At 69.5% G+C, this 57174-nt stretch carries 53 protein-coding genes (2 of these 53 only partly in view); 22 read left to right on the top strand and 31 right to left on the bottom strand.

All coding sequences use genetic code 11. The features are described 5' to 3' along the window. Positions 1–631: the 3' portion of a glutamate--cysteine ligase gene (locus RBS60_RS01570; RefSeq protein WP_307955990.1), read on the top strand. It extends 524 nt beyond the left edge of the window; only the last 631 of its 1155 coding nucleotides appear in the window; its start codon lies off the left edge, out of view; the stop codon is at positions 629–631. Then, positions 628–789: a hypothetical protein gene (locus RBS60_RS01565; RefSeq protein WP_307955746.1), complete on the top strand. Its 162-nt coding sequence runs from the start codon at positions 628–630 to the stop codon at positions 787–789. Before RBS60_RS01570 ends, RBS60_RS01565 begins: the two co-directional genes overlap by 4 nt. Before the next feature lie 36 nt (positions 790–825). Here RBS60_RS01565 and RBS60_RS01560 read toward each other — a convergent pair whose 3' ends face one another. The 6 genes from RBS60_RS01560 to alr all read right to left on the bottom strand — a co-directional run bounded on the left by RBS60_RS01560 (position 826) and on the right by alr (position 6069). Beyond that, positions 826–1755 carry a type IV toxin-antitoxin system AbiEi family antitoxin gene (locus tag RBS60_RS01560; RefSeq protein WP_307955745.1) on the bottom strand — a complete coding sequence of 310 codons (930 nt, stop codon included), beginning with the start codon at positions 1753–1755 and terminating at the stop codon, positions 826–828. Between the two features lie 175 nt (positions 1756–1930). Continuing rightward, a complete protein-coding gene (gene tsaD, locus RBS60_RS01555; protein WP_307955744.1) occupies positions 1931–3010 on the bottom strand; it encodes a tRNA (adenosine(37)-N6)-threonylcarbamoyltransferase complex transferase subunit TsaD in 1080 nt (359 codons plus the stop codon). Next, the gene (gene rimI, locus RBS60_RS01550) at positions 3007–3486 is read right to left on the bottom strand and encodes a ribosomal protein S18-alanine N-acetyltransferase (protein WP_307955989.1); all 480 of its coding nucleotides are present in this window, start codon (positions 3484–3486) and stop codon (positions 3007–3009) included. The genes tsaD and rimI overlap by 4 nt, the downstream gene beginning before the upstream one ends. A gap of 35 nt (positions 3487–3521) precedes the next feature. After that, a complete protein-coding gene (gene tsaB, locus RBS60_RS01545) occupies positions 3522–4205 on the bottom strand; it encodes a tRNA (adenosine(37)-N6)-threonylcarbamoyltransferase complex dimerization subunit type 1 TsaB (RefSeq protein WP_307955743.1) in 684 nt (227 codons plus the stop codon). After that, positions 4202–4918: a tRNA (adenosine(37)-N6)-threonylcarbamoyltransferase complex ATPase subunit type 1 TsaE gene (gene tsaE / locus RBS60_RS01540; protein ID WP_307955742.1), complete on the bottom strand. Its 717-nt coding sequence runs from the start codon at positions 4916–4918 to the stop codon at positions 4202–4204. The genes tsaB and tsaE overlap by 4 nt, the downstream gene beginning before the upstream one ends. Further along, positions 4915–6069, bottom strand: coding sequence for an alanine racemase (gene alr / locus RBS60_RS01535; RefSeq protein ID WP_307955988.1), 1155 nt, complete (start codon positions 6067–6069; stop codon positions 4915–4917). Before alr ends, tsaE begins: the two co-directional genes overlap by 4 nt. A 193-nt stretch (positions 6070–6262) precedes the next feature. Between alr and mshA the strand changes: the two genes are divergently transcribed. Then, positions 6263–7525 (top strand): D-inositol-3-phosphate glycosyltransferase, encoded by a 1263-nt coding sequence (gene mshA / locus RBS60_RS01530; protein ID WP_307955987.1) that lies wholly within the window; start codon positions 6263–6265, stop codon positions 7523–7525. A 325-nt stretch (positions 7526–7850) separates the two neighbouring features. Here the strand turns inward: mshA and RBS60_RS01525 are convergent, their stop codons facing one another. Further along, positions 7851–9194, bottom strand: coding sequence for an MFS transporter (locus RBS60_RS01525; protein ID WP_307955741.1), 1344 nt, complete (start codon positions 9192–9194; stop codon positions 7851–7853). Positions 9195–9344: 150 nt separating this feature from the next. On the opposite strand from RBS60_RS01525, the gene RBS60_RS01520 reads away from it, so the two are divergent. From RBS60_RS01520 to RBS60_RS01495, 6 genes are all read left to right on the top strand, one after another. Next, positions 9345–10259, top strand: coding sequence for a LysR family transcriptional regulator (locus RBS60_RS01520; protein ID WP_307955740.1), 915 nt, complete (start codon positions 9345–9347; stop codon positions 10257–10259). Between the two features lie 93 nt (positions 10260–10352). Further along, the gene (gene kdgD, locus RBS60_RS01515) at positions 10353–11279 is read left to right on the top strand and encodes a 5-dehydro-4-deoxyglucarate dehydratase (protein ID WP_307955739.1); all 927 of its coding nucleotides are present in this window, start codon (positions 10353–10355) and stop codon (positions 11277–11279) included. 8 nt (positions 11280–11287) lie between these two features. Further along, positions 11288–12952, top strand: coding sequence for an aldehyde dehydrogenase (NADP(+)) (locus RBS60_RS01510; protein WP_307955738.1), 1665 nt, complete (start codon positions 11288–11290; stop codon positions 12950–12952). 110 nt (positions 12953–13062) lie between these two features. Then, positions 13063–14358, top strand: a complete 1296-nt coding sequence (locus RBS60_RS01505; protein WP_307955986.1) for an enolase C-terminal domain-like protein — start codon at positions 13063–13065, stop codon at positions 14356–14358. A gap of 414 nt (positions 14359–14772) precedes the next feature. Further along, on the top strand, positions 14773–16488 hold the full coding sequence (locus RBS60_RS01500) for a formate--tetrahydrofolate ligase (RefSeq protein ID WP_307955737.1): 1716 nt from the start codon (positions 14773–14775) through the stop codon (positions 16486–16488). Between the two features lie 187 nt (positions 16489–16675). Further along, positions 16676–17347, top strand: a complete 672-nt coding sequence (locus RBS60_RS01495; RefSeq protein ID WP_307955736.1) for a MerR family transcriptional regulator — start codon at positions 16676–16678, stop codon at positions 17345–17347. 61 nt (positions 17348–17408) lie between these two features. Here the strand turns inward: RBS60_RS01495 and RBS60_RS01490 are convergent, their stop codons facing one another. After that, positions 17409–17711 carry a MerR family transcriptional regulator gene (locus RBS60_RS01490; RefSeq protein ID WP_307955735.1) on the bottom strand — a complete coding sequence of 101 codons (303 nt, stop codon included), beginning with the start codon at positions 17709–17711 and terminating at the stop codon, positions 17409–17411. Between the two features lie 138 nt (positions 17712–17849). Here RBS60_RS01490 and RBS60_RS01485 point away from each other — a divergent pair, with 138 nt between their 5' ends. The 3 genes from RBS60_RS01485 to RBS60_RS01475 all read left to right on the top strand — a co-directional run bounded on the left by RBS60_RS01485 (position 17850) and on the right by RBS60_RS01475 (position 19146). Further along, positions 17850–18272 carry an Hsp20/alpha crystallin family protein gene (locus RBS60_RS01485; RefSeq protein ID WP_307955734.1) on the top strand — a complete coding sequence of 141 codons (423 nt, stop codon included), beginning with the start codon at positions 17850–17852 and terminating at the stop codon, positions 18270–18272. A 73-nt stretch (positions 18273–18345) separates the two neighbouring features. After that, positions 18346–18693, top strand: a complete 348-nt coding sequence (locus tag RBS60_RS01480) for a DnaJ domain-containing protein (protein ID WP_307955733.1) — start codon at positions 18346–18348, stop codon at positions 18691–18693. Between the two features lie 51 nt (positions 18694–18744). Continuing rightward, a complete protein-coding gene (locus RBS60_RS01475; RefSeq protein WP_307955732.1) occupies positions 18745–19146 on the top strand; it encodes a hypothetical protein in 402 nt (133 codons plus the stop codon). A 158-nt stretch (positions 19147–19304) separates the two neighbouring features. Here RBS60_RS01475 and RBS60_RS01470 read toward each other — a convergent pair whose 3' ends face one another. Both RBS60_RS01470 and RBS60_RS01465 read right to left on the bottom strand, forming a co-directional pair. Further along, on the bottom strand, positions 19305–19718 hold the full coding sequence (locus RBS60_RS01470; RefSeq protein WP_307955731.1) for an FAD-dependent oxidoreductase: 414 nt from the start codon (positions 19716–19718) through the stop codon (positions 19305–19307). A gap of 176 nt (positions 19719–19894) precedes the next feature. After that, positions 19895–20980 (bottom strand): inositol-3-phosphate synthase, encoded by a 1086-nt coding sequence (locus tag RBS60_RS01465; protein WP_307955730.1) that lies wholly within the window; start codon positions 20978–20980, stop codon positions 19895–19897. A gap of 110 nt (positions 20981–21090) precedes the next feature. Between RBS60_RS01465 and RBS60_RS01460 the strand changes: the two genes are divergently transcribed. Continuing rightward, entirely contained in the window at positions 21091–21405 is a 315-nt protein-coding gene (locus tag RBS60_RS01460) for a PLD nuclease N-terminal domain-containing protein (RefSeq protein WP_307955729.1), read from the top strand. Positions 21406–21480: 75 nt separating this feature from the next. Here the strand turns inward: RBS60_RS01460 and RBS60_RS01455 are convergent, their stop codons facing one another. After that, positions 21481–22377 carry a diacylglycerol kinase family protein gene (locus RBS60_RS01455; protein WP_307955728.1) on the bottom strand — a complete coding sequence of 299 codons (897 nt, stop codon included), beginning with the start codon at positions 22375–22377 and terminating at the stop codon, positions 21481–21483. A gap of 199 nt (positions 22378–22576) precedes the next feature. Here RBS60_RS01455 and RBS60_RS01450 point away from each other — a divergent pair, with 199 nt between their 5' ends. Further along, on the top strand, positions 22577–22840 hold the full coding sequence (locus RBS60_RS01450; RefSeq protein ID WP_307955727.1) for a GlsB/YeaQ/YmgE family stress response membrane protein: 264 nt from the start codon (positions 22577–22579) through the stop codon (positions 22838–22840). A gap of 92 nt (positions 22841–22932) precedes the next feature. On the opposite strand, the gene RBS60_RS01445 is transcribed toward RBS60_RS01450, so the two are convergent. From RBS60_RS01445 to RBS60_RS01425, 5 genes are all read right to left on the bottom strand, one after another. Next, positions 22933–23787 carry a PRC and DUF2382 domain-containing protein gene (locus tag RBS60_RS01445; RefSeq protein WP_307955726.1) on the bottom strand — a complete coding sequence of 285 codons (855 nt, stop codon included), beginning with the start codon at positions 23785–23787 and terminating at the stop codon, positions 22933–22935. Between the two features lie 221 nt (positions 23788–24008). Beyond that, positions 24009–25844, bottom strand: coding sequence for a malto-oligosyltrehalose trehalohydrolase (gene treZ, locus RBS60_RS01440; RefSeq protein WP_307955725.1), 1836 nt, complete (start codon positions 25842–25844; stop codon positions 24009–24011). Then, positions 25837–28284, bottom strand: coding sequence for a malto-oligosyltrehalose synthase (gene treY / locus RBS60_RS01435; RefSeq protein WP_307955724.1), 2448 nt, complete (start codon positions 28282–28284; stop codon positions 25837–25839). Before treY ends, treZ begins: the two co-directional genes overlap by 8 nt. A gap of 21 nt (positions 28285–28305) precedes the next feature. Continuing rightward, positions 28306–30516, bottom strand: a complete 2211-nt coding sequence (glgX, locus tag RBS60_RS01430) for a glycogen debranching protein GlgX (protein WP_307955723.1) — start codon at positions 30514–30516, stop codon at positions 28306–28308. Positions 30517–30641: 125 nt separating this feature from the next. After that, on the bottom strand, positions 30642–30815 hold the full coding sequence (locus RBS60_RS01425; protein WP_307955985.1) for a sigma factor-like helix-turn-helix DNA-binding protein: 174 nt from the start codon (positions 30813–30815) through the stop codon (positions 30642–30644). 140 nt (positions 30816–30955) lie between these two features. Between RBS60_RS01425 and RBS60_RS01420 the strand changes: the two genes are divergently transcribed. Next, entirely contained in the window at positions 30956–32401 is a 1446-nt protein-coding gene (locus RBS60_RS01420; RefSeq protein WP_307955722.1) for a protein kinase domain-containing protein, read from the top strand. 11 nt (positions 32402–32412) lie between these two features. On the opposite strand, the gene glgX (RBS60_RS01415) is transcribed toward RBS60_RS01420, so the two are convergent. Beyond that, positions 32413–34542 (bottom strand): glycogen debranching protein GlgX, encoded by a 2130-nt coding sequence (glgX, locus tag RBS60_RS01415; RefSeq protein WP_307955721.1) that lies wholly within the window; start codon positions 34540–34542, stop codon positions 32413–32415. Between the two features lie 116 nt (positions 34543–34658). On the opposite strand from glgX (RBS60_RS01415), the gene RBS60_RS01410 reads away from it, so the two are divergent. From RBS60_RS01410 to RBS60_RS01390, 5 genes are all read left to right on the top strand, one after another. Further along, the gene (locus RBS60_RS01410) at positions 34659–35312 is read left to right on the top strand and encodes a hypothetical protein (protein WP_307955720.1); all 654 of its coding nucleotides are present in this window, start codon (positions 34659–34661) and stop codon (positions 35310–35312) included. Between the two features lie 100 nt (positions 35313–35412). Beyond that, positions 35413–35772 carry a hypothetical protein gene (locus tag RBS60_RS01405; protein WP_307955719.1) on the top strand — a complete coding sequence of 120 codons (360 nt, stop codon included), beginning with the start codon at positions 35413–35415 and terminating at the stop codon, positions 35770–35772. A gap of 22 nt (positions 35773–35794) precedes the next feature. Then, entirely contained in the window at positions 35795–36736 is a 942-nt protein-coding gene (locus tag RBS60_RS01400) for a nucleotidyltransferase family protein (RefSeq protein ID WP_307955718.1), read from the top strand. A 54-nt stretch (positions 36737–36790) separates the two neighbouring features. Next, positions 36791–37660, top strand: coding sequence for a hypothetical protein (locus RBS60_RS01395; protein ID WP_307955717.1), 870 nt, complete (start codon positions 36791–36793; stop codon positions 37658–37660). A 158-nt stretch (positions 37661–37818) separates the two neighbouring features. Continuing rightward, a complete protein-coding gene (locus RBS60_RS01390) occupies positions 37819–38586 on the top strand; it encodes a glycosyltransferase family 2 protein (protein ID WP_307955716.1) in 768 nt (255 codons plus the stop codon). 38 nt (positions 38587–38624) lie between these two features. Here RBS60_RS01390 and RBS60_RS01385 read toward each other — a convergent pair whose 3' ends face one another. The 14 genes from RBS60_RS01385 to RBS60_RS01320 form a co-directional block, all read right to left on the bottom strand. Beyond that, positions 38625–39752, bottom strand: a complete 1128-nt coding sequence (locus RBS60_RS01385) for a glycosyltransferase (protein WP_307955715.1) — start codon at positions 39750–39752, stop codon at positions 38625–38627. Positions 39753–39833: 81 nt separating this feature from the next. Continuing rightward, a complete protein-coding gene (locus RBS60_RS01380) occupies positions 39834–40778 on the bottom strand; it encodes a glycosyltransferase family A protein (RefSeq protein WP_307955714.1) in 945 nt (314 codons plus the stop codon). Further along, the gene (locus tag RBS60_RS01375; protein ID WP_307955713.1) at positions 40775–41824 is read right to left on the bottom strand and encodes a glycosyltransferase; all 1050 of its coding nucleotides are present in this window, start codon (positions 41822–41824) and stop codon (positions 40775–40777) included. Before RBS60_RS01375 ends, RBS60_RS01380 begins: the two co-directional genes overlap by 4 nt. Further along, a complete protein-coding gene (locus RBS60_RS01370; RefSeq protein WP_307955712.1) occupies positions 41821–42978 on the bottom strand; it encodes an O-antigen ligase family protein in 1158 nt (385 codons plus the stop codon). The genes RBS60_RS01375 and RBS60_RS01370 overlap by 4 nt, the downstream gene beginning before the upstream one ends. After that, on the bottom strand, positions 42975–44120 hold the full coding sequence (locus tag RBS60_RS01365) for a glycosyltransferase (RefSeq protein ID WP_307955711.1): 1146 nt from the start codon (positions 44118–44120) through the stop codon (positions 42975–42977). Before RBS60_RS01365 ends, RBS60_RS01370 begins: the two co-directional genes overlap by 4 nt. Continuing rightward, entirely contained in the window at positions 44120–46372 is a 2253-nt protein-coding gene (locus RBS60_RS01360) for an N-acetylneuraminate synthase family protein (RefSeq protein ID WP_307955710.1), read from the bottom strand. Before RBS60_RS01360 ends, RBS60_RS01365 begins: the two co-directional genes overlap by 1 nt. Beyond that, entirely contained in the window at positions 46369–47091 is a 723-nt protein-coding gene (locus RBS60_RS01355) for an acylneuraminate cytidylyltransferase family protein (RefSeq protein ID WP_307955709.1), read from the bottom strand. The genes RBS60_RS01360 and RBS60_RS01355 overlap by 4 nt, the downstream gene beginning before the upstream one ends. Then, positions 47088–48122, bottom strand: a complete 1035-nt coding sequence (locus tag RBS60_RS01350) for an RNA-binding protein (protein WP_307955708.1) — start codon at positions 48120–48122, stop codon at positions 47088–47090. Before RBS60_RS01350 ends, RBS60_RS01355 begins: the two co-directional genes overlap by 4 nt. A 26-nt stretch (positions 48123–48148) precedes the next feature. Then, a complete protein-coding gene (locus tag RBS60_RS01345; RefSeq protein ID WP_307955707.1) occupies positions 48149–49153 on the bottom strand; it encodes a glycosyltransferase in 1005 nt (334 codons plus the stop codon). Beyond that, positions 49150–50052, bottom strand: a complete 903-nt coding sequence (locus tag RBS60_RS01340) for a glycosyltransferase family 2 protein (RefSeq protein WP_307955706.1) — start codon at positions 50050–50052, stop codon at positions 49150–49152. Before RBS60_RS01340 ends, RBS60_RS01345 begins: the two co-directional genes overlap by 4 nt. Next, positions 50049–50960 (bottom strand): glycosyltransferase, encoded by a 912-nt coding sequence (locus RBS60_RS01335; protein WP_307955705.1) that lies wholly within the window; start codon positions 50958–50960, stop codon positions 50049–50051. Before RBS60_RS01335 ends, RBS60_RS01340 begins: the two co-directional genes overlap by 4 nt. After that, positions 50957–51769, bottom strand: a complete 813-nt coding sequence (locus RBS60_RS01330) for a glycosyltransferase family 4 protein (RefSeq protein ID WP_307955704.1) — start codon at positions 51767–51769, stop codon at positions 50957–50959. Before RBS60_RS01330 ends, RBS60_RS01335 begins: the two co-directional genes overlap by 4 nt. A gap of 371 nt (positions 51770–52140) precedes the next feature. Continuing rightward, a complete protein-coding gene (locus RBS60_RS01325; protein WP_307955703.1) occupies positions 52141–53928 on the bottom strand; it encodes an ABC transporter ATP-binding protein in 1788 nt (595 codons plus the stop codon). Then, a complete protein-coding gene (locus RBS60_RS01320) occupies positions 53921–55030 on the bottom strand; it encodes a glycosyltransferase family 4 protein (RefSeq protein WP_307955702.1) in 1110 nt (369 codons plus the stop codon). Before RBS60_RS01320 ends, RBS60_RS01325 begins: the two co-directional genes overlap by 8 nt. Before the next feature lie 141 nt (positions 55031–55171). Here RBS60_RS01320 and RBS60_RS01315 point away from each other — a divergent pair, with 141 nt between their 5' ends. Both RBS60_RS01315 and RBS60_RS01310 read left to right on the top strand, forming a co-directional pair. Next, positions 55172–56671, top strand: coding sequence for a sugar transferase (locus RBS60_RS01315; protein WP_307955701.1), 1500 nt, complete (start codon positions 55172–55174; stop codon positions 56669–56671). Further along, positions 56661–57174 carry the start of an acyltransferase gene (locus RBS60_RS01310; RefSeq protein WP_307955700.1) on the top strand. It continues 590 nt past the right edge of the window, so only the first 514 of its 1104 coding nucleotides appear in the window; it begins with the start codon at positions 56661–56663; the stop codon falls past the right edge of the window. Before RBS60_RS01315 ends, RBS60_RS01310 begins: the two co-directional genes overlap by 11 nt.

The following is a 57174-nucleotide window of genomic DNA, read 5'->3' as shown; positions in this document are numbered from 1 at the left end:
GAGCGGCGAGGACACGGGCTACGCCTCCCAGCGCGCCCTCATGTTCCAGCAGCTGCCCACGGCCGGCCTGCCGTTCCAGTTCCCCGACTGGGCCGGATTCGAGCACTACGTCGATGACATGCTCAAGACCGGGGTGATCGACACGATCAGCGAGATCCGCTGGGACATCCGGCCCGTGCCGAGGCTCGGCACCGTGGAGATGCGCGTATGCGACGGCCTCTCGACCCTCGAGGAGATCGGCGCCATCGGCGCGCTGACCCAATGCCTTGTCGAAGAGGCATCCCGCATGCTCGACGCCGGTTACCCCATCCCGACCATGCCCCCTTGGCACGTCCAGGAGAACAAGTGGCGCGCCGCCCGCTACGGCCTCGACGCGATCATCATCCTCGACGCCGACGGCAACGAGAGGCTCGTCACCGAGCACCTTGCGGAGACGATGGACCGGCTGTCCCCAATCGCCGACGAGCTCGGATGCGCCGCAGAGCTGCGGGCGGTCGAGGGGATCATCCGGCGCGGCGCCGGGTACCAGCGCCAGCGCAGGGTCGCAGAGGCCCACGGCGGCGAGCTGCGCGCCGTCGTCCTGGAGGAGGCCCGCCTCATGCGCGAGGGCTACGCGCCGGCCAGCGCGTGAGCCAGCGCCGGTCCCCTACTCGCATCGTCCTCGTGGTGGCCGTCGTCGCGGTGGTGCTGGTCGCGACATCCCACGCGCAGGTCGCCCTGTGGGTCGCTGCAGCCGGGGCCGTGTACGCAGGGGTTGAGGGCATCATCGCGTGGCGCTCGCGGCGCTGAACCGCCGGGCGCTATTGTCGTGCCGCCAGGCACCATTCACGCGGTCAATCTGAGCATCCGGCGCTCATTCCAGCCCGAATTGTGCCTGACGGCACGCCTGACCACGTCGGACACCACCTCGCCGATCCACTCGCGCTCATGCATCACGTGCTCCCAGCTGAAACGCAGGACCACCCTCCCTGCCCTGACCAGCTCGTTGTACCGGGTGCAGTCGCGGTGGAGATCCTCGCGTCCGCCGTGCCATTCGTAGCTGTCAGCCTCGGCAACGACTTCCACTTGGACAGCCTCCACCTCCACCTGATGGGCCAGATCGACCCGGTAGTCGCCGCCGGCCGTGTGGATCACCGCCTGCGGCTCCATCTCGACCCCGGCCTCGAGACACGCCGCTCGGAGCCCTGACTCGAAGGCATTTGCCGCACGGCCGTCCATGTACTTGAGCACCCTGCGCTGCGCAGCCTTGTTCCTCCCTACCCAGGTCACCGCGGCCGCCTCGAGCTCGGCGCGCGAGGCCGCCTGCATCCGCAGGGCGGAATCGGCCACGGCCAGACCCTCCGCGAACGGGAGCATCGCCGCGCAGTCGAGCACGGTGCGCACGGGCGAGGTCGCCCGAACCTGCCCTCGACCCACCAGGTCCTCCGCGGGAAGGAGCCGTCGATAGGTGGTCGTTCCCGCGAGTCGTCTGGAACGCCGACCCCGCGGGACCGCGAGAGCGATCGTGCGGGGCCGATGGAGCACCCCGAGGCCATGGGCGAGTGCCGCAGACCTCAGGTAGAGCGCGGCGCTGAGCTCAAGGGCAGCGTGCTCGGCCCCGTTGAGCCTCGCCAGTGCGTACACGCCCCGCACCGACCGCGCGACCTCGCCGGAGGCCACCGCGAGCGCCAGCTGGCGCTTGGTGAAGTGGAGGTTCAGCTCGTGCGTGCGTGCACTTCCGCCCATGGCCGCCAGCACATCCGCAACGCTCTCCATGGGGCTATCGTGCCGTGGTTGAATGCCTCACGGAGCCGTTTCGGTGTCCCTGTGGATAACCCGGTCCCGACCCGAGGCCCGATTGGTTCCCGACCCGGTCCCGTCAGGCACAATTCGGGCGCGGATCTCCCCACCAGCGGGCCTTGGACGCTGCGAATTGTGCCTGGCGGGACCGCTACGCGCTCACGGTGGTGACGGGCAGGGAGGACTCCGGCGCGAACTCGAGGCCGCTGGGCTCCCGGCCGTCCATGATGATCCGTGCAGCGAGGGCGGCAACCATCGCGCCGTTGTCCGTGCACAGCGAGAACGACGGCACGGCGAGCGAGATGCCTGCCTCGCGGCACCGCTGGGCCGTGAGCTCGCGCAGCCGGGAATTGGCAGCGACGCCTCCGCCCAGAAGCAGGCTGCTGATCCCGTGCTCCCGGCACGCGAGGATCGCCTTGGACGTGATCACATCGACGACGGCTTCCTGAAAGGACGCCGCGATGTCGGCGACAGGGACCGGCTCCCCAGCAGCCTCGAACTGCTCGACGCACCGTGCCACGGCGGTCTTGAGACCGGAGAAGGACCAGTCGTAGCGGTGCGGCCCCGGCTCTTCGGCGCTGCCCATGTACTTGGGCTGGGTGAGCCCGCGCGGGAAGCGGATGGCCTTCGGGTTGCCTTCGCGCGCGAGCCGGTCGATGGCCGGGCCGCCGGGGTACCCGAGCCCGAGCAGCCGGGCCACCTTGTCATAGGCCTCGCCCGCGGCGTCGTCGATCGTGGAGCCGAGCAGCTCGACGTCCCCCGCGATGTTCCGCACGCGCAGGACCTCGGTGTGGCCGCCCGAGACGAGGAGCGCGCCGAGGTCCGGCGGCAGCTCGCCTCCGTAGACGCTGCCGTCGAGAAGGCCTACCCCCACGTGGGCCACGAGGTGGTTGACGGCGTAGAGCGGCTTGCCTGTTGCCACGGCGAGAGCCTTGGCCCCGCACACGCCCACCATGAGCGCCCCGGCGAGCCCTGGGCCGGAGGTGACGGCGAGGGCATCGACCTCGTCCAGGGTCACGCCCGCGGTGTCGAGGGCCTCCCGAAGCGTGGGAATGAGCGCGTCGAGGTGGGCGCGAGAGGCGATCTCGGGGATGACTCCCCCGAAGCGGACGTGCTCATCCATCGAGGAGGAGACTGTGTTGGCAAGCAGCGTGGTTCCACGGACGATCCCCACGCCCGTCTCATCGCACGAGGACTCGATGCCTAGGACCAGCGGCTCCCGGCTGCTCATTCCTTCTCCCCTTCCCCGGCAGGGCTCTCCCCCGCCGGCGCCGCGAGCGGCAGCTGCATGATGAGCGCGTCGACGCCGTCGCGGTAGTAGCGCCGACGGGTGTGGATGTGGCTGAAGCCGAAACGCCGATAGAGGCCCTGCGCCCGCGGGTTGTCGGCGCGGACCTCGAGCAGCACGTCGTCCGCGCCGCGACGCCGGGCCTCGTCGATGAGCTCGGTCAGGAGCGCCGAGCCGATCCCCCGGCCTTCGCGCTCGGGCACGACGGCGATCGTCTGGACATCCGCTATCGGCTCAAGGCTCATGAGCCCGGCATACGCCACGATGCGGGGTCCGTCCGGCCCCGGCTCCTCGGCGACGTAGTACCGGCGCGTCGCGGACTGCGCGATCTCGTCGCGGAACATCTGCTCGGGCCACGCGTCGACCGGGAAGAGGATGCGCTCAAGCGCGTGCACGGCGGGCACGTCGGCCTCGGTCATGTCGCGGAGAACGACGCCGGCGGGCAGCTTCACGTTCACAGCGCCCGCTTCCGCGGGCCCGGGACCTGGGCGTCGGACTCCCGGAGATACAGGGGCGTCGTGTCGGGCAGGGCCACGCCGGCGGCGAGGAGGGCCACGGCGGCCAGGCCGAGGGAGGCCGCGGTCGGCTGGGCCGAGTCGAACCCCGGCGCGGCGCGCGCGCCGGCCCCCGCGAGCTGCTCCGGGTAGAGGCCCGCTCCCGCCCCGTAGACGGGCAGGCTCGGCAGCTCGCCGGGCGCACTCACGTGCGGCCCGTCGAGGAGCGCACCGCCCGCGGCGTACCGAGCCCAGTAGAGCTCCTTCCGCCGGGCGTCCGTCGCGACGACGAATTCAGAGTCCGGGCCGCCGGCCTCGACGACGTCCCACGCGAGCGCCGCGAGGCTCATGAGGCCGTCGAGCGGCACGGACCACGCGAAGGCCAGCGCTCGCGCGGTCGCGATTCCCGAGCGCAGACCGGTGAACGGGCCGGGTCCCACTCCCACCACGATCCGGGCGATGTCCGGCCCTGTAAGCTCCTGCTCGGCCACCAGCGCCCGAATCCCCGGCGCAAGCACTTCGGCGTGGGACTTCGTGTCCTCGGTCGCGAACGAGGCGAGGACCGCGGCGTCGCTGTATGACTCGTGGCACCGGATGAGCGCCGCGGAGGCGATCGCGGAGGTGTCGATGGCGAGGACGATCACCGGGCGTCTCCCGCGGCATCGGCTGGCGGTTGAGGCGAAACCCCCTGGGTGCGAGCCGAGTCCCCCGGTGGCTGCGCGGGGCGAAGCGGAGTCGAAACCCCGACCCCAGCGCCGCCGGGCCCGATCTCACCGGTCTCGACCCGTTCGACGGCCGGCCAGTGGACCGCGGGCCGCCCGGCCCACCGAGGACCGAAGGCGCGGATCAGCACCAGGCGCGGCTCGTCGTCGTCCTCGGTGTCGAAGTCCAGGGTGGGCCCGGCAGCGGCGGGAGGGGCGCTGGGGCGCCGCATCTCGATGTCGAGGCGGCTGTCGGAGAGGTCGTCGACGAGCCCGCGGCCCCACTCGACGACCGTGACGGCAGTGTCCGCCCAGTTCTCGAGGTCCAGGTCCGCGACCTCGCCGGGGCCGCTGAGCCGGTACGCGTCGACATGGACCAGATCGGGGCCGCCGGGCCGCGGCCCGTGGACGAGGTTGGGGTGGATGCGCACGAGCACGAAGGTGGGCGAGATAATCCCGGGGCGGACGCCGAGCCCCTGGCCGAGGCCCTGGGTGAACGTCGTCTTGCCGGCGCCGAGTTCGCCGGAGAGCACCACGAGGTCCCCCGCGGACAGCACGGCTCCGAGGGCTGCGCCGAGCGCCTGGGTCTGCTCCGCAGTCGTGGGCGCGAACGCGATCTCCCACTCGGGCAGGCTCGTGGACGACGGCCCGCTCATGCGTCCTCGCCCTCGTAGACCCGGGGCACGCGCGGGCTGATGCGCGTGACGATCTCGTAGTTGATGGTTCCGGTGGCGCGGGCCCAGTCGTCGGCGGTGGGCCCGCCGTCATCGCCGGTGCCGAAGAGGACCGCTTCGGCACCGCGGAACGCCTCGGGGTCGGCGTCGGGTCCGAGGTCCACCACGATCTGGTCCATCGCCACTCGCCCCACCACCGGGTAGGTCCGACCGGCGATCCGGACCGGGCCGCCCTCGGAGGTGCGCGGCACGCCGTCGGCGTAGCCGAGCGGCACGAGTCCGAGTGCGCTCGGGGATGACGTGCGGTACGAGAGTCCGTAGCTCACGCCCTGTTCCGCCGGGACGCGCTTTGCCTGCGAGAGCGTGGCGCGCAGGGTCATGGCAGGGCGCAGCCCGAGGTCCGCGGATGTCTGGTCCGCGAACGGTGAGAGCCCGTAGACCGAGATCCCGGCGCGTACGAGGTCGAAGTGGCTGTCCGGGCGCGAGAAGACCGCCGGCGAGTTGGCGATGTGCCGTACCTCGAGGTCGCAGCCAGCGTCCTCGGCGAGCGCGATGGCCTCACGGAAAGCATCGAGCTGGAGATCGGTCTCCGGGCGCTCGGGCTCGTCCGCGACGGCGAAGTGGCTGAACACGCCGGCGACGCGGAGGAGCCCCTCGTCCTGGTACTGGACGGCCTCGCCGACCACCGCCTCCCACCGGTCCGCAGGCGCGCCGTTGCGCCCGAGCCCGGTGTCGATCTTGAGGTGCACCCGCGCCGGCCGCTCCTGCTCGCGAGCTGCCGCGACGATCGCCTCGAGCTCCCAGCCCGAGCAGCCCAGGTCGATCCCGGCGGCGACCGCCGCTGAAAAGTTCGAGTCGGGCGTGTGGAGCCACGCGAGAATCGGTGCATCGATGCCAGCAGCGCGCAGCGTGAGCGCCTCACTGATATGCGCCACGCCGAGCCACGAGGCACCTGCCGCCAGCGCGGCCCGCGCCACCTCCACGGAACCGTGGCCGTAGCCGTCCGCCTTCACCACGGCCATGAGCCTGGCGGGCTCCGCGACCTTGCGGATCACGCGGACGTTGTGCCGGATCGCGTCGAGGTCCACGACGGCGGCGCGTTCCGGCAGACGCGACAGACGGGTGGTGGGCACACTGGAGGAGAGGGGGGCGGGCTCGAAAGTCACGCCCCCGAGTCTACTCGCGGCGCACGACGCCGCCCGGTCGCCGCCCGCGGGGACCGCGCCTGTCGAGGCGCCGGTGGGACGCCTGCGGTGGCGCCCGTGAGGACCCGCCCCGCCGCGGACACGTAGCCTAGGGAAGGTGCAGCACCATGACCGCGTGGCGATGATCTCCCTCCACACGTCCCCCCTCGAGCAGCCGGGAGCCGGGGACGCGGGCGGGATGAACGTGTACGTCTCGCAGCTCGCAAGGGCGCTTGCGGCCGGAGGCGTCGGCGTGGACATCTACACGCGTGCCACAGCGCCGGACCAGCCGGACGCAGTGAGGCTCGCCGAGGGCGTCGTCGTGCACCACCTCCAGGCCGGGCCCCGCCGGCGGCTCGCCAAGGAGCAGATGCCTCCGCTCGTCGACGAGTTCGCGGCCGCGATGCTCACCCGGATGCAGGGCGCTGGAGCTGTGCCGCGCGTCGTCCACAGCCACTACTGGGTCTCGGGGCTTGCGGGCCTTGAGGCCGCCCGCGATCTGGGTGTGCCGCTCGTCCACACGATGCACACGATGGCCCGGGTCAAGAACCTCCATCTCGCCGCCGGCGACGTGCCGGAGCCCAGCAACCGCGAGCGCGGCGAGCAGCGGCTGGCGGACGAGGCCACCCGGTTCACGGCCAACACCTCCGCCGAGCGGGACGAGCTCCTGCGGCACTACGGCGTCGACGACGACCGGATCGACGTGGTCTCCCCCGGCGTGGACCTGTCCGTGTTCCGGCCCGCGTTCAGGACCCGTTCGCGGCTCGGCGCAGGCGTGGGGACCAGCGAATTCCATGTCCTCTTCGCGGGCAGGATCCAGCGGCTCAAGGGGCCCCAGATCCTTGTCGAGGCCGCTGGCGAGCTGCGGCGGCGTCGGCCCGACATCCCGCTGCGCGTCACGATCGTCGGGGCGACGAGCGGATCGGCGGGCCTCGACCTCGACGTGCTCGCGCTCGGTGAGGGGCTCGGCGGAGTGGTACGCCGGCTGCCGCCCGTGCCCGCCGAGGATCTCGCGGACTGGTTCCGCGCGGCCGACGTCGTGGCGATGCCCAGCTTCTCGGAGTCATTCGGGCTCGTTGCCCTTGAGGCCCAGGCCTGCGGGACGCCCGTCGTGGCGGCACGGGTCGGTGGGCTCACCCAGGCCGTGTGCGACGGGCGCACGGGGTTCCTCGTCGACGGGCACGAGCCCTCGACCTGGGCGGCCGTGCTCGAACAGCTGCACGACGACCCCCAGACCCGCTGGGACCTCGGCCGCGCCGCCTCGATCTATGCCGAGCGGTTCGGCTGGGAGCAGACCGCCGAAGGAACGCGCGCCGCCTACCGCACGGCGCTCCACGAGTTCGCCGGGACGAACGCAGGGCCGAGCGCCAGGGAGCACGACGAGGCGGCCGTCCGCCTCCCCTGACGCCGAGATCACCTCCCCTGACGCCGAAATCACCCCTGCGCCGCAAGTCTGGAGGTCACGTCCTGGGAGTCACATCCGGTTGGCTAATGTCCTGGCAAAGACCATCAGGACATGACCTCCAGATGGGTAGTGGTCGCACACCCGGCGGCACACGGGGCCTCACGCGTACCGAACTCCCCAGCTTCAGTCTTCAACGATCACCCCACGTCGTCACCGAGGCCCGGAATCTCGGGCCTCGAGCCCACCGTGAAGGGGACCGACGGTCCAAAGTCTGGGGAGGAACGCACGGACGCCCCCGGACGGGAGGCCCGCCGCGGAACCCGGGCTAACGCGAGGAAACCGGGTCAATCGCCACGGGGGCGCCGACCGGTGCCTTGCGCGTCTTCATCCGCAACGCGAGCACCACCCCGGCGGCCACGATCGAGGAGACCGCAAGCCCGTACAGACCCCCGACCACCGAGCCGGTGGTCTGCTGAAGGTACCCGAAGACGCTCGGGGCCACGAAGCCGCCCAGATTGCCGATCGAGTTGATGAGCGCGATGCCGGCCGCCGCGATGCGGACGTCGAAGTAGGACTGCGGGATGGGCCAGAACAGCGAGGACGCGGACTTGAACCCGAGCGCGGCGATGCAGATGCCGATGTACATGATCACGGGGCCGCCGATCGTCGAGACGAACATGCCGATCGACGCGAGGACAAGGGCGAACGCGACCCAGCGCTGGTAGACGGGGCGCTTCGAGGCGAGACCAGCGAAGACGTACATGGCGATGATCGCGATGACCCACGGGATGGTGTTCCAGAGGCCAACCTGGAAGTCGTCCATCTTGCCCATCTGCTTGATGATCGTGGGCAGCCAGAATGTCGCGGCGTAGATCACGAGCTGGATCGCGAAGTAGATGAAGCAGAAGAGCAGGATCTGGGTGTCGGCGAGGAGCTTCCACACGGAGACCTTGCCGCCCTGAGCATCCTCGCGGTCGGTCTGCTCGGCGTCGAGCTCGGTGCGCAGGGCAGCGCGCTCTGGGTCGCTGAGCCACTTGGCCTTCTCGGGCGAGTTGACGAGCGCGAACCAGGTCACAGCGGAGAGGACCACGGCGGCGAGGCCCTCGATGATGAACATCCACTGCCAGCCGTGGAGGCCGCCGCCGGAGATCATGAGCAGGCCGCCCGTGATCGGCCCAGCGATGATCGACGCGACGGCGGAGCCCGTGAGCAGGATGGCCATGGCCTTGCCGCGGTAGGCGGCAGGAAGCCACGTGGCGATGTAGAGGACGCAGCCCGGGAAGAACCCAGCCTCGGCCACGCCCAGGAGGAAGCGCAGGATGTAGAAGACGGCCTCGTTGGTCGTGAGGGCCATCGCGGCAGCAACGATGCCCCACGTGATCATGATGCGGGTGATCCAGACCTTCGCGCCGAACTTGTGCAGGAGCATGTTCGAGGGCACCTCGAACACCGCGTACCCGACGAAGAACAGCCCCGCCCCGAGACCGTAGGCGGCGGCGCCGATGCCGAGGTCGGTCTTGAGGTGCGAGGCGACGAAGCCCACGTTGACCCGGTCGATGTAGTTGATGATGAAGGCGATCACGAGCACCGGCAGCAGCCGGGCCATGACCTTGCGGGCGGCAGACGCGAGCACTGGTGAGGGTGCTTCGGCGAGGGGGGTGCTTGCCATGATGGGTGTTCTCCTGACGACGGTCAGCGGCGACCGCCTCGCGGATGAAGTGATGGGTACCCCTTGAAGGTATGGCCCGCATCACGCTGAGTCGAACACTATTTCTGCATGATTCGATACCGTCACGGCATCACTGGCTAGGATGGCGCAATGTTCTCCCTCGACCAGCTGCGCTGCTTCGTCGCCGTCGCCGAAGAGCTCCACTTCGGCCGCGCCGCCGAGCGGCTCCACATGACCCAGCCCCCGCTGAGTCGCCAGATCCAGCGGCTCGAGGCCGCGATCGGCGCGGAACTGCTCGAGCGCAACAACCGCTCGGTCAGGCTGACGCCCGCCGGGGAGACGACGCTCGTCCAGGCGCGGGCACTGCTCGCCCACGCGGAGGCCCTCCCGACGGCGGCCCGCCGCGCGGCCGCCGGCCTCACGGGAACCGTCCGGCTGGGGTTCACGGCCACGGCGGCGCTCAACGTCGTCGACGTCGCGCTCGCCACCGTCGAGCGCGAGGTCCCCGGCGTGCACCTGAGCCTGCGCGAGATGGTCAGCAGTGAGCAGATCGAGGCGCTCGAGCACGGCGAGCTGGACCTCGCCCTCCTGCGCCCGCCCGTGGACCTGCCCGGCTACGAATCGTTCGCTGTGCACCGCGAGGCGCTCGTCCTCGCCGCGCCCGCGGACGGGCCGTTCGGCGCAGCCGGCACCGTGGGGGGCTCGGCGCACGACGGCGCGCCGGTCGCCCTGAGTGCCCTCGCGAACGCCCACCTGCTCATGTACTCGCCGACGTCGGCGGCGTACTTCCACAACCTGGCCTCCGGACTCGTGGGGAACCTCGCGCTGGACTCGGTGCAGTACATCACCCAGATTCCGAGCATGGTCGCGCTGGTCGACGCCGGCCGCGGAGTCGCGCTTGTGCCGGCCTCGGCCTCGTCGCTGCACTTCCGCAACGTCGTGTTCCGGCCGCTCGAGGGGGTGGCACCGGACGTCGTCGAGCTCCACGCATGCTGGCGCACCATCGCCGAGACGCCTGCCCTCCGACGGGTGGTCCGAGTGCTCCGGGAGAGCGCCTTCAGCTGATGCCATTCGGGAATCACTCGATGCAAAGAGAGTCTTGGACTTGCATGATTCGCGGCTCCTAGTCTGAGTGGGACGCCCGATCGAAGGAGACCCATGGCCACCGAACCCGCAGAGCTCGCCGCAGCAATCGGCAGCGGGCTGCTCTCATTCCCCGTCACCCCGTTCACCGCTGACCTCGCCCTCGACGAGGGCCGGTTCCGCGAGCACATGGCGTGGCTGGCCGAGTGGCCCGTGGCGGGCCTGTTCGCCGGCGGTGGCACCGGCGAAGGCTTCTCCCTGACCGACTCCGAGACGGACACCCTCGTCCGCGCGGCCGTCGCCGAGGTCGGGGGCAGGGTCCCCGTGCTGGCACCGGCCACCGGGGCGACCGTCAACGCCGTCGCCCAGGCCAAGGCCGCCGCTGCCGCGGGGGCCGATGGGATCTTCCTCATGCCGCCGTACCTGACGGAGTCGGACCAGGAGGGCCTCGCGGCCCATGTGCGCGCCGTCGCGGAGGCGACCGACCTCGGCGTCGTCTTCTACAACCGCGCCAACGCGCGCCTCGACGCCACGACTCTGGACAAGCTCGCCGCCGAGTTGCCCACCCTTGTGGCCTTCAAAGACGGCGTCGGGGACCTCAATGCGATGGTGAAGATCTACGCGACCCTCGGCGACCGGCTCACGTACATCGGCGGCCTCCCGACGGCGGAGACCGTGGCCCTGCCGTACCTCGAGCTCGGCTTCACGACCTACTCCTCGGCCATCTTCAACTTCATCCCGGAGTTCGCCGTCGGGTTCTACCAGGACGTGCGGGCCAAGGACGCTGCGAGCGTCTACCGGAAGATCAACGACTTCTTCCTGCCGTACCTCGACATCCGCGACCGCCGCAATGGCTACGGCGTGTCCATCATCAAGGCGGGCCTGCGCGCCATCGGCCGCCCTGCCGGCCCCGTGCGCCCGCCGCTGCAGGACCTCACCGACACCGAGCTTTCCGAGCTGACCGCGCTCGTAGAGCGCATCAACGCCGACCGCGTCAAGTGAGGAGCACCATGACCACCGCGAGCACCCTCCAGCTCACCGGCGAGATGATCATTGGCGGCGAGGCCGTCCTCGGCACCGCAGGCGACGTCCGCGCCGTCGACCCTGCCACCGGCGCCGCGCTCGAGCCCGCCTTCGGCCTCGCCGACGAGGCGCAGACAGAACTCGCCGCGACCCTCGCCTCCGCGGCCTTCGACGCCTACCGGGCCACTGCGCCTGAGGACCGCGCCCGGTTCCTCGAGCGCGCCGCGGACAACATCGAGGCCCTCGGCGACGAGCTCGTGGAGCGCGCCGTGGCCGAGACCGGCCTGCCCGAGGCCCGCATCCGCGGCGAACGCGCCCGCACCACCGGCCAGCTGCGCCTCTTCGCCGCCGTACTCCGGGAGGGCTCGTGGCAGGGCGCCCGGATCGACCCGGCGCTCCCTGACCGGCAGCCCACCCCGCGCGCCGACATCCGCCAGCGGAAGGTGCCCCTCGGCCCCGTCCTCGTCTTCGGAGCGAGCAACTTCCCCCTGGCCTTCTCGACGGCTGGCGGGGACACGGCGTCGGCCCTCGCCGCAGGCTGTCCCGTGATCGTCAAGGCCCACAACGCCCACCCGGGCACCTCGATCCTCGTGGGCCGCGCCGTGGCGCAGGCGGCCGAGGAGTCCGGCCTCCCCCGCGGCACGTTCTCCGTGATCCTGGGACGCGGCAACTCCGTGGGCCAGACGCTCGCCGCCCACCCCGCCATCAAGGCGGTCGCGTTCACGGGCTCCCGCGCCGGCGGCCTCGCCCTGGCCGCGACCGCGGCCGCACGACGAGAGCCGATCCCCGTGTACGCAGAGATGTCCAGCACGAACCCGGTGGTCCTCCTTCCCGGGGCGCTCGCCGCGGGCGCGCATGACGTCGCCGCGGGCTTCGTCGGTTCACTCACCCAGCACGCGGGCCAGTACTGCACCAATCCGGGCCTCACGTTCGTCCCGGAGGGTGCGGCGGGCGACGCGTTCGTCACCGCGGCCGCCGCCGAACTCGCCGCCCAGCGCGGCCAGACGATGCTCACCGCCGGGATCAGCGCCGCCTACACCGCCGGCTCGGAGCGGCTCGAGGGCGAGGCGGGGGTCGACGTCGTCGCCCGCGGGACGGGCGGCGACGGCCCCAACGCGCCAGCCCCGCTCCTGGCCGCGACGAGCCCCGAGGCCTTCGACGCCAACCCGCGCCTCGCGGAAGAGGTCTTCGGCTCGACCGGGCTGCTGGTGCGCTACGCCGACACTGAGCAGCTCACGCGTCTCCTCGAAGGGCTCGAGGGGCAGCTCACCGCGACCGTGCAGCTCGACGCGTCCGACGCCGCCGACCTCGCCGCCGCGCGCGGTCTCCTGCCCGTCCTCGAACGGAAGGTGGGCCGGATCCTGTTCAACGGGTGGCCCACCGGGGTCGAGGTGGGCCACGCGATGGTGCACGGAGGGCCGTTCCCGGCAACCTCGGATTCACGCACGACGTCGGTCGGCAGCCTCGCGATCGAGCGCTTCCTCCGTCCCGTGGCGTACCAGAACGTCCCGGAGGCTCTCCTGCCCGAGGCCCTCCGGGACGCCAATCCGCTGGGGATCCCACGCCGCATCGACGGGGAGCTACAACTCCCGGCCCCCGCCGAAGTCACCCCTCCCCACGCCGAGATCACTCCCGAGGACCCCGCAGCATGAGCACCACGACCGAACCATCCGCGGCCACCGCGTCCGCCCGAGCAGCCGCAGGTGCCCGCACGCCGACGATCGCGCGCGTCGAGGTCGTGCCCGTCGCCGGAAGAGACAGCATGCTGCTGAACCTGAGCGGCGCGCACGGGCCCTTCTTCACCCGGAACATCTGCATCGTCACGGACAGCGACGGCCGCAGCGGGCTCGGCGAGGTGCCGGGCGGCGAGGCGATCCGCCGGACCATCGAGGACGCCGGAGCGCTCCTCGTCGGCGAGCCGGTGGCGCACTACCGCCGACTCCTGCGCCGTATCGGCACCTCCTTCGCGGACCGGGACGCGGGCGGGCGCGGACGCCAGACCTTCGACCTGCGCACCACCATCCATGCCGTCACTGCCGTCGAGTCCGCCCTGCTGGACCTGTTCGGCCAGTTCCTCGGCGTGCCCATCGCGGAGCTCCTCGGCGAGGGGCAGCAGCGTGACAGCGTGCCCATGCTCGGATACCTCTTCTACGTCGGCGACACGTCTGCGACCGACCTCCCCTACGCCACCGCGGACCGGACGGGCGGCTCGAACGCAGACACGGACGACGGCGAGTGGTCCCGGATCCGCCGCGAGCCCGCCCTGACGCCCAGCGCCGTCGTGCGCCTCGCCGAGGCAGCCCAGGCCCACTACGGGTTCAGCGACTTCAAGCTCAAGGGCGGTGTGCTGCCGGGCGAGGAGGAGGTGGCCGCCGTCGTCGCGCTTCACGAGCGCTTCCCAGACGCGCGGATCACGCTCGACCCCAACGGCGGCTGGCTCCTCGCCGACGCCGTGCGCCTCCTCGGCTCGCTGCCGCCGGGCACGCTTGCGTACGCCGAGGACCCGGTGGGCCAGGAGGGAGGGTTCAGCGGCCGCGAGGTGATGTCCGAGTTCCGCCGGGCCACGGGCCTGAGGACGGCGACGAACATGATCGCCACCGACTGGCGCGAGATGGGGCATGCGATCCGCAGCCAGTCAGTGGACATCCCGCTCGCCGACCCTCATTTCTGGACCATGCAGGGATCCACGCGTGTGGCACAGATGTGCCACGACTGGGGGCTCACCTGGGGTTCGCACTCGAACAACCACTTCGACATCTCCCTCGCGATGTTTACCCAGGTCGGCGCCGCCGCACCCGGGGAGATCACGGCCCTCGACACGCACTGGATCTGGCAGGACGGCCAGCACCTCACGCGCGAGCCGCTGCGGATCGAGGGCGGCGCGATCGCCGTGCCCGAGCGCGCCGGTCTCGGAGTCGAGCTGGACCGGGACGCCCTCGGCGCCGCCCACGCGCTCTATCTCGAGCACGGGCTCGGCGCGCGGGACGACTCGATCGCGATGCAGTACCTGGTGCCCGGGTGGCAGTTCGACGCCAAGCGCCCTTGTCTCGTCCGCTGACCCCGCTCCGCCGAAGTCACCCCGTGTGAGCGCGAAGTCACCCCGCGTGAGCCCGAGATCACCCCGTGTGGCGCCGAAGTCACCCCGCGCGCATGTACCCAGCGAAGTCAGGCCCAGGACGTGCCCGGAGTACGAGCGCGTTGAGCAAGTTCGCGGCACTGCGGCGGCTCCCGCGCACGACGGCGGCTGGCCGTCTCCCGCGTCACCCTCGCCGGCGGCGCCAGGTGACCTCAACACCACACCCAGTGATCTCAGCACCACACGGGGTGACTTCGGGCTCACGCAGGGTGACCTCGGCACCACACCCAGTGACCTCGGCGCACCAGGCAGTGACCTCGGCACCACACGGGGTGACCTCAGCACCACACGGGGTGACCTCGGCGAAGTTCGCGGACTGCGCGATAGGGTGACGCCATGACCGCCACGGCACAGACGCCCAGCGCTGCAGGTTCCGGCTCTCCCCTGCCGAATGACCTCGAGATCGCGCGGGCCGCAACCCTCCGCCCCATCGAGGAGATCGCTGCGGCGGCCGGCATCCCCGCAGAGGCGCTCGAGCTGTACGGGCGCCACAAGGCGAAGATTGACCTCGCGCGGCTGCCGGCGGAGAACCGCCACGGTCAGGTAGTCCTCGTCACGGCGATCTCGCCGACTCCTGCCGGGGAGGGCAAGTCCACACTGACCGTGGGCCTCGCCGACTCCCTGACGCGAGCAGGGAAGAAGACCATGATCGCCATCCGCGAGCCGAGCATCGGCCCGATCCTCGGGATGAAGGGCGGCGCGACCGGCGGCGGACGGTCCCAGGTCCTCCCGATGGAAGACATCAACCTCCACTTCACGGGCGATTTCCACGCCATCACGTCGGCGAACAACGCGCTGTGCGCCCTCATCGACAACCACATCTTCCAGGGCAATGAGCTCGGCATCGACCCTCGCCGCGTGGCGTTCCGGCGGGTCATGGACATGAACGACCGCTCGCTGCGCGACATGGTGATCGGCCTCGGCGGTCCCGGGCAGGGTGTCCCCCGCGAGGCGGGCTTCGACATCACGGTCGCCTCCGAGGTCATGGCCGTGTTCTGCCTCGCCTCCTCCGTCGCGGACCTCAAGGACAGGCTCGCGCGCATCACGTTCGGCTACACCTACGAACGCGCGCCCCTCACGGTCGCAGACCTCGGTGCGGCTGGCGTCATGGCGATGCTCCTCAAGGACGCCATCAAGCCCAACCTCGTCCAGACGATCGCCGGAACGCCGGCTCTGGTACATGGCGGCCCCTTCGCGAACATTGCGCACGGGTGCAACTCGGCCCTCGCGACGACGACGGCGCGTCGCCTCGCGGACGTCGTGGTTACGGAGGCCGGCTTCGGCGCAGACCTGGGCGCCGAGAAGTTCATCGATATCAAGTCGCGGGCCGCGGACGTGGCTCCGTCTGCCGTCGTGATCGTGGCTACGGTGCGGGCCCTCAAGATGCATGGCGGCGTCGCGAAGGACGCGCTCAAGACGCCGGACGAGGGCGCCGTCGTGCGCGGGTTCGCGAACCTCGCGCGGCACGTCGAGAACGTGCGGAAGTTCGGACTCGAGCCCGTCGTGGCGGTCAACGAGTTCGCGACGGACACACAGGAGGAGCTCGACACCGTCGTGCGCCTGTGCCGTGAGGCAGGCGTGCGGGTCGCCATCGCGGACGTGTGGGGCCGCGGCGGCGGTGGCGGCGGCGGCGACGGCCTTGCGCGCGAGGTCCTCGCCGCGCTCGAGTCGCCCGGGCAGGCCCGCCAGCTGTACCCGCTCGAGATGGGCATCGAGGAGAAGATCGGCACCGTGGTCCGCGAGGTCTACCGGGGGGCTGGCGTCGAGTTCTCCGACCAGGCCCGGCGGATGCTGAGGCAGATCCGCGAGAACGGGTGGGACGGCCTGCCCGTCTGCATGGCCAAGACGCAGTACTCGTTCTCCGACGACCCGACCCTGCTCGGCGCGCCCGAGGGCTTCACCGTGCACGTGCGCGAGCTGTGGCCGCGCACGGGGGCAGGATTCATCGTGGCAGTCACGGGTTCGATCATGACGATGCCCGGGCTCCCCAAAGTTCCAGCGGCGATGCGCATGGACCTCGACGAGGACGGCCAGATCACGGGCCTCTTCTGACCCGCCGGGACCTCAGCATCGGCGGGAGAATGCGACGGGCCGAGGGAGCGCCCCCCCACATGGTCCCCCCATGCAACGCTCCCTCGCGCCTGTGCGTTTCCAAGGATAGTGTTGCTATCCACAGGCGCGCCACGTGGATAGCAGAAGGCCCTGTCACTATCCACGGCCAGCCCGACGGGGAGGGACCGTGAAGCTGAGCGAACTCAGCGACCGGGCGGGGACGCCGGCCGCCACGATCAAGTACTACCTGCGCGAGGGGCTCCTGGCACCAGGCCACCCCGTCACAGCGACGCGCTCCTCGTACGACGACGCGCATGTCACCCGTCTGCGGACGATCCGGACGCTCCGCCACGCCGTGGGGCTCAGCGTCGCGCAGGTCCGCGACGTCGTCCGCCTGATCGACGCGGGAGTGGATCGGATCGAGGTCCTCAAAGCCCTCCAAGCAGCCGTCCAGAGGCTCGATCCGCCGCAACCGGGACGCACGGCCGCGGGAAACCGCGTGGTCGCCGCCCTCGGCTGGCCGGACGTCCCGACAGGTGCGCGCGGAGCGCTCGACGCCCACCTCGAGGCCATGACGGAACTCGGCGTTGCCCCCTCCGCGGCCCGCCTCGAGGCCTACGCCCGGGCGGCCGATGAGATCGCGATCGTGGATATCGCCGACGCCGTCGAGGCCACGGACCTCGAGGACCTGGTGGTGCGCACGGCGGTGGGCATGCACATGAACGCACAGCTCGTGCAGCGCCTCCTCGCCCTCGCGCAGGCGAGCCGGTCGATCATGCAGTACGGCCAGGCAGCGCAAGGGCCCGGGTTGCTCTCAAGGTCCGGGGACCGGCCACGACGCCCCGCGCCGGGCGAGTAGCCGCCGCTACGCGAGCGGACGACGGCGGCACCCACCCGCCGTCGTGCCCTTGCTTTCCTACTCAGCCCTGCCCCGTGCCTGAGCGCAGGCGGGCAAGTTCCCGCCGCAGGCGCGCGTTCTCGTCCTCTAGCTCCAGGATGATCCGGATGCCTTCGATGGTGAGTCCCGCCCCGACGAGCCCGGCGATGCGCTCGAGCCGCTCGACGTCGTCCTCGCTGTAGCGCCGGGTGCCGCGGTCGGTCCGGGACGGCGTCAGGAGTCCCCTGCGTTCATAGAGCCGAAGGCTCGAGAGAGCCATCCCGGAGAGCTCCGCGGCCACCGAGATCGCATAGACACCCTCGGAGGAGCGCCGTGCACGGCCCATTGGATCTCCTTCCAAAAGGGTCTTGATCTTCTCCGTCGAATTCACTATATCTATGTCCGTAGAGACAGATCCACCGCGGATCGTCCTACCGAGAAAGTTCCTGACAATCCGATATCGATCATCTGGAGGTGGCAAGAGATGCTCATGCGAACCGACCCCTTCCGTGAGCTCGACCGGCTGACGGAGCAGGTCTTCGGTACCGCGTCGAGGCCCACGACCATGCCGATGGAGGCTTGGCGCGAGGACGGCGAGTTCGTCGTCGAATTCGACCTGCCGGGAGTGGACCCCGGGACCATCGACGTAGACGTCGAGCGCAATGTCCTCACGGTCAGGGCGGACAGGCAGACCCACCGCCCGGACGGTGCCGAGGTGATTGCAGCGGAGCGCCCATCCGGCACGTTCGGCCGTGAGTTGATCCTCGGCGACGCGCTGGACACCGGAAAGGTCACGGCGCAGTACGCCGACGGCGTCCTCACGCTGCGGATTCCGGTTGCCGAGGAGGCGAAGCCGCGCAAAGTCGCGGTCTCCATGACCCGCTCGAACAAGGAGATTGCAGCCTGAGGGGCCCTGGCCTCCGGCGGGACTGCGCTTGGGCACCGCCGGGGGCCACGGCCTCCACCACGCGGAGGCCGTCATGCGCGCGAGGGATTTCTACGAAGTACTGGGGGTAAGCCGGACCGCAGGCCCGCTGGAGATCCGAGCGGCGTACCGGCGGCTCGTGCGCCAACTCCACCCGGATGGTGGCCGGTCGGGCTCGGAGCAGGATCGCGAACGGCTCGGTGAGGTGATGGAGGCCTATGCCGTCCTCGGGCGTGAGGATCGCAGGGCCGCCTACGACTCGGCGCTCGAGCGGGCCGAGTCCGCCCTTTGGGCGCGGCCGTTCCCACGCCGCAACGTCTGGCTCGGGCCACGGATGCCGATCGGCGAGCCGGCCGGGGACGCGGCCGACCTCCTACGGCTGCTCTCCCGCTGGCTCCGCTGACCCGACGCCGCCAGGCCGACAGCAGGTGCCCATAGAGGTGAAGGAGGGGCTATGAGCCCAGAATCAGGCGGCTGGCGCCGCTACGACACCACCCTGTTTCCCGTGTTCCACGAGAGGTTCGAGGAGAAGTGGGGCGAGGGCACGGCGCCATTCCTCGATCCCAGCGTGTTCGAGAGTGACCAGCCACGGCCGAGGGCGCAATGGATCAACGTTGACACCGGCGCGGCTGTCGCCGTCGTACCGGTCTGGGAGGACGATCCGGCGGCCCGCTCGTTTGCGGTGTTCTACCTCCCGCCCGCCGGCGGGATCTGGGTCCTGCGGCCGCCCGGAATTTCGCCCTACGTCGAGGCCGTGTCGAATGGGCCTGCCACGAGCGCCCCCGCAGCAACCCTCCGCAACGACTCGTTCCGCAAGGCCGTGGAGCACGCCGAGGCGTTCATCTACGGCACCTAGCGAGAAAGGAGGCGAGAAAGGAGAAGCCCCAAGGAGGGATCACGATCCGCCAGGACGTACGACGGCGGGTGCGCGTCCGCCGTCGCCCGCTCGCCGTCGTCGTCCGCGCACCGTCAAGGCAGTCAGGCCGGGGCCACCTCCGGCGGCGCGCTGAGGCCCTACGCCGCCGGCCTGGAGCCAATGATCCCGCCCGTGCTCGCGAGCCCAAACGCATGGGTTGCGTGGTTGTAGTCTGCCCACGTCGCCCCGGCCTCGGCGTACGCGCGCCGGGCCGCGGGGTCCACCCGAACGCCGCGGCGAGCCGCGAAGTCCAGGACGAGCCCGCCGTCTACCGTCCCGAATCCCGGGGCGCTGTGGCCGCCACCACGAAGCGCGACGTCTAGCCCCGCCTCGCGCGCGAAGCGCACCGCCGCCATGACGTCCGCTGTCTGCGAGACACGGAGGACCGCCGCGGGTCTGCGGTCCACCATGCCGTTGAACACCGCGCGTGCGGCGTCGTACTCGGGGTCCCCCGCCTCGATGATCTGCCCGCGCACCTGCTCGCGGAGCGCGTCGAACCGCGTGTCAGCCATGGCCCCTCCTCAGGGGCTCAGTGAGACCGCCTCCGCGCGCGGGTCTTGGGTCCCAGCCGTCACGCGCGATTACCTACGGTGTACGCCGCCAGCAGGGGCAGGTCAAGACCGCATGGCGGGCGGACGACGTCGGGTGCGCACCCGCCGTCGCCCGCCTCCGCCGCGTCTCCGGGGGCCTACCGCTCGAGCTCGCCCCGGATGAACGCCTCGACATCGGCACGCGCGAGGTCGTCGGCCTTCTGCACGGGCGGGGACTTCATGAAGTACGCGCTCGGGGAGGTGAGCGGACCGCCGATCCCCCGGTCGAGGGCGATCTTGGCGGCGCGGACGGCGTCGATGATCACGCCAGCGGAGTTGGGCGAGTCCCAGACCTCGAGCTTGTACTCGAGGGAGACGGGAGCGTCGCCGAAGTTGCGGCCCTCGAGGCGCACGAACGCCCACTTGCGGTCATCGAGCCAGGCCACGTAGTCGGACGGGCCGATGTGAACGTCCCGTTCGGCGAGCTCGGCCTCGACGTTGGAGGTCACAGCCTGCGTCTTGGAGATCTTCTTGGACAGGAGCCGCTCGCGCTCGAGCATGTTCTTGAAGTCCATGTTGCCGCCCACGTTGAGCTGGTACGTGCGGTCAACGGTCACGCCGCGGTCCTCGAACAGCTTCGCGAGGACGCGGTGGGTGATGGTTGCGCCGATCTGGCTCTTGATGTCGTCGCCCACGATCGGGATGCCAGCCTCGGTGAACTTGGCCGCCCACTCCGGGGTTCCCGCGATGAAGACAGGGAGGGCGTTGACGAAGGCCACGCGCGCGTCGATCGCGCACTGAGCGTAGAACTTGGCGGCCTTCTCGGAGCCGACCGGCAGGTAGCAGACGAGGACATCCACCTGGGCCTCGCGGAGGGCGCCGACCACGTCGACGGGCTCCGCGTCGGACTCCTCGATGGTCTCCCGGTAGTACTTGCCGAGGCCGTCGAGTGTGTGGCCCCGCTGGACCGTCACACCGGTGGGCGGGACCTCCGCGATCTTGATCGTGTTGTTCTCGCTCGCGCCGATCGCGTCGGCGAGGTCCATTCCGACCTTCTTGCCGTCCACATCGAACGCCGCGACGAACTCAAGGGAGCCCACGTGGTAGTCGCCGAACTCGACGTGCATAAGCCCCGGGACGGTGCCCTGCGGGTCGGCATCCCGGTAGTAGTGCACGCCCTGCACGAGGGAGGCGGCGCAGTTGCCCACGCCCACGATGGCAACACGGATCTTCTTCTCTGACACGGTTCTCCTCGTCACGTTCTGGCCACGGCGCCGAATGACGTGCGGCGCAGCACAGACATCCTACCGGCGCGGGACTCCCTCGCCCGAGGCAGGCTTCGTAGACTGTCGGAATGGCACGGAATAAGAAGAAATGGTCCGAGCTCAGCGGCGGCCAGCGCTTCGGCGTCGTCGTGGGCGCCGTCATCCAGATCGCGCTTCAGGGGGCCGCGCTGCGGGACATCGCGAAGCGGCCTCCCGAACAGGTCAATGGGCCAAAGGCCGCATGGGTCGCGGCCACGTTCATCAACACCATCGGCCCCATCGCCTACTTCCTCCTGGGACGCAGGCATTCGCCCTCAAGGGTCGAGCAGGGAACCGGGTCGGACGCCTCCTCGGCGGGGCTCCGCACGGCCATGGGCGTCTCGATCGGCAAGAAGCTCGGCTAGGGGTCGGCCGGACGCACGACGGCGCCGCTCGCCGTCGTGCATCCGCCCACCTCGCGCTCTGCGTACCACCCGACGCTACTGGCGAGGCACCCGCACCGTGAGTGCCCCGGGGTCCACACGCGCGGAAAGGGTGCGCCCGGTTCCGAAGTGGTCGCCGTCGAACTGCACGTCGAGCGGCTGCTCAGCGCTGATGCGTAGGGCCGTGCCGGTGAAGTGCCCAAGATCGGTCGACCGGCGGCGTACGCGGCCCAGGAGAGAACCAGCCACGCGAAGCCAGCCCAGGAGGCCACGCGGGGCCACCGCAAGCACGTCGAGGATGCCGTCGTCCGGGACGGCCCCTGGGAACACCTCGACGTCGCCCTGGATCTGCCCGCAGTTGCCCACCATGACCCCGCGCTGGCGTCGCTCGAGCACGCGCCGCCCCTCGACGTCGACTCTCATCCGAGAGGAGTCGCCGACGATCGTCCGAGCCGCGGACACGACGTACGCGAGCCAGCCGACCTTGGCCTTGAGGCCCTCGTCCGTGTTGGCCATGATCGCGGCGTCGAGGCCCATGCCGGCCATGACCACAAAAGCCAGCTCGTCGCCGTCATCCACCCGCGCCCAGACGACGTCGATGCACCGTCCCCTGCCAGCGAAGGCCGTTTCGAGCGCAGTGTCCGGATCGTCGAGGCCGATCCCGAGGTTGCGGCACAGGAGGTTCCCAGTGCCCAGAGGCACAATGCCGAGCGGTGTGCCCGTACCGGCGAGCTCGCCGGCCGCGGCGCGCACCGTGCCGTCGCCGCCCCCAACGACGACGAGTTCCGCGCGCCGAGCGAGGGCCTCACGGGCCATCCCCCCGCCGGGGTCCTCGGCGCTCGTCTCCAGGATGAGGGGCTCCACGCCGGCGTCGGCGCATCGGGCGCGGAAGGCCTTGGCGAGCGCCTCGGCGCCGTCCTTGCTCGGATTGACGACGAGTGCACAGGTGTCCACGGTTTCCCCCGCAGTGCCAAGGCTCTTGGCATCGGAAAGCTCTTGGCCGCAACGTTACCCAATGGCGGCCAGGTAAAGATGTGGTGACATCCGGCCCCCCGTGTGTCTCCCCCGCACGGCCCCATGCTAGGAAGGGATCAGCCTGGCCATCACGGCAGGCAACGGGATGAACATGATCGCACCACATCAAGGAGTTGACATGGGCTTTTTCGCATTCCTCGTCCTCGGACTCATCGCGGGGGCCATCGCAAAGCTGATCCTTCCGGGAAGGCAGGGCGGCGGCTGGATCATGACCCTCATTCTCGGGGTCATCGGTGCTCTCCTCGGCGGCTGGCTCGGCGGCCTGATCTTCGGCGGCAACACTCTCGGCAGCTTCTTCGAGATCCGCACCTGGATCACGGCCATCGTCGGATCCCTCATCGTCCTGCTCATCTGGGGACTCGTGACGAGGCGGCGCGCCTGACGCACGCTGCGTAGGGGCGGTGCCGGAGCGATCCGGCACCGCCCCTTCGTGCATCAAGGTCGAGCATGAGCCCGATCCCCGCAGGCCCGGACCTAGTCCCTCCGGCCCTCGTCCACCCCGTCAGCCTCAATGTGCTCCTTGGCCGTGTCCCGGCTTACGGTCCGCTCGTCCGTCTGCGTCTCGGTGCCAAGGCGGACCCGCTCCACGGGGACGGTCTCCGTGTCCACCACCGGACGCTCCTCGTGGAGCGTCACCTCATGCTCCTCCTCGGAGAGGTCGGGGCCGTCCATCGCGGCGTCGCGGTTCTCGTCCGTGATCGGCTCGCGCTCCAGCCGGACCTCCTCCCGCTGAACGGGGACCGTCTTGGTCACGTTCTCGGTCGTGACGTACTTGCGCAGCCGCGCGCGCCCGGTCTCCCGCTGCTCGGTCCCTACGTGCAGGCGCTCCTCCGAACGGGTCATCGCATCGTCGGTGGTCGGTCCTGAGGTGTCACCACCCACAGGGCCCGTCCGCCCCGTCTCCCCGACGGTCCTCTCGGTCCCGCCATAGGCCGAGCCGCCCTCGTCGAAGACCTCGCCGGTGTCGCCCTTGGTGGGAGCCGAGGTCTCCACGATGCCCTGGGCTGGCCCCCCGTTCCGCCCGTAGTGGTCATAGAGGCGGTCCTCCTCGCCGGGCTCGAGGTGCCCGTCGGGATCGACCCGGGGGGCGTCCTTCACCTGGTCCTTGGTGTACGGAACGGTGAGGTCCTCGCCGCGGACCATCGCCCCGTCGAGAGGGACGAACGATTCCTTCATCCCGAACAGTCCCGTCTTGACCGTGACCCAACTGGGCTGGTCCGTCTGATCGTCGATGTAGAGCTCGCCGATCGCGCCGATCTTCTCGCCGTCCTGTCCCAGGACGTCCCCGCTTCCGCGGCCGAGCACGTCCATATCTTCGCGTGTAACCATGGTGGTAACTCCTTGGCCAGTCGATGGATGCCTTCTCGAGCGCCCCCATTTCTTGAGGGACACACGGCCACCGTGTGCGGCCGCGATACCCCGATCAATAACCACTCCGCTCTTCGGCCAAACAACACCGCGTCCATGGAGATCGTCTCAGCGCAATGACTGTTGACGAGGGGCCGGCAGTGAACACGCGGTGGACTGCCTGGAAATCGGGCGTCGTGACGCTAGGCGGACAGCACGACGGCGGCCAGGCCGGGCAGGCGGACAGCCTCGCCGGACGCGCCGGTAACGACGGCGCACGCCGGGTCGGTGGCCGCCACGGCACGTCCGGCGAACCCCGGCGGCAGGGGGACATCCACCGGCCCCGGCCCGAAACCGACGCACACGATCGCCCCAGGTCGCCGCCACGAGATCCAGCGGGCTCCTGCGGCTTCGCCCTCGATCACGTCCGTCTCGTCCAGACGGCCCGACCACAGGCCCGGCAGCTCGGCGCGCACCTCGATCAGGCGACGGTACAGCGCCAGGAGACGGGCGCCGTCGTGCGTCCTAGCCTGGGTCCAGTCCAGGACGGACCGCTCGAACGTCGCGGGGTCCTGCGGGTCGGGCACGTCGAACGGGTCCCACCCCATCTCCTCGAACTCGGCGAGGCGGCCCTCGGCGGTGGCGGCCGCGAGTTCGGGCTCGGGGTGCGAGGTGAAGAACTGCCAAGGGGTCGTCGCCCCGTACTCCTCCCCCATGAACAGCATGGGCGTGAAGGGCGACGCGAGGATGAGGACGGCGGCGACCGCGAGGCCGTCCCAGTCCAGAACGGCGCTGGGCCGGTCCCCAGCGGCACGGTTGCCCACCTGATCATGGTTCTGGCACGAAACCACGAGCTGCGAGGGCCGCACCCGGGCAGGGTCGAGGGGCCGCCCGTGGCAGCGGCCGCGGAAGCTCGAGAGCGTGCCGTCGTGGAAGTACCCGCCGCGGATCACCTTCGCGAGAGCACCGGGGGCCGCGAAGTCGGCGTAGTAGCCGCCCGTCTCGCCGGTGAGCGCCACGTGGACCGCATGGTGCACGTCGTCTGTCCACTGGCCCGCGAGCCCGTAGCCGCCCACGGCCCGCGCGGAGACGATGCGCGGATCATTGAGGTCCGATTCGGCGATGAGCACCTTGCGGCGCCCTGTAGTGCGCTCCACGTCCTCGGCGACGAGCTGGAGCTCCTCGAGCAGCGTCAGGGCGCGGCGGTCCAGGAAGGCGTGGACAGCGTCGAGCCTGAGCCCGTCGACCCGGTAGTCGTCGAGCCACATGCGCGCGTTGTCGAGGATGAACGAGCGCACCTCATCGGAGTCCGCGCCGTCGAGGTTGACGGCGTCGCCCCACCCGGTCGATGCGCCGGCGAGCAGGTAGGGGCCGAACTTCGGCTGGTAGTTCCCGCTCGGCCCGAAGTGGTTGTACACGACGTCCTGTATCACGGCGATTCCCGCCGCGTGCGCCGCGTCGACGAAGCGCTCGTACGCCGCGGGGCCGCTGTAGCCCTCGTGGACCGCGTACCAGAGCACGCCGTCGTAGCCCCAGTTGCGGGGACCGTTGAACGCGTTGACGGGCATGAGCTCGACGAAGCCCACGCCGAGGTCAGCGAGATACGCCAGGCGCTCCGCCGCGGCGTCGAGCGTCCCGGCCTGAGTGAACGTGCCCACGTGCAGCTCGTAGACCACGGCGCCGGCCAGGTCCCGGCCGGTCCAGCCCTCGTCCGCCCACGCGTGCCGGCCCGCGTCGAAGCCGGCGGAGAGGGCATGGACGCCCTCGGGCTGGCGGCGGGAGCGTGGGTCCGGGAACGGGCCCTCGGCGTCGAGGACGAAGCCGTACCGCGCGCCGTCGGCCAGCGCGGCGGCCACCCGCCCGGCCTCGGACGACGGCGGCGACCACCACCCGCCGTCGGCCTCCTCGAGCCGGAGGTGCTCGGCACCGGGGCCCGCGCCGAGGACGAGATCGACGCGGGACGGGATCGGTGCCCAGACGGCACCGAGGGGTTTCGACTCCGCTTGTCTCCGCCCGACCGGCGCGACCTCGTCACCCATTGCCGTTCGCCTCCTCCGGAACGAGAAGCGCGACAGGCAGGGCGGCCAGCACCGCGCCCACGGCGACCTCGCCGGCCTCGAAGGAACGGCCGGTGAAGGCGTCGCGGGCGGGCCGTGCGAGCCGGACTGTCGTCGTGCCCCAGCCTCCCGACTGCTCGAGGCGCGCCGGGAGCCGGGTCGCGAGCACGGCGACGCCGCGTTCGCCGCGCCGGAAGCCGATGAGGTGGTCAGCGCCGTCCCCGGACGCCTCGATGGGCGCGTACCCGGCGAACAGCTCGGGCCGGTCCCGGCGCAGCCGCAGCGTGCGGGACACGACGAGCAGCTTGGCATCCTCCGCGAGCGGCCCGACTACAGGGGCACCCGCATCCAGGGCCGCGAGCGCCTCGGACCGGGCCCCGAAGTCAACGTCCCGGCGATTGTCCGGATCGCACAGCGACCGGTCCCAGAACTCAGTGCCCTGGTAGACGTCCGGAACGCCCGGCATGGCCAGCTGGAGCAGCTTGGCGGAGAGCCCGTTGGAGGCACCGAACGGCGCGATCCGGTCCGCGAAGCCCGAGATGAGCGCGTGGGCCTCGCTGCCCTCATCGACGGCCGCGTCGACGAGCCGGTGCAGGGCGGCCTCGAATTCCTCGTCTGGAGCCGTCCAGAGCGTGTGGACCCCGGCCTCGCGTGCGGCCTTCTCGGCGTATTGGGCGAGCCGTGCGCGGTCCGCCGGCCATGCCCCGAGGATCGCCTGCCACAGGAGGTTCGCGAGGGGCCCGTCAGCGAGCGGCGCTGCCTCGAGCAGCCGCGGGAGGGTGCTGGCCCACTCGTCGGCGAGCTCGGACAGGACCGTGATGCGGGCCCGGGCGTCCTCGCTGCGCTTGGTGTCATGGGTCGTGAGAGTCGTCATCGAGTGCGGCAGCCTGCGCTCGCGCTCCGCGAGCGCCCCGTGGAACTCGCCGGGGGCCGTGGCGAAGACGGTCGGGTCTCCCCCGACCTCCGTCAGCGTCCCCAGCCGCGTGTACCGGTAAAAGGCAGTGTCCTCGACCGCCTTGGCCATGATCATGCCGGTGGTCTGCTGGAAGCGCCGGCAGAGTTCCTCGTCGGGGTCGGCGAGCCGCGGCGCGAGGGCTTCGATCGTCGTCATCAGGTCGGGACGCACGACGGCGGCGTCCCGACACGCGCGGGCCAGGATCGCGGCGTCGTGCCCGCCTCCCCCAGAATCCGGGGTCACATCCCTGCGATCGGGGGTCACCTCCCTGCGATCCGGGGTCACCTCCCTGGGTTGCGGGGTCAGGTACGTCCGGTACACCGGGAAGTGCGCGGCGATCTCGGCGATGGCCTCGGCGAGGGCCTCGAGGGACGGGGGTTCCGGCTCCTCTTCGCTCGGCTCAGCCGCCGCCCCCTCGGCGACCTGGGCGGCCGCGAGCCGGGCGAGGCGCAGGACCTCGGCGCGGAGCAGCCCGTCCGCCATCCAGCGCTTGGTCTCATGGATCATGGCGGCGTAGTCGGCGGGCCCTCCACGCAGGCGCGTGTCGAGGGCCGTGAGCGGCTCCTCCCCCGCGGGGTCCACGAGAACGCGGTCCACGAGCCCCAGCGCGTCATAGCCTGTGGTGCCCTCGCACTCGAAGTCGTCCGGCAGGACCTCCCCCGGTTCGAGGATCTTCTCCACCAAGGTGTAGGCGCCGCCCGAGAGCTCCCGGAGCCGCTCGAGGTACTCGGCGGGGTCCATGAGCCCGTCCGGGTGGTCGATGCGGAGGCCGTCCACCAGCCCGTCCTCAATCCATCGGTGCACCTCTGCGTGGCTCTGGGCGAAGACCCACGGGACCTCGACGCGCACACCGGCGAGCGTGTTGACGGCGAAGAAGCGCCGGTAGTTGAGCCGTGTGTCCGCCTCGCGCCACGGGATGAGCTGGTAGTGCTGGCGGTCGTGGACCTCCTGCGCCGAGTCGCCCACGCTCCAGGATCCGGCGGCAAGGGGGAACGAGTGCTCGTAGTAGCGCAGGCGTGTTCCTTCGACACGGAGCAGGCCGAGGTCCTCTTCCGAGCCCAGCACCGGGATGAGCACCTTCCCGCCCCCCGCGTCCCAGTCAACGTCGAACGCCTCCGCGTACCTCGAGCCGCGGCCCTCGCGCAGGAGAGACCACCACCACGGGTTCTCCTCGGGCACAGCCACGCCGAGGTGATTCGGCACAATGTCCACGAGCACGCCCATCCCGGCCCCGTGAGCGGCGGCGGCCAGGGCCGCGAGGCCCTCGCGCCCGCCGCGCTCCCGGTCCACGCGGGAGGGGCCCGAGACGTCGTACCCATGCTCGGAGGCGCCCACCGATTCGAGCAGGGGCGAGAGGTAGAGCCAGTCCACGCCGAGGGAGGACAGGTACGGCACGAGCGCCGCGGCGTCGTCCAGCGTGAACTCGGGGCGGATCTGGAGTCGGTAGGTGGAGGCGGGGGTCTTCACGGGGCTCCTTACGGGCCGGGGCTAGACCCCGGCGGCGCTGGACGAGGGCTGGTTGGGGGAGCTGGAGCCGGCCTGGGCGGCCAGGGACGCGGCCACGGAGTGGTCCACCTCCTCCGGCTCGGGCTCGTGGGCGCGCAGCACGGCCATGCTCTTGCCGGGCACGGTCAATACGGCCTCGGCCCGGATCTCGATATCCCCCGCGGTCTGCCCGGAGGTGTCCAGCAGCACGTCCCAGCCGGGCGCGTACTCCCCGCCCGGCAGGCGGAAGTCCACGTCGGACTCGTCCGCGTTGAAGTACAGGAGGAAGTGCGCGTCCGTGATCGCTCGGCCGTAGAAGTCCACATTGCGGATGCCGTGGCCGTTGAAGAACACGCCGACGCTGCGGCCCAGCGGCACGTCCCAGTCCTCGGGGACCATCGGCTCGCCGTCCACCCCGAGCCACTCGATGTCCGGCAGCGGCTGGCCCTCGCCGCGGCGCGCGGGGCGGCCGTCGAAGAAGCGGCTGCGCCGGAACGTGGGGTGCTCGGCGCGCAGCCGCATGACGGCCGAGGTGAACTCGATGAGCGGCTTGTCTGCGCTCTCCCAGTCCAGCCAGGAGAGCTCGTTGTCCTGGCAGTAGACGTTGTTGTTGCCCTGCTGGGTGCGGCCCAGCTCGTCGCCGTGGGCGATCATCGGCACGCCCTGGGAGAGCAGCAGCGTGGCGATGAAGTTGCGCTGCTGCCGGGCGCGCAGCTCGAGCACCGCGGGATCATCCGTGGGGCCCTCGGCGCCGCAGTTCCAGGACCGGTTGTGGCTCTCGCCGTCGTTGTTGTCCTCGCCGTTGGCCTCGTTGTGCTTCTCGTTGTAGGAGACGAGGTCCCGCAGCGTGAACCCGTCGTGCGCGGTGACGAAGTTGATGGAAGCGACTGGGCGGCGGCCGTTGTGCTGGTACAGGTCCGCGGACCCGGTCAGGCGGGAGGCGAACTCCCCCAGCGTGGAGGGCTCGCCGCGCCAGAAGTCCCGCACGGTGTCACGGTACTTGCCGTTCCACTCGGTCCACTGCGGGGGGAAGTTGCCCACCTGGTACCCGCCCGGGCCCACGTCCCACGGCTCGGCGATGAGCTTGACCTGGGAGACCACCGGGTCCTGCTGGATGAGTTCGAAGAAGCTCGAGAGCTTGTCCACGTCGTAGAATTCGCGGGCCAGGGTCGCCGCGAGGTCGAACCGGAAGCCGTCCACGTGCATCTCGGTGACCCAGTAGCGCAGCGAGTCCATGAGCAGCTGCAGCGCGTGCGGGTGCCGGACGTTGAGGGAGTTCCCGGTGCCCGTGTAGTCCATGTAGTACTGCGGGTCGTCCTCGACGAGCCGGTAGTACGCGCCGTTGTCGATGCCCTTCATCGACAGGGTGGGGCCCAGGTGGTTGCCCTCCGCGGTGTGGTTGTAGACCACGTCCAGGATCACCTCGATGCCCGCGCGATGGAGCGTGCGGACCATGGCCTTGAACTCCTGGACCTGCTGGCCGGTGTTCCCGCTCGAGGAGTAGCCGGCGTGTGGGGCGAAGAAGCCGATGGTGTTGTAGCCCCAGTAGTTGTGCAGGCCCTTGTCCTGGAGCGTGGAATCGTCCACGAACTGGTGGACGGGCATGAGCTCGATCGCCGTCGCGCCGAGCTTGGTGAGGTGATTGACGACGGCGGGGTGCGCCACGCCCGCGTACGTTCCCCGCAGTTCCTCGGGAACCTCGGGGTGGAGCTCGGTGAGGCCCCGCACATGGGCCTCGTAGACCACCGTGCGGTGGTACGGGACGCGCAGCAGGGAGTCGTTCTGCCAGTCGAAGAACGGGCTGGTGACCACGCCGAGCATCATGTGCGGCGCGGAGTCCTCGTCGTTGCGGCTGTCGGGGTCCCCGAACGTGTAGGAGAACAGCGACTGGTCCCAGTCCGGCTGGCCCATGACGGCCTTGGCGTACGGGTCCAGGAGCAGCTTGTTCGGGTTGCACCGCTGGCCCGTGGCCGGGTCATAGGTGCCGTGGATGCGGTAGCCGTAGAGCTGGCCGGGCTGGACGTTGGGCAGGTAGCAGTGCCACACGAACCCGTCCACCTCGGTCAGCTCGAAGCGCTGCTCGGTCCGCTCCGCGTCGAAGAGGCACAGCTCGACAGACTCGGCGGCCTCGCTGAAGATCGCGAAGTTGGTGCCCTTGCCGTCAAACGTGGCGCCGAGCGGGTAGGCCGTTCCCGGCCAAATGTCCTTCTCCAATGCGTCAGCTCCTTGCTGTGCGGCCTGCGATGAAGCCATGTGTGGGCATCCTAGCGAGTGTAGGTGACGGTTCTGCGCGCGGCTGCCGTGTGACCCGCCGCGATCAGGGGCCTCGGTCGCGGACCTCAGGCGGCGGACTCGCAGGCCGCGGCCTCGGCCGCCCGGCGCCGCACGCGGGCCAGGACCCGGCGCAGGAGCCGGGAGACCTGCATCTGGCTCACGCCGAGCACCGCGGCGATCTCGATCTGGCTCATCTCCTCGCCCTCCGAGAAGGCACGCGCCGTCCGGGTGCTCCAGATCGAGCCCGCGAGCGTCCACTAGGGCGCTGCACGGCGGTTTGGCACGCGCGCGGGCGGGGTAATCCCGCGGCAACCGGGCCGTTTGGCTGCCAACCCAGGCTTCCTTCCGCTGTCCGTCTGTGGACTGAAAGCGAGTTGGGGTGGCGGAACTGGACTGCGATGCGAGCGGTGGCGATGGGAACCGTGGCCAGGATCTGGTGGCGGGGCGGTACCGGCTCCTGGATGTTGTGGGACGGGGCTCGACGGCGGAGGTCCACCGCGCGCACGATCGGGTCCTCGACCGCGAGGTGGCGGTCAAGCTGCCACACTCCGGCGACATGGACGAGTCCGAGCTGCGGCGCAGCGACGCCGAGATGAAGCTGCTCGCACGGCTGAGCCATCCCGGGCTCGTGACGCTGCTCGACGCCGGGACCGAGCGGACCGCGACTGGCGTACCCCGGGTGTTCCTCGTCATGGAGCTCATCACGGGCGCGGACCTGCGCACCCGGCTCAAGGCGGGCGACGGGCTGGGCGCCTCCGACGTAGCCGAGATCGGCCAGGACCTATGCGAGGCCCTCGCCTACATCCACGGCAAGGGCGTGGTGCACCGGGACATCAAGCCGGCGAACGTGCTCCTGCTAGGCGCGGGCGGCGAGTCCGCGAGGGCGCACGCGAAGCTCACCGACTTCGGCATCGCGTGGGTGTCCGACTCCGACCTCACGCTCCAGGACGCCGTGTCCGGGACCCCCGCGTACCTGAGCCCGGAGCAGGTGCGCGGGCAGACGATCGGCGCGGCGAGCGACGTCTATTCGCTCGGCCTCGTGCTGCTGCAGTGCCTCACGGGCGAGCTCGCATTCCCCGGGCCGCCCCTCGAGAGCGCCGTGCGGCGGCTCACGCAGCCGGCGCCCATCCCCGAGGAACTCGACCCGCTGTGGCGGAACCTGCTGGCGGGGATGACGGCGATGGACCCCGAGGCCCGGCCCAGCGCCGCGGACGCGGCGGCCGCGCTGTACCGGATGGCCGCACTCGGCGCCCTCGTGGTGCCCCTACCGGAGCTGGCGGCCGCTGAGGAGGAACTGCGCCTGGAGGAGGTCCGGACCTACGCCGCGCCTGCCGAGCCGGGCAGCCCGTTCGACCGCGTCACGCGCCTCACCTCGCGCATCCTCGGCGCGCCGATGGCGGCCGTGAGCATCGTGGACGCCGAGAGGATCTGGTTCCTCTCGGCGCATGGGATCGACGCGGACGAGGTAGCGCGGGAGCCGGGGCTGTGCGCCTCCGCCGTGCTGCAGGACGACGTCTGGGTGGTACCGGACGCCGCCGCGGACTCCCGCACCGCGGGCAACGCGCTCGTCCGCGGAGCCTTGGGCGTGCGGTTCTACGCGTCCGTGCCGCTCAAGACCCCCGGAGGGGCCAACATCGGCACCCTGTGCATCCTGGACCGTGCACCGCGCACCCTCTCCCCCGCCGAGACGGAGACGCTGCGGGAGCTCGGCGGCGTGGTCATGGACTTACTCGTGCTGCGGCGGACGGCGCTCGAGGCGACCGCGGCCGGCTTCGCGGACCAACTCGACGGCGAGCCGCTCGCGGGCGTGCCCAGCGCCGGCTGAGCACCGCTCCCCTACCCCTCCCGCTCGGCCATGAGCACGACGGCGCTGCGGGCCGGGACGGTGAACACCTCGCCGCCGGCCGCGGCCTCCCCCACGAGCCGGGCCTCGCACGTTGTCAGCGCGGTGGCCCACTTCTCCGGGAACGGGCCCGCGGGAAGGTGATAGTCGACGTCGTTCTCGGCGGCGTTGAGGATCACGAGGAAGTCCGAGTCGCCATTGGCGCCGTGCCTGCCGTTGCCGGGAACGGCGCCGCCGTTGAGGAAGAACGCGAGGGACTTGGCCCAGTCCTGGTCCCAATCGTCCGGGCCCATGGTGCTGCCGTCGGCGTCGAGCCACACGATGTCCGGGAGCGGGTCGCCCTCGGCGGGAGCAACGGGGGTGCCGTCGAAGAACCTGCGCCGGCGGAACACTGGGTGGTCTTCGCGCAGCTTCGTCAGGCTGCGGGTGAAGTCGACGAGCTCAGAGTCCGCGTGGTCCCAGTCGATCCATGAGAGCTCGTTGTCCTGGCAGTAGACATTGTTGTTGCCCTGCTGCGTCCGCCCGAGCTCGTCCCCGTGTGCCATCATCGGCACCCCCTGGGCAAGCACGAGGGTGAGCAGCAGGTTCCGCTGCTGGCGCGCCCGGAGCTCGAGGATGTGAGGATCGTCGGTGGGCCCCTCGGTGCCGCAGTTCCACGAGCGGTTGTCGTCGGCGCCGTCGCGGCCGTCCTCGCCGTTGGCCTCGTTGTGCTTCTCGTTGTAGGAGACCAGATCCCGCAGGGTGAAGCCGTCGTGAGCCACGATGAAGTTGACGGACGCGGAGGGGCGCCGCCCCTCGGCCTCGTAGAGGTCGGCGGAGCCTGCCAGTCTGGTTGCGAGCTCGCGGAGGGTGCCCGGTTCGCCGCGCCAGAAGTCGCGCACGCAGTCGCGGAACTTGCCGTTCCACTCGACCCACTGCGGCGGGAAGTTGCCCACCTGGTACCCGTCCGGCCCGACATCCCACGGTTCCGCGATGAGCTTGACCCTGGAGAGCACGGGATCGGAGGCGAGGAGTTCGAAGAACGGCGAGACCATGTCGACAGCGCCGTCCTCACGGGCCAAGGTTGAAGCCAGGTCGAACCGGAACCCATCCACGTGCATCTCCGTGACCCAGTACCGCAGGGAGTCGATGATGAGGTCGAGCGCGAGCGGGTTTCCGGCGTTGACGGAGTTCCCCGTGCCCGTGTAGTCCATGTAGTGGAATTCGTCCCCCGGCACGAGGTGGTAGTAGGCGGCGTTGTCGATGCCGCGGAAGCTCAGCTGGGGGCCGAGGTGGTTGCCCTCCGCCGTGTGGTTGTAGACCACGTCGAGGATCACCTCGATGCCGGCACGGTGGTATGCCTTGACCAGGTCCTTGAACTCGGCGATCTGCTGCCCGTGGTCGCCGCTCGACGAGTAGGCGCTGTGCGGGGCGAAGAACCCGATGGTGTTGTAGCCCCAGTAGTTGGAGAGCCCCTTGTCCGCGAGGGTGGAGTCTTCGATGAACTGGTGGACTGGGAGCAGCTCGAGCGCCGTGACTCCCAGTTCCTTGAGGTGGTTCACGACGGCGGGATGTGCCGCGCCGCGGTACGTTCCGCGCTCGTGCTCGGGCACTTCGGGGTGGAGCTGGGTGAGGCCCTTGACGTGCGCCTCGTACACGACTGTCTCGTTGTAGGGGCGGCGCGGGGGCGTGTCGCCCTCCCAGTCGTACTTGACGTGCTCGCACACCACGGCGAGCATGCTGTGGCCCAGCGAGTCGGACTCGTCCATGCGCTCCGGGTCGCCGAACACGTAGGCATGCATCTCCTGGCCCCACTCGTAGGAGCCGGACACGGCCCGCGCATAGGGGTCGAGGAGGAGTTTCGCGGGATTGAACCGCAGCCCCTTATCAGGCTCCCACGGGCCGTGGACGCGGTAGCCGTAGTGCGCGCCTGGGGCCACGCCGTCCACGGTCCCCTCCCATCGGGTCGCCTGGCCGTCGGGGCCGTCGACGCGCGCCAGGTCGACGCACCGCTGCTCCTTGGTCTCAGGGTCGACGAGGCACACCTCCACACGCTCGGCCTCGGCGGCCGTGGCGAGGGCAAAGTCCGTGCCGGCATCAGTGGGGCGTGCGCCCCAGAAGGCGCCCTGCGTGTTCGCGTCCATGGGCCGACCCTAGCGGACGCCTCCGACAAGTGGGTGAACTTCTTCTCCTGACCTTGGCTGCTCCCGCCTGCACGGTTACCGTGGGATCGGAGGCCCTCGCGAGAGGAGAGGCGCCGATGGACTTGAATTTCTACGAGGTGGATGCGCCCCCGCCCCGCAGGACATGGATGTGGCTCGGCATCGCGTGCGTCGCGACGCTCCTGCTCGTTCTGTTCCTGCTCTCGCCCGCCGCGGCCGCGGTCGCCGGGCTGGTGGTGCTCGCCGCGACGCCTCTTGCCATCATCGCCGGCACGCGGCGCACGACGGCGCCGCTCGCCGTCGCTGCCGCGCTCGCCCTCGCTGCACTCGGCACCTCGGCCGTAGCCCTCGTGATCGACGGGCACCAGTCCGCAACGGTGGCGACCCCAGCGCCGCGGGCAGCGGCCGGCGCATCGCAGCCGCCCGCCGTCGTGCGTCCGGCGCCCCCGCTGGGACCCGTGCGGCCGCTTCCGACGCCCGCAGACATCAAGCCCGCGCCGCCCTCCCCAGATCCATTACCCACGGCGTCCGCCGAGCCCTCGCCTGCGGAGGCCCCTGCCGTCGCAGCGCCTGCTGCAGCAGCGCCGGCGGCCGCCGAGCCCGCCCGGGATCGCGAACCGGCCGTTGCTCCGGCGCCCCAGGCCCCTGACACCTCGGCTCCTTGGGGCCAGCTTCCGCTCGATGCGCGGGCGCAGCTGTGCGCCGCCGCAGAGCAGACCGGGATCAAGGTTCCACCGGGCCAGTGCCGCTGATCTCTCCGTCATAGTCCGGCGAGGTTCGCGCGGGGCCTCCACGCTCGGCCCATGAGTGCTTAGGCTGGGCGCGGGGACCCACGGGGACAGGAGGCCCGCGATGACCTATCGGCTCCTTGCCCTGGGCGACAAGGTGACCTTCTATGACGCTGGCCGGCAGCCGTTCAACGTCCGCGCCATCTCACCCGATCAGCAGACCGTTATCCTCTCGCGGCCGCTGGACGACGGGACGTCCGCCGAGTACACCATGATCGACTGGCAGCGCGGGGCGCGCGGCTCTGACGGCACCCTCGGGCGCGGCATCCGGATCACCTCGCAGGCCCACCACCGCCTCCACCGGTTCTTCACGAGCCGCCCAGTGCTCCCGGTGAGCGAGAGCGGCGTGCCGGCCACGCAGTCCGTCCTGGCGTTCGGCGACTGGGGCCCGATCCTCATCGCCACGGTCAACGGGCGGCCGTAGGACGTTCGGGAGTTTGGCATTCATGCTCGGACCCAGAATGATGGGGGCTGTGGACGGGACGAGCGGGGCCAAGGCGGGCGTGGAGGAACTGCCGCTTGTTGACCTCCCGCTCGAGGACCGGGTGCGCCTCGCCCACGCCCTCATCGAGTCCCTCGCCGTGGAGGCGAGCGTGGACCTCGTGCACATCAAGGGGTACGCCACCGAGCCCTCGCTCTACGAGCCGGACCGGGCGAGCACGGACGTCGATGTGCTCGTGCGCCCTGCCCACGTCGATGCCCTCGTCCGGGCTCTCATCGGGCGCGGCTGGCGGACGGTGACGACCTTCGAGACCGGGTCAGTGTTCCACCACGCGATGACCCTGTGGCATGACCAGTGGGGATACGTGGACGTGCACCGCGCGTTTCCCGGTGTGGGGATCCCCGCCGAGGCGTTCTTCGAAAGGCTGTGGGACGAGCACCGGACCCTCCGTATCGCGGAGTGGCCGTGCCGCGTGCCTGCGCGGCGCCACCAGGCCCTCATCATTGTTCTGCACGCGGCGAGGGACCCGCACCGCGGAGCTGCGGACGTAGCGCACCTCCGCTCCGTTCTCACTCCCGCCGAGTGGGATGGGCTCGAAGCCGCCGCGGGGATCGCGGAGGCACACGTGAGCTTCGCGGCCGCGACAGGGCACCTCGACGACTGGGCCGCCCACCCCGAGCACGACGTGTGGGAGGTCATGGGCCGCGGCGGGACGCGCGTAGAGCTGTTCCGGGCAAGGTGGAAAGCGTCCCGGACCGCCGGGGAGCGTGCCGGGCTGCTGCGTTCGCTCGTCGTCGTGAACCGGGACCATCTCCGCATGCAGCTCCGGCGAGAGCCGGGCGTGGCGGATGTGGCACGAGAGCTCGGCGCCCGGGCTGGGGACGTGCTGCGTGCGGCGGCCGGTCGCCGCGGCGGGGCCGCGCCCTCCACGCACGACGCCGGCTGAGCGGCTCGGGCGTCATGCTGTGCATCTGCGGCGTCGAGCCGCTATAAATCGAGCATGGATCCTCTCTGGGCGGCGCGTCAGTTCAAGCACGCCGCCTTCGTTGCCAGCAAGCGCCTCGGGTTCTGGCTCCGGGACACCGCCGAGCACATCAACGACGTGCGCTGGAAAGCCGCCGAGGAACGGTCCCCGTTCCACTACGATCCGGACCGCTACCGCCACACCTTCCTTGCGAGGCCCGATGTCATCGCAAGCAATAACCGCTCCGTCCCTTCGCTCGTCTACTCCTTCTGGCTCGGACCGCGTCCGATGTCCAAGCGCCGCCTTGCCTCTCTCCGGGCCCTGGAGTCAGAGCTGGATGTCCCGCTCGTGCTCGTCACCGACGAGACGGTGAATGAGTTCCTGGTCGACGGGCATCCGCTTCACCCGGCGTATTCCCTGCTGTCCGACGGCCACCGTTCGGATTATCTCCGGACCTACTTCATGCACCATCATGGCGGCGGCTACTCGGACATCAAGAGGCCAACATCGTCGTGGACAGCGTCCTTCCAAGCGATCGCAGACCAGACCGAAACCTGGGCGGTCGGCTACCGCGAAGTCACGTCAAATTACGTGCCCGATCTCCCTCGCTACCTAGGCAAGGACATCAAGCGCCATTACCGCGCGGTGTTCGGTCCAAGCGCATTCATCGTCCGCCCGAGCACCTCGCTCACCTCCGAGTGGTATAGGGAGATGCACAGCCGCATGGAGTACTTCGCTGGCGCGCTTGCCGAATCTCCCGGCAGTGACTTCTACAACCCGGCAGCGGGATACCCGATCCGATGGACCGAACTGCTTGGAGACGTGCTTCAGCCCCTGTGCCTCAAATACCAAGACCGTCTCCTGTTCGACGACCGGGTGAAGCCGGTACTGACGGATTACCGCTAGATCTTCACGGTCGAGGTATCAGATAGGGTCTTCTCGTGGGAAATATTCGGGATCATCTTGCTAGGCTCACGCCGCTCCAACGACAGGTCGAACGGTCGATTTCCGTCCCGGGCCTTCCGCGTTCCCGACGCCTTCCGGGCTCTGTCTGGGCCATCACCATGGTCCACAACGAATCCGACATCATTGAGCCGGTCGTCAAGCACTTCCTCAGTGAAGGCGTGACCGGGGTCATCGCGGTAGACCATGACTCCACGGATGGAACGCTCGGCATACTGAATGACCTCGCTGCGCGCGACCGGCGAATACATGTCGGACGGAAGATGAGCAAGGCGTTCCATCAGGCCCGCTCCATGTCGTACATTGCGCGACTTGCCTTCACCGCTGGCGCCGACTGGATTGTCCCTTTCGACGCTGACGAAATATGGACGGCACCGTCAGGAACTCTCGCGGACCATTTGCGGTGCTCGGCGAGTGGCGTCGTGAGAGCCCAGATGTTCGACGCATTTCCGGCTGAGGGAACGGGGAGAATCGATCCATCGTCCGACCAGTACCTTCAGGTGGAGCACCGGCCCGGGCCGATGCTCAAGTCGGCGTTCAAGGCGCAATCGTGGGTCTGGATCGGTCCTGGCAATCATGCGGTGACTCACCCCGGAACGGTCGAGGTGTCGCTGCGGATTGATCACCTGCCCTATCGCAGTTACGAACAGTACTGCGCGAAGGTTCTGTCTGGAGCGGCCGCACTCGAGGTGTCTGAGGGCACGCCGCAGGAGGAAGGCAGCCATTGGCGCGAGCATGCTTCCGTAGCCGAAGAGGAGCGGCAAGCGCGATGGCACGAATACGTCGCCGGCTCGAGGAGCCTGAACTTCGGCAGTGTCCATGGTGAACGGGAGCTCATCGAGAACCCTCTTTGGACCAAGGAAGCCTAAGCACCGCGCCCCATCGCTTGGGGCGCGATGCTGGAGCCTCACCTTGAGCGTGCCGTTTCGGTCAACGCGGAGACCTCGGCCCGCAACCGGTCGCGGAACCGTGCCTCGGCAAAGGTGTCCGCATGGGCGCGGATCTTCTCCGCGTCCCACTCCTCCGTGGCAAAGCCCACGACGGCTGCGCGGATGTCCTGCGCCGTCGGCGACTCGATGAAGCGCCCGGTGACGCCGTCCACAATCGTGTCGAGGTATCCCCCGGCCCGCAGGGCGATCGTCGGCTTTCCCCAAGCGGCGCCTTCAAGGGGCGTGATGCCGAAATCCTCATAGCTGGGGGCGATGACCGCCTTGGCCGCGGAGTAGGCCCAGCGCATCTGGGCATCGGGGAGGTGGGAAGCGATGCGGACGTTGGGCGGCATCGTGCGCCGAAGCGAGTCGGCGAGCGGTCCGGCGCCGATGATGAGCAGTCGCTCGTCGAGGTCGCGGAAGGCCTCGATGGCCTGATCGACGTTCTTGTACGGAAGGAGCCGGGAGACCGTGAGGTAGTGGCCACCCTCCCCGACGAACTCCTCGAGGCCAGGGATCGGCTGGCGGACACCGTTGGTGTCAACGCTGTGCGGGGGGAAGAAGACGTCCGCATCCCGGCCGTACACATCGCGGATTCGCTCCTGGACCACCGTCGAGTTCGCCACGTAGACATGGGGCCGCGCGGCCGCCCGCTGGTCCCAGAAGCGCAGGAAGGGCCGGAGCGCGGCCAGCGCGAGGCCCTGTGGAGAACGCAGGGACGAGCCGCCGAGGTACTGCTCCGTGAGGTAGAGCCACCGGGCCGGGGAGTGGCAGTACGCGTAGACGAGCCCCTCGGTGGAGAATCCGTGGGCCCAGCCGCTCGTGGAGGTGACGACGACGTCGGCGGGGATCTTCATCGCGCGGGCCGCTGGCGCGAGCACCGGCAGCGCGAGCCTGTGGTCACGTCGGAACGCACCGATCCGGTTGAGCGGTGAGGTGACGATGTCAGCGTCCCGGAACTCGGGGTAGGTGCCCTGCGGGTCGTACAGCGTCGTGTAGATCGTCGCCTCGGGGAAGGCCCGGTGCATCGCGAGGACCACCCGCTCGGCCCCGCCACGCTGCGTGAGGTAGTCGTGCGCGATGGCGACCACTGGTTCGTCAGTCACGCGTGGCCTCCTTGGCGCAAGTGGTTCGGGTGGGGCCCTGCTAGGTTACAGGAAGGTCACGAACGGTGGCGGAATGCGTCGTCAAAAACGCGAGCGAGCCCGGTCGGGATAGCGGACGCCCGCCAGACCCGCCGACTCGACTCCGAGGGCCACGAGTTTCTCTGCGATCCGAGGCGGTAGAACGCGGGCCGCGGCGTCGACCGCCGGACCGTAGGCACGCAAGGTGCGCTCGGTGGCGACAGCGGCCCCAGCTCCGACAAGCCGGTCCCACAGCCCCCTCCCCCCAGGAGCGTCCGGGAGCGCTAGGTCGCCGTGGATTTCGACGAACGTCTCCCTTGCGGCGCCGGAGTGCAGTGCGCGGAGGGCGCGCACTGCTGTGGTCGTCGACGCCCCGTGGTGTACCGCCATGACCTCGGGCGCCACGAGCACAGGGATCCCCGCCTGGCGCAGGCGGTAGCCGAAGTCGACGTCCTCCCAGCCGTAACGGCGATAACGCGCGTCGTAGCCTCCGAGCCTTGCATGCACTTGGGCTTGCACGGAGACATTGGCGGCCCAGAGCCGCCACGTCCGGTCTGCGGGGAGGCCTAGGGCATCGTCAAGGAATCTCCGGTCGGCGGCACGTCCATAGGCCCGCGCGAACGGCGAATCCGGGTACTGATTGGTGGTCAGGCCGACGACGCCGATCGGCTCGGTCGCGTTGCGGTGTCTCGCCAAGTGCCCGCTCACCAAGCCGGGGCCGGGTTCGAGGTCGTCGTCCGAGCGGATGAGAAGGTCACCGCGGGCAGAGTCTGCGCCGGCATTGAGCGCGGCGGCCCGGCCTCGGTTCTCGGGGAACACGAGCGACCTGACTGGGAGACGCTGAGCCCATTCCGCCACGAGGTCGGCGGTGCCGTCGATGTCGCCGTCGACCACGACAATCACCTCGAAGTCGTCGGTGTCCTGGGCTTCCAGCGAACGCAGGAGAACCGGCAGGCGCCGAGAGCCGCCGCGCGTGGGAACAACGATGGTCGCGGCCGGCGTCGTCACTGGGGTCCCTCGGGACTGAGGCCGAGTTGGTCAAGGAGGTCCCGAAGCCGCTCCCTGCCGGCCTCTGGCGAGAACTGCCGCTTCCAGCGCTCGTGGGCCCTCTCCACAACATCGTCAGCTGGCAGCGCCGCGACGGCCTCCTTCACAGCGCGGACAAGATCCTCGCCGTCACCTGCTCGGGCGATCCACGGATGGTCAGGACCCACCACCTCGGGGAGCGCACCGGCGTCGCTGACGATCACGGGCACGCGGGCAGACATGGCCTCAGTGGCAACGAGTCCGAACGACTCTTCGACAACGGACGGGACGATCAAGATATCGATCGTGCCGAAGAATTCATCGGCAGGCATCCAACCGAGACGGTCGGCGGAGGTGCCGAGCGAGCGCATCCGGGATTCGACGAATGCCCGTTCCCGGGCGTCCACGAATCGGGGTTCCCCGGCGACGCGCAGGCGATACTTGTCCGGCTCCTGCCGCCGCAGCGCATCGAACGCGTCTGCGAGGATATGAATCCCCTTCGCCTCCGACGGTCGTCCCAGGAATCCCAGGCGAACGGGACCGCTCCCGCGCGGAATCGCTACCCTTTCGAGCGCCGGAGACCAGTTGTGGAGAACCGTCGATCGTGCCACACCCCGTGCCATCGTCCGGGACGGCACCAGCGTTGCAAGAGCCCCGATGCGCGCGGCGAGAGCCATCGGCCTCTGGAGAAGCGAGGGCATCTGATGCAGGTGGACCACGCGGTTCCTCAGTCCAGCCGTGGCGGCGGCCGGAACGAGCCCGTTGCACCAGAGCACGCCATCGGGCTGATCTTTGCGCCACGCGCGTAGTGAGCGCATGTAGGCAATCCGCTCGCTGGCGTCGAGGGAGATCACCGCGAACCCACGCTCCTGGGCAGCCTCCAGGACACCGATCGGCGACCGCGGGCCGACCACGGTCACGGCGAAGCCCAGCGAGCCCAGCGTCGCGGCGAGCCCGAGCAGCATGACCTCGCCGCCGCCGATATCTCCGTTATTCGTGGCGATGTAGATCTTCTGGACGCTGGTCATGCCGACCTGAGCCTCCCTTGGCCCGCGCGACGTGTGGGGGCGGGACTCATCTCCAGCCGACGCATCCCGAGCTGAGTCGCGGCGAATCCCAGTGCGAGCGCCGCGGGGACCGTGAGGAAGACTTCTCCGAGGTTGACCGCACAGATGGCCACGCCGATCAGCGCGGCCTCGGCCCACCCGCTCCGGCTTTGCTTGGGCAGCGAGGTTACCGCGAAGAACACCGCGATGATGAAGATCAGGTAGATGATCAAGGCGATCCACCCACCTTCCTGCCGCAGTGACATGTAGGAGCTGTGGAAGAAGAAGGTCAACCCATCGACCTGGACATGGGCGGATCCGAGGCCGTGCCCGATCAGCGGGTTCGTGCCCACTAGAATCTGCTCGCTGGCGAGGATCCTTCCTCGGAGAGCGTCGCTGCCCGAACGGTCGCTGAACTGGGAGGTGGCGAGCACGGCGTCGCCGATACTCGTCGACCACCAGACGAGCCCTCCCACGGCCGCGAAACCAACCCACCTGCTGATGTGCTTCCCAGCGAGGATCCACACAACCACGCATGCCGTGGCGAGCCACGTGGTGCGGGACAGAGTCGCCACGATACCGACCAGCGCCACGGCCGCGAGTACAACCTGGGTACGGCGGCTCTGGAGCTGGGGAATCGCCAGGCAGGTGAAGGTCAGGACGATGAGGCCAGCAGAGTTGGGATCGCCGAGCACGCCAGTCAAGCGGCCTGCGTAACTGCTGGAACCGATCGTCGCGACACCCCACGCAACGGCGAAGGAGACCCCGAGCGCGAGCCCCACTCCGATCCGCCGCCAGGACAGCCTGCCCGAGGAAACTGTCACTGCAACCATGGCCCACAGGCTGATGTTGAGGAATCTCTTGACGTCCACTGCGGCAAGTCCCGAGTTCATCGCCGAGGCGAGTCCCAGCCACGCGACGAGGGCGATAAGCCAGACGACGAACCATCGGGGCCGCTTCACGCCTCTAGGAACCTTGAAGTAGGCGAGGAAGACGAGGAACGCTGCCGAGACCGTGCTGGCAGGGAACGGTGTGCCCGGGAAGTGGATCCCGTCCAGGACCAGACACGCCGACGCCAGAACCACCAAGAGGTCGTGGAGGCCAAAGCCGCTGCGCTGCCCCGAGGAGGCGATCACATCGCCTCCTCATAAACGCCGACTGTACGCCAGGCCATCTCGGCGCGAGTGACCCACACCGACTCAGGACGCTTGTCCGCGTCGGCCTGCAAGGCAATTGCCGCGGCAACCGCTGCGGAATGTTCGGCAGCGACGAGACACCTCTCGGGCAGGATTTCGGGATTGCCGCCCACCGGCGTCGCGACGACTCCCAGACCCGCCGCCACGGCATCGAGCAGGGTGTACGAGCAGTTCTCCCACACTGAGAGCTGCACCACGACGTCGGCGGCGCCCATTGCCGCGCCGGCGTCCACGAATCCGGGGAAGGAGACCACGCTCTCAAGACCGAGCTCGCGCGCGCGGGCTTCGAGGTCCGCACGATCGGGCCCCTCCCCCGCGACCGTCAGCGTCGCGTCGGGGTGGGCGCGTCGCAGCTCCGCGAATGCGGCCAGGAGCTCAGGGATCCGCTTCTCTCCGGAGAGTCGCGACAGCGAGAGGACCCGCGGGCCGTGCCCAACCGACGCGGAGCCCGCAGCAGCCGCACCGGCCGGCGCGGTTTCCCGCAGTCGGGCCCGCACCTCCTCGACGTCCACACCGTTGGGAATCACGACGACGGCCTGCCGCGGCCGCCACTTGGCGAGCATCGCGCGCTTGGTCGCCTCGGACACGGCGATGACGCCGGAGGCCCGGCGCAGGCGCAGTGAGTGGACGGCGGCCATGAGCCGCGATTTCCAGGCGGAGCCGTGGTACACGGCATCCTCGCCGGCGATGCCGTGCTCGGTGGTCACGTACTTCGCGCCGGTGCCGATCGTCGCGACGGCACTGATGACATCCGCGTACGCGAGATGTGCGTGGACCACTGCGGGCCGTAGCGCACGGATGTTCCGGCGCAGCGTGCGCACCGACGCGGCGAACCCGGCGGCAGGCCCGAACGGGCCCGTGATGACGGCGGCGCCAGCCTCCCTCAATTTCTCCGCCAGAGCGCCCTCCGGGCACAGGACCACGAGCCGCCAGCCGGGCAGCCCCACGGCCGCCGTGTCGAGCACATGCCTCGCCACGCCCCCGAGCTCGGGAACGGGGACGGCCCAGAGGGCGATGGGAGGGGCGAGCGGGGCCGCGGAACGCGAGGCAGCGCCGTCGTGCACCGTCGAATCGCCAGCCATCAGAACCACGCCTCGAGCCGGTCGAGCGCAGTCCAGAAGCCTTCGCCGGAGTTGACGTGGCCCTGCCAGATCTCGGGGATGAAGCTCACGCCGGGCGCGAGCCGGTCGAGCTGATCGGAGAGCGCCGCCCAGTCGACCTCGCCCTCGGCAACCTGGACGCCCTCACCGTCAACTCCCGTGGCATCGACGAGGTGCAGGTGGATCGTATGCGGCGCCAGAAGCTCGACGGCCTCGGAGAACGGCATGCCGAGGTGGTTGGCCGCGAGCTTGCTGTGGGAGACGTCGAGGCACAGCTTGGTGCCGGTCGAGGCGGCGAACTCCGCCGTGTCGTGGGGATCGAGGAAGAGGTTGTGGAACTGTTGTCCGCCCATGAGCCAGGGGTACGGAGGCAGGGTCTGGGCCGCGATCCGCACGCCGGACGTGTCGAGGCGGCCAAGCGCCTTAGCGATCCGCTCGTACATGGCGGGCCGCTCTGTGGGTGCGACGTGGCGGTCCTTCGTGAAGCCGCCCATCGTCACCACCATGATCGGCTCGTCCTCGCGCTTGAACCATCGCGTGAGCGAGCGGGTGATGTCGATCGTGCGCTGGACCTCGGCGATCGACCGCTCCCACACCTGGTCGTCCGGCGAGGCGAGGTCTACGAGGAAGTCCCCGGCGAACAGGTCCGGGAGGTGTGTCGTGAAGCCCATGTCGAGCGGCCCTGCCCCCCCTGAGAAAACGGAGTCCACATCGATCTCGAGGTCCTTGTAGGAGAAGTGGAACTCGAGGAAGTCCGGCGTGCAGTCCGCGATGAGCGCAGCGTGGTCGTGGTAGCGCACGGGAAGGCCCCATGGGCGGCGGAACGAGAAGTCGCGCCCCGTAGGCACGACGTCGGCCAGGTCGCCTTCGAAGAAGAAGTCACCCTCCCCGAGGGCGCGACGCAGGGTACGCCCCAGCAGGCGCGGGAGCGCGTTGGGCTGGAGACCGCGGCCCGGGCTCTTCACATCCACGTCCGCCTCGGTGATGAGCGTTCCCGCGGGGATAGGTCGGGCCGCGACGAGCGACTTGGCGAGGTTGACGCGGTTCATCATCTCGCCGGTCGAGACTTGGCGCGGGGTGGCCTCGCCGATGGACTCCTCGACCTCCCGGATGCGGGCCACCATGGCCGCGAACTCCCCGGGGAGGAGCGAGACCTTGTGGTCGTTGCCCTCCATGGCCGTGTCCACGGTGAAGTGCTTCTCGATGATCTTCGCCCCGCGCGCCACCGCGGCGACGGGAACGTGGTACCCGCGCTCGTGCCCCGAGTAGCCCACGATGCACCCGCCGATCTCCGCGAGGCGGTCCATGTAAGCGAGGTTCACGTCCTTGAACGGCGCCGGGTACGTGGACTGGCAGTGCAGCATCGCGAAGCTTCCCCCGAGGGAGCGCATGAGCCCCGCGGTTTCGCGGATCTCATCCTCGCGTGACATGCCAGTGGAGAGGACGAGCGGGAGGCCGCGGGATCCGGCGTCGCGCAGGAGTCCGTGGTTGGTCAGGTCCGCAGAGGCGATCTTGAGTGCCGGGATGCCGTAGTCGGCGAGCGCCTGGACGCTTGGGGAATCCCACGGCGTGCACATGACGTCGATCCCCCGGTCCCTCGCATGGTCGAAGACGTCGAAGAGCTTCTCGGCGGGCAGAGAGAACCGGGACAGCAGGTCGAGGGTGTACTGGGCGCCGAGGTCCTCCCCCGCGCTCAGTCCGCCGGACTGGCGGTAGAGGGCGTCCATGTCCCGCAGCTGGAACTTCACGGCGTCCGCGCCCGCCTTTGCCGCGAGGTCGACGAGGCGCTTGGCGAGGTCCACGGAGCCGTTGTGGTTGTTGCCGATCTCGGCGATGAGGAACGCGGGGTTCCCGGGCCCAATCTCGTGCTGGCCGATGCGCAGCACGTCAGCGCGGTCCACCGCGATGGCCCTGAGGTGGCCGCGCGGATCGACGAGCGGCAGGTGCGCGACGCCGCGGCCCATGTGCGCGCCGAGCTCGGCGGGAGGCGTCGTGTGCGGTGCGGTGCGGACGGATCGGTTGGCGACGGCGAGCGCGGAAGCGGTGAGGTCAGCGGTGGGATGCTCAACGATCCAGCGGCGGAAGTCGCCGTCCGAGAGGGATCCCTGGAGGATGCCGTGCTCATCGACGCAGAAGACGATCCGCTCCTGGTTTGCGGTGATCTTCTGCAGTGCGGTGAGGACCGGGTCCTCGGAGAAGACGACGTACGGCGTGATGTTCCGCTCGATGATCATATGGCGCGGTTCTCCCCCTCCAGCTCCGCACGGAACCGGCCTAGCTGCTGTTCGGCGATCGAGAGGTCCAGTTCGGTGTCGACGTCGACGCCTTCCCCCTCGTCCATCACGAACAGGCCGATCCGCCCGCCGAGGCGGTTGTCGAACTGTTCGTAGATGCGGGTCCGCGTCACGTAGAGGGACCCGGTCTCGCGGTACCGGAAGTCCCGCTCGCCAAGCTCCTGACGGCGCGGCCTGCTTTCAACAGTGTACTGGGCGGCCGGGTGGCCCCCGGGCTCGGCCGGCAGGGTCCACAGGAACGGGGTCTGCGGGACCACGCCCACGAGGGAATCGACGCCGGTCGTTTCGAACTGCTCGACGGCGCGGTCCAGCGTGCCGTGGAAGCGCAGCGGCGAGGTGGCCTGGAGGAGCATGACGGCGTCTGGGCGTCGGCCCTGCCCGGAGCGGAAGTCGATCGCGTGGCGGACCACGGGCTCGGTCGCCGTCGTGTCCTGCGCGAGCTCGGCGGGACGCAGGAACGGGACATCAGCGCCTGCCGCCAGGGCGACGTCAGCGATCTCGGGATCATCGGTCGAGACGAGCACGTCGAGACCGGCCTTCGCGGCCAGTGCCTGCTCGATCGTCCAGACGACGAGCGGTTTGCCTGCTACGTTCCGGATGTTCTTGCGGGGCACGCCCTTCGACCCTCCGCGGACGGGGATGACGCAGAGGATGGTCATGGGCGGGCCCCTAGGGTCTCGAGGAGGTGGCTGGCGATCGCTTGGGCTGGCTCAGGCGCCGGTCTGACGGGCGACGGCGTGGGGTCGCCTCCCCAGGGCAGCATCCCATACCGCTCCCAGAACTCGGACAGCCAGACTGGTGGCCTCGGGTAATGGACCCACGCGGGCACGCCCCGCGCGGCGGCCTCGAGGACGCCCGTGGAGAAGGCGGAGACGACGGGCCGGCCGAGCCCGGCCAGGGGGAGGCCGGAGCGGTCGAACGCGATCCCCTGGCTGGCCCAGCGCCGATGCTGCAGTCGGGAGAGGAGGTCTGTCTCCGCCGGATGCGGACGATACTCGGCCCCGGTCTCGCGGCAGAATCCGCCGGCCGCCCGGGCCTTCCCGGCACGCGGCAACTCCGCGCCGTGGAGCTGCCCGAGGTAGACCGGCCGGTCCGAGACCACAGTGCCGGCCCCCGGTGCTGCGGCCCAGAGCAGCTGCGAGCCGACCGTCGTGTGCGCCACATCGGTGCGGCCAGAGGCGGCGAACTCGGCGTCGGTGTCGGTGAACGAGAACAGGTGGGCGCCTCGCGGGAGCGGCGGAGCGTGGGGCGTCAGGAGGCCGTGCTGGACCACGAAGAGCTGGGCGGAGAGTTCGTGCGCCCACTGCTCGGCTTGGGCCCCGACGGGCAGGTAATGGCCCACGGCGAGCACCGACGCGACCTCGTCAAGCACCTCCGGGCGAGCCGCGCCGTAGTGCGCCGCTCCATCGACCTCCGTCCAGGTCCACTCGCCCGGCAGGACGCCGTTGAGCCGCGACGGGGCGAGTACCGCCGCGGCCACGTTCTCGCCAAGCAACTCGAGCGGCCGGACAAGCGAGGCGAGTTGAGTGGGCGTGGTCGCGTCGAGTGCAACCAGGAGGCGGGGCGACGTCCCCCGGACGGCGAGCCACGGGCGCGCTGGCGTGTCCGGCCGAAGGGCGCTGCGAAGGAGCCGGAGCGGGTTCTGCCGGCGCTGCCACCAGCGCCAGGCGATCAGGTCCTCGGGGAACATCAGACCGGTTCCCTTCGGGCTCTCGCTCAGTCCCACAGCGTGTCCAACCGCTCGATCCGGTGGGCGAATGTGTGCTCGGCGAGAGTGCGGCGTCGTCCGGCCTCGCGGATCCTCTCCGCCCAGACGTGGTCCCGGAGTGCGCGCCGGCCGAGCTCCACGAGCTCGTCGGGTGAGCCGAACACGAGGGTCTCGACACCGGGTTCGTAGAAGTCGGCCACGTCCGGCCGGTCAATAAGCTGGAGGCCACCCATCCCGGGGACCTCGAAGGTGCGCATCGCGAGACCGGCCTGGAGGCCGTGCACGTTAATGGCGGCCGCCGCCTCGGCCTGCACGGTGTAGGCACGCTCGAGAGGGATGTCCCGTTCCGACCGCAGGCCGGGGCGGCCGATCTCCCAGGTGCGGAGCCTGTCGAGCGGATGGTGCGACCATTGCCGGCCGTAGGCACGAACTGGCAGGCCGGCGTCGTGCAGGCGTTCCAGGAGGCTGACCCGGTTGGGGTAGCGCGAGCCGACGAAGACGATCTCCTCAGTCCGCGTGCTCGGTGGAGACGCGAGGTCCGGGTCGAAGCCGTTGGGGACCCAGCACGCATTGACGCCATTCTCAACGAGACTGTCCGCCTCGCTGCGGGCGTAGGAGACCACGGGCCCGATCTCGCGCAGGAAGTCATGGGTATAGCGGTGCCGGTGGAGGTCGTCGTAGAGCCAGAGGATACGTGGCAGCTCACGGCGGTCCACCTCATCCCAGAAGTCGGGGCCCAGAGTGTCCCCCTTGATGACGACAATGCGGTCGGGGTTCACCTCCCTGAGGACCTCAAGGGTGCGCTTGGTAGCCCACGCTGCCGCAGCACGATGGCTGTCGATGCCGATCCGTGCTGGCAACTCGAAGAGTGCCTTGTTGCGAACCTTGTCCCCCAGCGTGGCGAACGCGTCGTAGCAATGGGTAACCACCTCGTATCCGCGTTCCTCGAGCGCGCGGGCGATGCCCCGATGGTAGCCGTGGAATGTGGGAGTCACCAGGAGGAGGCGCGTCACTGCCCGCGCTCCTGGCCTGGCTTGAGGTAGCCGAGCTCACGGCGCAGGGTGGCAACAGAGTCGACATCTCGTCCGGCCACCTGTCGGAGTGCGTTGACTCCGAAGTTGACCACCGACGCCGTCGCGAGGGAGGCCTTGAGGGCCGACTCGCCACCCCACTTTGCCGCGTACTTGAGTCTCGATTCCACGAGCCAGTGACGCCTGCGCTCCGGGTCGGAGGACCCGCCGCCCTCGTGGGTGACGGTGACGGTTCCGGCGAAGATGCTCGGCACGCCGACCTCTCGGAGCCGGCGCTGGAGGTCCACCTCCTCGGCGAACATGAAGTACGCCTCGTCGAATCCGCCGACCGCGCGGAACGGCCCGACCGGGATAAGCATCGCTGCTCCCTTGACCCAATCCACCGGAACGACAACGCCTTCGGTGCACCGGGAGTCGATGCCCACACCCTCGCGCCAAGCGTCGGATTCGCGGAACCTTGCAAGGGGGGACAGCCATTCGGTGGCGTGGTGCGCAGGGCTCGGGAAGTGGGCGCCGATCCATTCCTGCACCCCATTTGGCCGCACCACATGAGGACTCACGACGGCGGGCTGCCACGGGTACGCGGCCCGGACCAGATCCTCGACGAACGTAGCACCGATCTCGAGGTCGCTGTTGAGCACAAGGGCCAGCTCAGTCTCGACCCGTTCCATGCCGGTGTTCACCGCAGATCCGAAGCCTCCGTTGCGCTCCCGGCGCACAACGTGGACCCCTTCCGTTTCCGGGAAAGGAACCGGAGAGGCGTCGTCCGACACCACGATCCCCGCGAGGAGGCCGCCCCTCTGAGTCTGGAGACTCCGAACGAGCGCAAGGGCCGTGGCCGGGTCGCCGTAGTGCGGAATGACGGCAGTCACCGAGGTCACTGGGGAGACTCCATGAGTCGCGGTGCGGGCGAGGAGCCGAACTTCCGGTACCGCAAATGACCTGCCAGGACCCCGGCAGTCCAGCCCAGAGCCCGGGCCGTCCCGAGGCCGCTCCTCTGGCTGGCGAGCCGAGGGAGACCGAGGAGTTCTCGGCCGAGGTTCCGCACACTGATCCGCAGGGACACGGCCCCCACAGGGAGGGACTGTGAGTGCCTCGTCCACAGCTGGATGGAGGACTCCCCATAGTTCCGGGCCTGCCGGAAGGCGCCCCGCCTCGTCGTCCGCTGGCGGTACAGGACGCGCGCATCAGGTGCCCAGCCGAGCGTGTATCCGGCATTCTGGAGCCGCCAGGCGAAGTCCACCTCTTCATGCCCGTGAGGGAATGACTCGTCCATACCACCTAGGGCAAGGTATACGTCTCGGCGGACGCCGAGGTTTGCCCCGACGGCGTAGGGTAGGTGCCCGAACACGGATCCGAGGCCTTCGGCGTTGGGGGCCATGTCGCCAAGCTCGGCCGACGCGTCAGCCACGTCCACCACAACCATTCCGCCGACGGCGTCGTACCTGCGCAGCGCATCTCCCAGGGACCGGAGCCACCCGGGGGTGACCCGGTCGTCGGCGTCACAGAACACGACGTACGGAGCGGCGGCGGCCCTCACCCCCTCGTTGCGCGCATGGGCCACCCCGGGCCGATCGCCTGAATCGACGACGCGCAGGCCCGGTATCTGATTCCCAAGCGATGTGCAGATCTCCGCCGTGCCGTCGGTCGAGCCGTTGTCCGAGACTACGATCTCGAAGGCTGGGGCGTCCGTCTGGCTCGCGAGAGCCAAGAGCTGCTCCCGGAGCGTGGCCTCTCCATTCCGCACGGGAATGACTACCGTGATCTCCGGCGTCGCTACTGTTCTCATGCCCTCTGCTCCCCCATGGCGTAGATTCGCTCCATTGACGCTAGGAACTGTTCCCGGCCGTAATGCGCCATGGCCCAATTCTGTGCCTCGCGCGCACGTTGCTCGAAATGCACGCTGTTCTCGAGGACATCAACCACGCGCTCAGCGAACTCGACGGCCTGATCCATGACGCCGGCATAGTGCAGTTCGGTGCCGATCCCCTCGGCACCGACGCTCGTTGTCACGACCGGCACGCCCGTAACAAGCGCATCGATGACCTTGAACTTTGTTCCGGCACCATGAAGCAGCGGGACGACGACGACCGCCGCCTGAGCGTAGAGAGGAGCCAGATCCTCGACGAAGTCGAGCAATTCGACTCCCTGTGCGGCGGCCAGCGACCGCAGCTCGAGGCCCGCGCCTGCGCCCGCGACCCGGAGTTTGGCCGAGGGGACACGGCGCTTGATCAGGGGCAGGCACTCCGTGATGAACCAAGCCAGGCCCTCGGCGTTGTCCCAACGGTAGAGGGCGGCAACGAAGAGCATTGTCCCAGGCTCGGGCGTGCGGCCCGACGGAGGCTCATCGGGTGCGAGTGGCGGATTGACCACATGCACCCGTGCCCGGCCGGGTGGCAAGAGGCCGCGGTCCTTCTCACTGAGCACCACGACCTCATCGGCCCGGCGCATCAGCGCTTGCTCAAGCCTGCGGGCAAGCATGGCCGCCCACGCCCACCTCAAGCGCCGCAGCGGCGTCGTAGCCCGGTCGCGCGAGCGCGAAAAACGCTGGGACAGCACGTCGTGCAGCGTGCACACGATGCGGGCCGAGGGGTTCATGCCGCGAACGAACGGAAGGATCGTCCCGACTTCTTCCCACTGGAGGTCGACAATCACTGCTCCGCTGATCGCTCTGCGCACATCCCGCCTGAAGACGACCCCACCTAGGTAGTTGGGAGGACCAAGGATGGGCAGAACCACGTTGACCGTAAGGCGCAGGACATGCGCCCACCGCTCGCGTCGTGGCCTACCTCCCACGAAGTCGTGACGGGGAACTAGCTGGCCCCGAGCTGCTCTGCGGGAGGAGTCGCCGTCGGGAACGTAGAAGATGCAGTCCCGAGTGCCCCAGGCCTGCTCGACAAAGTGGACATACTTGGCCCCGGCGTTGTTGGGATTGGCGCACGGAAGCTGGGGCGATATCGCGACAATGGTCAAACGAGTCTCCCAAGCGCCACCAGCTGGCTGAATCCGGGACTTGCCTCCACCAATGCGTCGAACGTTCCCTCCGACTCGACCGACCCATTCGCCATGTAGACGATCTTGTCCGCATGCCGCACCGTCGAGAGCCGGTGGGCAACGATGATGATAGTCATCGACCCGCTCAGCGCATCGATCGTCTCCGTCAGCCGATGCTCAGTGACGTTATCGAGGGCCGAGGTGGCCTCATCGAGTACGAGTACGCCGGGTTCACGGTACAGTGCGCGGGCAATGCCGATCCGCTGCCTCTGTCCGCCCGACATCCGAACGCCTCGCTCACCCAGGCGCGTCGACAGGCCCTCCGGAAGCCCCGCGACCAGCTCGTCGAGCTGGGACATGGACAGAGCCCGGTTCAGCCGGGCGCGATCGATACTCCTCGGGTCCTCGGCGAAGGCGATATTGCTCTCGAGGGAGTCGTCGAGGAGGAACACGTCCTGCGGCACCACGCCAAGACCGGCGTACCAGCCGGCCAGATCGGCCCGAATCTCGCGTCCACCACACCGCACCGTACCCGCGGTCGGTTCGAGCAGGCCAAGGATGACATCCAGCAGGGTACTCTTCCCTGCTCCGCTGGAACCGACAAACGCCGTGGTCTGCCCCTCCTCGATGGTGACGTTCACCGACCGGAGGACGGGCTCGGTCGAGTCCACGAAGCTGAATTCGACACCATCGAGCTCGATGTCTCCCCTGTAGGAGCGGACCGCGGAAGGGTACTCCTCGTAGTCACGGTGTTGGTCCAGAGACTGCACCTCATCGGACAGGATGCGAAGACCAACCTGTCCGGCGCGGATCACGCCGCTCGTTGCGACGAGCCGGTTGATGGTCGGGAGGATTCGCGTCGATCCCGCGGCAAACACGCCGATCACGGACAAGGCCTGGTCGGGGGTCCCTGTGGCGAACAGGAGCACTGCGACGGCGGCGATGGCGACGACGAGGCCGATCTCAAGCACGTATTTCGGAAGCTCAGAGACAAGGGACAATTCGCGCGAAGCCCTCGCCCTGTCCGCCTTGGCGCGAGCAAAGCGACTCACGAACACGCTTCCCGCTGCCGCGAGCCGCGACTCGCGGAACCCGTTGATACCCGGCATGAGAGCAGCCCAGGCATCGAGATCGGACTGCGCCATAGTCTCGCCGATGACGCCATACCGGTGTTTGAGGCCCGCTTGGGTTCCCCAGCCCATCGCAAGAAACAGGACGACGGCGAGGAGCGTGGCCCACGGGGATACGGCAAACAGCACGACGCCGATCGCGACGAGGGTAAGTGCGTCCGCCGCGAGGCTCAATATGCCGAGCACGACCTGCGAGAACGTCTGGGGTATGGCCCCCGAGATGTTGCGGTGAACCTCGGCGAGCTTGCGCTCGCGGTGGGTCGCATAGGGCGCCATGACGTAGCGCCGCATCAGCTCGGTGGCCGCCTCAGCCTCGAGCGCCGTAGCGTGCCCCAGCAGCCACCAGCGGAATACGATACTGAACGCACTCTTGACGATGAACGCCAGGGCCACAACGGAAGCCGTCGCGATGAGGAGCATCTGGGGCTCTGTTGACCCGATGGCGGAGGAGATGAAGCCGAGGGCCCCCGTCTTCCGGTCCGCACCTGTGACGACCTGCATCAGGGGGAGCATCGCCGCGACCCCCAGCATGTCGAGCCCCGCGATAATCACCGACCCGACCACTGACGCGGCCATCCAGCCGCGCCACGGCCTGCGCACGAGGCCCATGACGGTCTTGAGCTTGTCAAGCATGCCTGTCCCCCGCGGCCGTGCGGCAGAGGTCAAGCACACCCTCGGCCCACACATCCCAATTCAGGACAGTCGCATGGCGACCTGCGGCCCTCGTCGAATGACCCGCACGGACCATGGGATCGGCGAAGGACGCCAAGGCGTCTGCAGCCCGGTCAACCATTGCGGTCCCCGGCTCAATGAGCAGGCCGGTCTCGCCGTGGGACACGATACTGGCGGTTCCGCCGCTATTCGTCGCGACAACCGGGAGCCCGAACGCGTGAGCATCGGTCATGGTGACGCCCCCTGCGTTGGCCGTGGCCAGCTCGAGCAGCACATCGTGCGAGTCATACACCGCCGGCATCTTATCCCGCTCGATCCGACCAAGCGCAGTGATCCAGGGTGGGAGCGGCGGGGCATTCCCGACGACAGTCAGTGATACGTCTACACCCTTAGCCCGAAGGCGCCCTACAGCCTCGACCGCATGCTCCCCGCCTTTGCGCTGCCAATCGCTCGAGACGACGAGGATCCGAAGGGTGCCATTTCCCGTGACTCGGGCAAGGGGTGACGGCCCATCCACAGCCGGCCCAAACGGGAGGACGCGGCAGGTATCAGGATGCACACCGTACTCATCGATGAGCGACTGCCGCGCCCAGTCACTGGCAACTCCAAAGGCTGCCGTACGGCGCTGCGCCTTCCCCGACATGATCCGCCCCTGCACGGCGGACAGGCGATGAAGATTGTCGAATTGGGGGTAGAACCCGCTCATCGCCGCGAAGGTGGCGTCGGTGATCTGCACAACGGGTACCGGGGCCTTCAGGAGCGCGATGTCCTGCGACGCCGCTACGGCCAGAACGACATCCGCTGGACGATTCCGCAGCTCACGCTCCACGTACCGGCCTCGGCGCCTGCTCGTTGCGAGAGCATGCCCAACCAAGTAGGCGCGAGAGCTGAACGAGCCGATGATGCGGGCGGCGGCCCGATCAGCCCATGCGTCCCCCGCACGGCTCGTCTCCAGGGCGTCAACCGTCACCCGGGAGGCGAGGGCTGCATACATCTTCGGTATGACACCGGACCACGCCGCTGGATCGTGGACGCTCCACGGGGTCACAAAGAGTACACGCACGGATGCCCCCTCTCACCCCATCACTCGGCGTGTTCACAAAACGTCCGCTAGTCTATCGCCTTGAAGGCCACGCTCTGACGTCGGCCCGTGGCATCCCCAGGCCTCGGCTCAAGGTGCCTTGAGACGACGCATGGGGGCACTATGGGGAACGGACGGACCGACGCCAGCCGCAGTGGCGTCGCAGCGACGCGTCGGAGGCTGAGGGAAGCGGCACCCATCTGGCCATGGTCGCAGCAGTCCCTGATCGCTTTCGTAGACCTGCTCTCCGTCATCTGGGCGGTCGTCGGCGCGCAGCTTCTGCGGTTCGGGATCAACGACCCGACGCTGGACGTCCTCATCAGGCAGACCCCGTACGCGCTCGTGGGCGGTGCCCTCGCCATCGCCTGGGTGCTGATGCTAGGCCTGTGGGGGACGCGCGACACGCGGATTCTTGGCTATGGTCCCACCGAGTACAAGCGTGTTGCGACGGCCTCGCTGTGGCTGTTCGGAGGGGTCGCCGTCGTCTCGTATGTGTTCCAGCTCGAGACGGCGCGCGGCTACGTCGCGATCGCGCTTCCACTTGGCATCGTTTCCCTCCTCTTCGGCCGTTGGGTCCTGCGTAATGTGCTGGTGCATGACCGCATGGCGGGACGGCGGCTGTCCCGGGTCCTTTTGGTCGGCTCGGCCGACTCGGTCGAGCACCTCAATCGCCAGCTGAGCCGTCACCCGGAGGCGGGCTACCGCCCAATCGGAGCGTTCGTCCCCGGATTCGGCGACCTCGAGGTAGGCGGCCCTGAGTTGCCCCTGCCTGTCGTCGGGTCGGGCCCCTCGCTCGATGAGATCCTGAGCGCGATCTCCGCGACCGAGGTCGACACGGTGGCGATCTCGGGCGGCGCCGCCATCCGCCCCGAGACGCTCCGTCAGCTCGGGTGGGCGCTCGCTGCCCAGGACATCTCTATGGTCATGGCGCCAGCCCTCACGGACATCGCTGGACCCCGCATCCACACGCAGCCCGTAGCCGGGCTGCCGCTGATCCATGTCACCACACCCAAGCTCGAAGGCGCTCAAGGAGTCGCGAAGCGGGGCTTCGATCTGGTCGTTGCGGGCCTCCTGACGGCTGTCCTCGCTGTGCCGATGCTCGTCGTAGCGGTACTTGTGCGGACAGACAGCCCGGGCTCCGCGTTGTTCCGCCAGATCAGGATCGGGCGTGCCGGCGACCCATTTCGCATGCTCAAGTTCCGTTCGATGGCGTCGGATGCCGAGTCCCGGCTCGATGAGTTGCATGCGGCCAGCAATGGCAATGGCGTCCTGTTCAAGATGAAGCGGGACCCGCGCGTCACCCGCTTCGGCCAGTTCATCCGCCGCTACTCGATCGATGAGCTTCCCCAGCTGTTCAACGTCCTCAAGGGCGACATGAGCCTCGTTGGCCCACGCCCGCCGCTGCCGGTCGAGGTTGCCGGCTACGACGACTTCGCCCATCGGCGACTCCTCGTCAAGCCGGGCATCACCGGCCTGTGGCAGGTGAGCGGGCGCTCCGATCTCTCGTGGGAAGACTCGATGCGGCTCGACCTGTACTACGTCGAGAACTGGTCAATGATCCAGGACCTCATGATCCTCATCAAGACCGTGCGGGCGGTCGCCACTTCGAACGGTGCCTACTGACGTGGTCTTCGACCCGTCGTCTCCGTCTCTCCAGGCGCGGTTGAGCTCCCGTACCAACAGCCTCAACGCGGTTCGCCTGTTCTTGGCCTTGCTCGTCGTCATCGGCCACGCGTGGCCTCTCACCGGCAGCCTGTCCGGGCCTCACCTCGAGTTCCTGAGCGACATCGCCGTCAACGGCTTCTTTGCAGTCTCCGGTTATCTCATCGCAGCGAGCAGGGTCAGCACATCGCTGCCCGTCTACTTGGTAAGGCGTATCCTCCGGATCTTTCCCGGCTTCCTCGTCTGCCTCCTCGCCATCGCGCTCGTGTTCTCGCCCCTGGCGGCGGCGCTCGAGCACAGGCCGATGGACTGGCTGTCCGCGGCTGGCTTCGTCATAGGCAACGCTCTCCTCGCGGTTCGGCAATGGGGTATCGGTCAGACACTCGGAGACGTTCCGTACCCATCGGTGTGGGACGGATCCCTCTGGACCCTCGGCTACGAGTTCGTCGCCTACTTGGCATTGG

Source organism: Sinomonas sp. ASV486 (genome assembly GCF_030908215.1).
GTDB lineage: Bacteria > Actinomycetota > Actinomycetes > Actinomycetales > Micrococcaceae > Sinomonas > Sinomonas puerhi.
The sequence above is the reverse complement of the archived record's forward strand: the minus strand, read 5'-3'. Positions and strand labels throughout refer to the sequence as shown.

Coding starts and splice junctions, on each gene's coding strand:
- RBS60_RS01560 (WP_307955745.1), bottom strand. CDS start 1,755: ATGGAGAGCGTTGCGGATGTGCTGGCGGCCATGGGCGGAAGTGCACGC.
- tsaD (WP_307955744.1), bottom strand. CDS start 3,010: ATGAGCAGCCGGGAGCCGCTGGTCCTAGGCATCGAGTCCTCGTGCGAT.
- rimI (WP_307955989.1), bottom strand. CDS start 3,486: ATGACCGAGGCCGACGTGCCCGCCGTGCACGCGCTTGAGCGCATCCTC.
- tsaE (WP_307955742.1), bottom strand. CDS start 4,918: ATGAGCGGGCCGTCGTCCACGAGCCTGCCCGAGTGGGAGATCGCGTTC.
- mshA (WP_307955987.1), top strand. CDS start 6,263: ATGATCTCCCTCCACACGTCCCCCCTCGAGCAGCCGGGAGCCGGGGAC.
- RBS60_RS01525 (WP_307955741.1), bottom strand. CDS start 9,194: ATGGCAAGCACCCCCCTCGCCGAAGCACCCTCACCAGTGCTCGCGTCT.
- RBS60_RS01520 (WP_307955740.1), top strand. CDS start 9,345: ATGTTCTCCCTCGACCAGCTGCGCTGCTTCGTCGCCGTCGCCGAAGAG.
- kdgD (WP_307955739.1), top strand. CDS start 10,353: ATGGCCACCGAACCCGCAGAGCTCGCCGCAGCAATCGGCAGCGGGCTG.
- RBS60_RS01510 (WP_307955738.1), top strand. CDS start 11,288: ATGACCACCGCGAGCACCCTCCAGCTCACCGGCGAGATGATCATTGGC.
- RBS60_RS01505 (WP_307955986.1), top strand. CDS start 13,063: ATGCTGCTGAACCTGAGCGGCGCGCACGGGCCCTTCTTCACCCGGAAC.
- RBS60_RS01500 (WP_307955737.1), top strand. CDS start 14,773: ATGACCGCCACGGCACAGACGCCCAGCGCTGCAGGTTCCGGCTCTCCC.
- RBS60_RS01490 (WP_307955735.1), bottom strand. CDS start 17,711: ATGGGCCGTGCACGGCGCTCCTCCGAGGGTGTCTATGCGATCTCGGTG.
- RBS60_RS01485 (WP_307955734.1), top strand. CDS start 17,850: ATGCTCATGCGAACCGACCCCTTCCGTGAGCTCGACCGGCTGACGGAG.
- RBS60_RS01480 (WP_307955733.1), top strand. CDS start 18,346: ATGCGCGCGAGGGATTTCTACGAAGTACTGGGGGTAAGCCGGACCGCA.
- RBS60_RS01475 (WP_307955732.1), top strand. CDS start 18,745: ATGAGCCCAGAATCAGGCGGCTGGCGCCGCTACGACACCACCCTGTTT.
- RBS60_RS01470 (WP_307955731.1), bottom strand. CDS start 19,718: ATGGCTGACACGCGGTTCGACGCGCTCCGCGAGCAGGTGCGCGGGCAG.
- RBS60_RS01460 (WP_307955729.1), top strand. CDS start 21,091: ATGGCACGGAATAAGAAGAAATGGTCCGAGCTCAGCGGCGGCCAGCGC.
- RBS60_RS01450 (WP_307955727.1), top strand. CDS start 22,577: ATGGGCTTTTTCGCATTCCTCGTCCTCGGACTCATCGCGGGGGCCATC.
- RBS60_RS01445 (WP_307955726.1), bottom strand. CDS start 23,787: ATGGTTACACGCGAAGATATGGACGTGCTCGGCCGCGGAAGCGGGGAC.
- treZ (WP_307955725.1), bottom strand. CDS start 25,844: ATGGGTGACGAGGTCGCGCCGGTCGGGCGGAGACAAGCGGAGTCGAAA.
- glgX (WP_307955721.1), bottom strand. CDS start 34,542: ATGGACGCGAACACGCAGGGCGCCTTCTGGGGCGCACGCCCCACTGAT.
- RBS60_RS01410 (WP_307955720.1), top strand. CDS start 34,659: ATGGACTTGAATTTCTACGAGGTGGATGCGCCCCCGCCCCGCAGGACA.
- RBS60_RS01405 (WP_307955719.1), top strand. CDS start 35,413: ATGACCTATCGGCTCCTTGCCCTGGGCGACAAGGTGACCTTCTATGAC.
- RBS60_RS01400 (WP_307955718.1), top strand. CDS start 35,795: ATGCTCGGACCCAGAATGATGGGGGCTGTGGACGGGACGAGCGGGGCC.
- RBS60_RS01395 (WP_307955717.1), top strand. CDS start 36,791: ATGGATCCTCTCTGGGCGGCGCGTCAGTTCAAGCACGCCGCCTTCGTT.
- RBS60_RS01390 (WP_307955716.1), top strand. CDS start 37,819: ATGGTCCACAACGAATCCGACATCATTGAGCCGGTCGTCAAGCACTTC.
- RBS60_RS01375 (WP_307955713.1), bottom strand. CDS start 41,824: ATGACCAGCGTCCAGAAGATCTACATCGCCACGAATAACGGAGATATC.
- RBS60_RS01365 (WP_307955711.1), bottom strand. CDS start 44,120: ATGGCTGGCGATTCGACGGTGCACGACGGCGCTGCCTCGCGTTCCGCG.
- RBS60_RS01360 (WP_307955710.1), bottom strand. CDS start 46,372: ATGATCATCGAGCGGAACATCACGCCGTACGTCGTCTTCTCCGAGGAC.
- RBS60_RS01355 (WP_307955709.1), bottom strand. CDS start 47,091: ATGACCATCCTCTGCGTCATCCCCGTCCGCGGAGGGTCGAAGGGCGTG.
- RBS60_RS01350 (WP_307955708.1), bottom strand. CDS start 48,122: ATGTTCCCCGAGGACCTGATCGCCTGGCGCTGGTGGCAGCGCCGGCAG.
- RBS60_RS01335 (WP_307955705.1), bottom strand. CDS start 50,960: ATGAGAACAGTAGCGACGCCGGAGATCACGGTAGTCATTCCCGTGCGG.
- RBS60_RS01330 (WP_307955704.1), bottom strand. CDS start 51,769: ATGAACCCCTCGGCCCGCATCGTGTGCACGCTGCACGACGTGCTGTCC.
- RBS60_RS01325 (WP_307955703.1), bottom strand. CDS start 53,928: ATGCTTGACAAGCTCAAGACCGTCATGGGCCTCGTGCGCAGGCCGTGG.
- RBS60_RS01315 (WP_307955701.1), top strand. CDS start 55,172: ATGGGGAACGGACGGACCGACGCCAGCCGCAGTGGCGTCGCAGCGACG.